Origin of the sequence: Vibrio barjaei (assembly GCF_001639065.2) — a bacterium.
Taxonomy (GTDB): domain Bacteria; phylum Pseudomonadota; class Gammaproteobacteria; order Enterobacterales; family Vibrionaceae; genus Vibrio; species Vibrio barjaei.
The window spans coordinates 1-57,671 of record NZ_LQXO02000029.1; the positions used below are offsets into that span (position 1 = coordinate 1).

The following is a 57,671-nucleotide window of genomic DNA, read 5'->3' on the forward strand; positions in this document are numbered from 1 at the left end:
GACCTCAACCTTGGCAAGGTTGCGCTCTACCAACTGAGCTAGTGTCGCATATTCTCTAAGAGAGAATGGAGGCGCCTCCCGGAGTCGAACCGAGGTCCACGGATTTGCAATCCGCTGCATAGCCACTCTGCCAAGGCGCCTTCTTGTCACTCTGAGCTCTAGCCTAAGCGATTTGCTTTAAGCAGTTCCTCTTGAGTACGGGAGGCATTTTACGCAATCAGGAAAATGAGTCAACACGTTTTTTTATATTTTGAATCGTTTGTCTAAGAAACATCCAAAAAGCGCTAATTTGCTCAATTTTCTAGCAAAAACATGCACATTTAGCACTAGAAAACTTGTTTTGCTCTGTTGTTATATTTATATCTACAAAACCTAAGAACTCTGATATCACTTACCGAAGCGCCTGTCGTCGAGTATTAAGGCATTCAATAGTGATAAAAAAGGCGAGCTCATCGCTCGCCTTCACTTATTCTTTATCACTAATCATCTGCATTCAATAAATCATCTTTAGCAGCAGCCAGATATTGGAACATTGACCAGTAGGTTAATACCGTCGCAACATAAAGAGCACCGAAGCCTAGCCATACCATCCAATCGTCATAGCGCCAGATAAGTACCCACAGTGCAAACATCTGTGTGAGGGTCTTAACTTTACCTACCCACGAAACAGCGACACTGGCGCGCTTACCGATTTCAGCCATCCACTCTCTCAGAGCAGAAATGATAATCTCACGCGCAATCATGGTAACCGCAGGGATGGTCACCCAAATGCTGTGATAGTGTTCAGTAATTAGAATCAACGCAGTAGCCACTAACACTTTGTCAGCGACGGGGTCTATGAAAGCGCCAAATCGAGAGGTTTGCCCCAACTTCCTTGCTAACATCCCATCTAACCAGTCGGTAAAACCGGCCACCCAAAACACCATTGCGGCAGCAAACGGCGCCCAGCTGTATGGGAGATAGAAAACTACAATGAACACGGGGATGAGAAATAATCTCAACAAAGACAGAATGTTAGGTATGTTTAAACGCATATTATTATCGGCTCTTTTCTACTGCGCCTTTATGTTGCGGGATTTTCTCTAGTGTTTCAATGCTTGATAGATGTTTTCTGCCAAAGATTTGCTAATTCCGGGTACTTTGGCGATTTCTTCTACACTGGCTCGCTTAAGTTCTTGCAAACCACCCATGTACTTCAGCAAGGCTTGGCGACGCTTAGGACCGATTCCTTCAATCCCTTCTAACGGGCTGGTACGTCGTGTTTTAGCACGTTTGGCTCGATGGCCTGCTATCGCATGATCATGACTCTCGTCTCGAATATGCTGAATTAGATGAAGTGCTGGAGCGTCACTTGGTAAGTTAAACTCACGTCCCTCAGGGGTAATTAAAGTTTCTAATCCCGGTTTACGAGTCACCCCTTTAGCGATACCAATTAATAATGGATGCTTAGGCCACTCTCTCCAATACTGAGAAACGATTTTAACCGCACGGTTGAGTTGACCTTTACCACCATCAATAAAAATAATATCGGGAATTTTGTCTACATCGATTTGCTTAGAGTAGCGACGTTCAAGAACCTGTCCCATGGCAGCATAATCGTCACCGCCAGTAATACCAGTAATGTTGTAGCGACGATACTCTTGCTTTAACGGCCCTTCTTGATTAAACACCACGCAAGATGCAATAGTACTTTCACCCATCGTATGACTGATATCGAAGCACTCCATGCGAGTTATGCTTTCCAATTCCAGTTCTTCTTGAAGGGCTTTGAAGCGCTGGTTGATTGTCATCTTATGATTGATTTTGGTGGTAATTGCCGTTAATGCGTTGGTGTTTGATAGTTTAAGGTAACGACCACGAGACCCCGTCGGATTAACGTGGAAAATAACTTTCCTTCCCGCAATTTCAGACAGTGCTTCACCTAACGTACTGATATCCTCTACAAGGTCATCATTAAGGATGATTCGCGTAGGGATGGTCCTAGATTCCGTCTGATTCAGATAGTATTGGCTCAAGAAACTGTAAAACACTTCTTTTCGGTCAGTGTTACTTGGGATTTTTGGGAAATGACTGCGGCTACCGAGTACTTTACCTTGGCGAATCATTAGAATATGGACACAAGCGACACCTTTCTCTTGAGCAAACCCAAGCACATCCATGTCATCATCGCTGTCTTCGGAAACGAACTGCTGCTCTTGAACCCGTCTAATAGCTTGTATCTGGTCACGATATTTAGCCGCATCTTCGAATTTCAGATTGCGGCTTGCTTCATCCATTTTCTCCACCAGCATTTGCAATACGTTACTGTCTTTTCCTTGCAAGAACAGACGTAGCAATCCAACCAGTTCTGCATATTCTTCATCGGAGATAATGCTGCTGACACACGGACCGGCACAACGGCCGATTTGGTACATTAGGCATGGACGGCTGCGGTTAGCATAGACAGAGTCTTCACACTGACGAACCGGAAAGATCTTTTGAAGAAGATGAAGAGTTTGCCTAACAGCACCAGAATCAGGGTAAGGACCGAAATACTCCCCTTTCTTACGTCGTGCTCCTCGATGCATCGAAAGCCGTGGATGTTTATGTCCCGATAAGAAAATATAGGGATAAGACTTATCGTCTCTTAGCAACACATTATATTTGGGTAAATACTGCTTAATATAATTGTGCTCAAGGATCAGTGCTTCGGTTTCTGTATGAGTAACAGTAACATCGATTTTCGCAATGTTGCTGACTAAGGCACGTGTCTTTTCGCTATCGACTCGTTTACGAAAGTAGCTAGTAAGGCGTTTTTTGAGGTCTTTGGCTTTGCCGACATAAATAACGACCGACTCGGCGTCATACATTCGGTAGACGCCGGGTTGGTTGGTTACAGTCTTTAGAAATGATGTTGAATCAAAAATGTGTTCCGACACTATAATGTCTCAGTATCTAACATTCCATGTCGAATAGCTAAATGAGTCAGTTCAACATCACCATTGATATCCAGCTTACTAAAAAGTCTGTATCGATAGCTATTAACTGTTTTCGGGCTCAAGCTCAGTTGCTCTGAAATGTCTGTTACCTTTTGCCCTTTGGTGATCATCATCATGATTTGAAGTTCACGTTCAGACAGGTCTTTAAACGGGTTCTCAGACGCTGATGAAAATTGGCTAAGTGCCATTTGCTGAGCAATTTCAGGAGAAATGTATCTCTGACCACTATTGACGAGTCGAATAGCGTTGACCATTTCATCAGGCGCTGCACCTTTGGTTAGGTATCCGGCGGCACCTGCTTGCATCACTTTTGTCGGAAACGGATTTTCCGTATGTACAGTTAACACGATGATCTTAATGTCTGGATTGTGGCGTAGAATCTTCTTTGTTGCTTCTAAACCGCCAATACCAGGCATATTCATGTCCATTAAAATGACGTCAACATGGTTGCTACGACACCATTTTACGGCTTCTTCACCACTGTCAGCTTCTCCTGCTACATTCATTCCACGGACGTCTTCGATAATACGTCGTATCCCTGTGCGAACCAGTTCGTGATCATCTACAAGGAAAACATTAATCAAACTTGTATCTCCACACTTGTCTATTGGCTCTGCGACCACTTGAGGTTAGTGGATAGCAGCATGGCTAGCTATCTTACCTCATTTGAAACTAAATTGCTCTTGTACAAATCGTGCACGAGCGCAAACTTTGGCAAACACATTACGATGAAGATGAAGCGTCGTCAATCATAAAAACTTTAAAATCATTAGGTTACAAATTAGTCACTCATCCTAGTGCTTAAACGTAACTCCTCGTTTTACTACGATTATTTCCCAATGGCCGCCTATGAAACCCAGTACACATCATATGCCAAAAGATCACAAAAACTCGATATAAATCACTATTCTAATTTATACTGTTCGTTACTAAAGTTTAGCCCATATTCATAGATTTTCGCGATTGGTAAGCCTTTGTTACACTACTTCCTCACATGTGATTATCAACCAATGATATTTAGCTTAAAATTTACGCACAGCCATTATGCCGGTAGGAAAAAACTGAGTTGGACATCCATAAAGGGTTTCTGTTAACCCGACAATCAAGAGATACGCGTCAAGGACCACAGATTGAGCTGTGGATTTCCACGGTGAATGGGCCCGTCCAAATTCTAATTGAAGGACAAGAACCAGTATTTTTTGTACCGCGTCATTTTGCGGAGATCGTTGATGAATTGGCATCTGATGCTCGACTTCCTATTGCCCTCAAACCTGTTGAACTAAAAAGCTTCGAAGGTGAAGACCTCTTCGCGGTCTACAGTCAATCAATTTCCGGCGCGCGTAAGCTTCACGAGCTTTTGTTGAATAATGACATTCTGGTTCTTGAAGCAGACATTAAGTTAGCAGACCGTTTTCTAATGGAGCGTTTTATCCAAGGTAGTTTAGCGGTCACAGGCAACTGTGAAGTAATCAATGCCAACACTTGCAACCAGTACATTCGAATCAATAATGCCAAGTGCAAAGCCTACGACTACACACCTAAATTAAACGTGGTTTCTTTGGACATAGAGTGTTCTGAGAAAGGTCAGTTGTATTCTATTGGCCTTGATAGCGCGAGAGATAGTCGCGTTATTATGGTAGGTAAAGCGGAGGAGTGCGCCACACAAGTTGAATGGGTCGACGATGAAAAAGCCCTACTTTTAGCGTTAAATGACTGGTTTAAAACGTTTGATCCCGATGTCATCGTAGGGTGGAGTGTCATTGACTTTGATTTTAAGTTACTTAATAAACGTGCAGAATTGAACCATGTGAAGCTCAGTTTGGGTCGAGGCGAGCAGAATATATACTTTCGTACTCTACCCTCTAGTCAGCAAAGCTTTATCACTATTCCGGGACGTGTGGTGTTAGACGGTATTGATACGCTAAAAACCGCCACTTACGGTTTCCGCTCTTGGTCTCTAGAATCGGTTTCTCAAGAACTGTTAGGCGAAGGGAAAGCGATTCATAACGTGCATGACCGAATGGCAGAAATTAACACCATGTTCCGCCAAGACAAGCCATCACTCGCTAAGTATAACCTGCAAGACTGTGTGTTGGTTAACCGCATCTTTGCACACACCCACTTGCTAGAATTCGCCATTGAACGTACCAAGTTGACGGGGGTTGAGCTAGACCGAGTCGGCGGCTCGGTAGCAGCCTTCACCAATCTTTATCTCCCTCGCCTACATCGCTCTCATTACGCAGCACCTAATTTGCATCCTGAAAACTGGGTGGCGAGCCCAGGTGGTTACGTCATGGACTCCATCCCAGGGTTGTATGATTCGGTACTTGTACTCGACTTCAAAAGCCTTTATCCATCCATTATTCGCTCCTTCTTGATCGATCCTATGGGACTGATTGAAGGGTTGAAATTAGAAATTGGTAAAAATGACGACCAAGCTGTAGCAGGATTTAGAGGAGGTCAATTCCACCGTACGCAGCATTTTCTTCCAAATTTAATCGAAGAATTGTGGAAAGCTCGTGATATCGCAAAAGCTAACAATGAAAAGGCATTTTCTCAAGCTATTAAGATCATCATGAACTCGTTTTATGGTGTCTTGGGCTCATCAGGTTGTCGATTTTTCGATACTCGTCTAGCCTCCTCAATTACCATGCGTGGTCATGAGATAATGAAAACATCGAAGCGCTTAATTGAAGAGAAAGGGTATCAAGTTATTTATGGTGACACCGATTCAACCTTTGTTTCATTGAATGGTAAGTTTGATGCTCAAAGCGCGGATGATATTGGTAACCAACTTATCGACTATCTGAATACGTGGTGGGCTGATCATCTCAAGAACGAGTACAACTTAACGTCCATTTTGGAATTGGAGTATGAAACCCACTATCAGAAGTTTCTGATGCCAACGATCAGAGGGTCAGAAACCGGATCTAAAAAGCGTTATGCAGGTTTAATTGGAGATGGTGACAAGGAGCGACTGATCTTCAAAGGATTGGAAAGTGCCAGAACCGACTGGACTGCACTGGCGCAACAGTTTCAGCAAAAGCTCTATATGATGGTGTTCAAAAACCAAGATCCATCTGACTATGTTCGTTCATTTGTAGAAAGCACTTCACGAGGTGAGTTTGATGATCAATTAGTTTATCAAAAGCGCCTGCGCAGAAAGCTGCACGAATATCAAAAGAATATTCCCCCTCAAGTACGTGCGGCACGTATGGCAGACGACATCAACCAGCAATTAGGACGACCATTGCAATACCAAAACAAGGGCAGAATAGAATATGTCATTACTTTGAATGGACCGGAACCCATTGAGTATCAACGTTCACCTATTGATTATCAGCACTACATTGATAAACAACTGCGACCAATTGCTGAAGCAATATTACCTTTTATTGGCCAGAGCTTTGATGATTTGAGTGCGCCTCAAATGGGGCTCTTCTAATAGTAAAGTTAGCCAATTTTGAATTCTGTTTTCTCGTACTCATTAGCAATCCATGTCCCAAACTCATCCAAGATACCCACTACTGAACGTTTAGGAATGACTCGATTCCCCAACAAGATCCCAAGACGTTCAACAGTTTGCTGGCGCTCCGGAAAATAGTTTAAGAATTGCAAACCACACTCCTTAGGTTCATCTATCCACTTCTTGTGTTTATGTAGAACAAGTCCATAAGCAGCACGTAATAACTTCTTAGCCATTTGGCGCTGCGCCATTAGCATTTGGTCTTCTGTTGTTGCTTGCGCAATTTCGCTACGCAGATTGATAGCACTCTCTGCAATATCCATATTCCACTGCTTTGAAATTTCCCAGCTAGGAATATACTCGCCAAAACACTCGGCCAAGTTTTCACCATACACATTCATACAACACTGCTTGAGTAAGAACCCCCACGTAAACAAAGCATCAAGTGATGCCACTTGCTTTACGAGCGCAGTGCGTATCGAGATACCTCGTACAAAGGGAAACTCTTTTTGAAAGCGCCAATTAATACTGTTGAAAAGGGACGTTCGACTGTCGCTGAATGATTGATGAGTAACCACAACAACATCCAGATTGGATACGTCAGGGATGGCGCGCCCCTGTGCCACTGAGCCATAAATATAGACGCTGTGGAGATTGTCTTTAAGACCAGCTTTCAAACAAGCTAATAGGTCTTGGACAACATCAGCATATTGAGGTTGAGCGATCAGTGATGAAAGTGAATTCGGAGTATGCACGATATCGATTTAGAGTACTGCGGATGGATCTATTCTACGTTTCCAAATGTCGAGATTCAATGCTCAAATGAATCGTGGCCGGCATCACATGTTTCTTGAGCAAAGCCCGACTTCGGACGTATAATTGACTGTCTAAACAAAAAACGAAGGAAATATTCCCATGCCTAAGGCAAGTGAGCTAAAAAAAGGTTTTGCGATTGAGTCAAATGGCAAAACGTTGCTAATCAAAGATATCGAAGTAACGACTCCAGGCGGTCGTGGCGGTGCAAAGATCTATAAATTGCGTTGTACTGATTTGGCAACAGGCTCAAGAGTTGATGAGCGTTTCAAGTCTGATGATACTCTAGAAACCGTTGAAATGAACAAGCGTAACGTGACGTTCTCTTACGTTGATGGTGACGAGTATATCTTTATGGATAACGAAGATTACAGCCAGTTCACGTTCAAACATAACGAAATTGAAGACGATCTACTGTTCATCAATGAAGACACTCAAGGTGTACAAGTTATTCTAGTAAACGGCAGTGCTGTGGGTCTTGAACTCCCTTCTTCTGTCGAGCTCGTTATCGAAGAGACTGATCCGTCAATCAAGGGCGCGTCAGCGTCAGCTCGTACAAAACCAGCTCGGCTGTCAACAGGTCTAACCGTACAAGTACCTGAGTACATTGCAACAGGTGACCGTGTAGTGATCAACACTGCAGAACGCAAATACATGAACAGAGCGTAAGTTATGTCAGAACTGATTTCATACGATGACGTTATCGAAGCGGCCTACGACATCTTCCTAGAGATGGCCCCTGATAATCTTGAACCTGCAGATGTCATTCTTTTTACTGCACAGTTCGACGACCGTGGCGCAGCTGAGGTTGTAGAAACAGGTTCGGATTGGGCTGAACAGGTAGGATTCGACGTTGATGAAACCTACGCAGAAGTGCGTATTGGATTAGTCAACGAAGAAGACGATGTTCTTGATGATGTGTTCGCGCGCTTATTGGTAAGCCGTGATCCAGAGAATAAGTTCTGTCATATCCTTTGGAAGCGCGATTAATCGTTGTTTTTCCATGAATTAGAAAGCTCAGCAATCGCTGAGCTTTTTATTTTGCACTAAGTAGTGGGTGTTCCGGACATAGATCGCTACCAAACATAGGTCATGGAAATACCAGCGCCCTGCGAAGAAGCCCACGGCAGCAGTTGAACATTCGGGTCCAACTTGTCGGTAAACATCCAGCCAGTAAAGATACCGATAGCCGCGCCCGCAGCAACATCGCGCCAATAATGTTTGTCCGCTTGTACACGTCCGACGCCTACTAAAGTTGCGACTCCATATGCGGGTAAACCGACCTGCCACCCATGCCTTATGTGTAGGGTAGTTGCAGAAGCAAATGCATTTGCCGTATGGTTTGATGGAAAACTCTTGTTATCACTGCCATCCGGTCTCGGTGCATCGATCGTGTGTTTTCCTACCAAACCGATAGCCGAAGCAGAACCAATACTTAAACCTGCCTGCCAAACACCTTCCCAATCTTCTTGGTAGGCTGGTAATCCCGCTGCCAAACCAACCAATCCATAGGCGCCAATATCGCTGACTAAATCCCAGTTGTCCTTGTTGGAGGCGGACGCCAGCGAGCTAATAAGTACGCCCAAGATTAATAGAAAGAAACGTTGCATGACAGAAACTTACCGTAAGAAAAACTGGCAAAGAGTCTACCTTAACTTCAGGTAAATGAATACGTCATGCAATGTCTATTTACTATTTCAATACTCACTTGCTTTCTGGATAGCTTACTTTCTGGAAAGCTTAGTCGCCTGCTTCTTTAGCTCGAAATCAAACTCATCAGGGAATAAAATAACCCCTTCTTCATTTTGATTTGGGAACACGACCACAGCCAATTCGTCATCTTCCAAACCATAGGTCCAGCGGCTATGCCATTTATTTAAAGAGATAGCTTCTGCTTTGCAGTGATCCCACTCTCCTGTAGCCCATTGCTCAGCTAGCTCTTGATGCGGCCAAACTGGAACACAATCTTCATCTTCCGTGTTTAACATGACACAGCCATGTTCATCGGTCAGAATCCATATCTGACGCTCTTGAACCATAGTCTTCACACTGTACTTCAGCCGTTTCTCTTCGTCATAGCTGGAGATTTCATCGATTTGCTGTTGCTCTAATGCCATCACTGAACACCTTTATGTAGATTCGAAAATTAAAAAACCCCAGTACCTTAGATACTAGGGCTTTTTACAAACTTAGTGAATAATTACACCAGCTCGTTCTGAAGCCAAGGCCAACCTTGCTTCTTACGACTTAGTGTATTCTCCATCATAAGCATGCCGTTTTCTTCGTGCTTAACCAACTTCTCAGCCCACTCACCTTTGTAGATTAGGCGAGTTTGTGCTGTTGTAATATCCGTTAGCATTACCGCTGCAAAAGCTAGGCCTTGTTCTTCACAACGACGAGTTAAGTCTGCTTCAAGCGCGTCAATCATGCCATCTACTTGCTCAAGTGTCGCAAGTTCAACTTGACCAACAACTACATCACGACCGTTGAATGGGTATGCTTTAAGGTCTTTTTCTACTAGCTCAGCTGCAGACAGACCTTCGATGTTTGTTTTTGCAATTAGCAGATCTTTGATGAATGCATCAAGATCTTCAACACCTGCGATCTCAGCTAGTTCCGCTACTGCATCTTTATCTTTTTGAGTACACGTTGGTGAAGCGAAACCTACAGTGTCAGACAAAATTGCAGACATCATTAGGATAGCGAGAGGGCGAGTAATCTCAGCGTTTTCCATCTTGAATAGATTGAACAAGATAGTACATGTACAACCTACAGGCCAAATCCAAGCTTCAAGAGGGTTAACGGTCATGACGTCACCTAAACGGTGGTGGTCAACAATACCTAGAATTTCAGCTTCATTGATATCATCTGGTGCTTGAGCCAGATCGGTGTAATCAACTAACCATACTTTTTCACCAGCAACACTAGTGCGAAGTTCTGGTTGATCAACACCTGCTGTTGCAAGGATATGTTGAGTTTCACGGTTAATTTCACCTTGGCGAACTGGCTGTGCTTCAAGACCACGAGCTTTTAGAAGTTCTGTTGCAACGAGTGCTCCACAAATGCTATCACTATCTGGGTTCTTATGACCGACAACTAAAATCATTTTGCTTCCTAACTAATTCTGATCATCAGGCTCATGCGCCTGCTTTACATCTCACAAAGGTCGTTACTTTACCTGAATTTCTAAATTTGTCATCGGTTGATGTCAGATTCGTTCTATTTCTTCATGTAGATAACCATATCAATGACATTGAGAATTATTCTCACGTATGTATAATGATAACAATTCTCATTTAATATCGGTAAAGTGTATGCAACAGGTAAAAAACCTCGCTATCGTGAATGGATTAACTATCGACCAGTTCACACCAAAGTATAAGCGTCTCATACTACCTATTGCTATGGCTGCCCTACTCGCGTCTAGCGTTACTAGAGAAGTCACAATGAATGCGCTTTCCGATGCTTTCTGGGCCGTCTCCTGCTATGTCGTATTTACTTTAGTCGTTTATCATCGAATATCTCAACTGGTGTCTAGTCAAAACCGACTCGTCGAGCTTTACCACCACTCACCAACACATCAAGTTGTCTTTTCTTCGTTGTTAGGGGCTCTGCCCGGCTGTGGTGGTGCCATAATTGTCACGACACAGTATGTTTCCGGTAGAGTTGGCTTCGGTTCTGTAGTTGCGGTATTAACCGCAACAATGGGTGATGCCGCATTTTTGATCTTAGCGAGTAAACCTAGCGTGGGATTAGGCCTTGTCACGATGGGGGTCGCTGTCGGGATGATCTCAGGGCTAATCGTAAACAAAATACACGCTGCCGATTTCCTGCGCCCTAAGTCCGCTAATCCCTCGGCAAAACGCGTCTCACAAGTAAATAACACAGATAATACCAATCGCACATGTAAAACCACACAGGAATCAACGGGGATTCAAAGAGCAGCGATAAATCTGCAGGGACTATTCTGGAAGTGGATTATTGTGCCCGCTCTGATCGTTGCCTTTGCCATGTCATTTCAGGTCGACATAAACCAAGTACTTGGTTTGCCAGCTAACAGTATTGAGTGGACTGGTGCGATCTTAGCCGTGGTAATGATGCTTTTGTGGGCCTTCACCAAAGAAATCAACGACTATCAAAGTACGGTCGCGGAAGACGCTAAAATCGCGTCATCACACCCAATGCAAAAAGCAGCACAAGACACTCATTTTGTAAGTGCTTGGGTCATAGTGGCGTTTTTGTTTTTTGAGCTAAGTGTCCACTTCGCACATATCGATTTAGGTTCGGCGCTATCTGGTTATGGCGTTTATATGCCTCTTGTAGGGATGCTGGTTGGTTTACTACCTGGTTGCGGACCGCAAATTTTGGTAACTAGTCTTTATATTACTGGTGCGATGCCAATGTCCGCGCAAATTTCGAATGCCATTTCTAATGATGGGGATGCTTTGTTTCCTGCTATCGCACTCGCTCCTAAAGCTGCGCTAGCGGCTACATTTTACTCGGCAATACCCGCAATCGTCGTCGGTTACGGGTATTACTGGCTGGTTGAACTATAATTCGGTCAATTAGCTAAGTGCATGACCGATACGATTGCACGACTGTCTAAACCTCGATTAACCGGAATAATCTGGATCTGAACCGGTTCTTTATTGAGTTTCTCTCCCGTCCAGTAATCGAACCAGTCACAAGGTAATTCAGCGGTCAGGGTGTACTCCGTTACATCATCGTCATAGTGGAACAAACAATGCACTCTGCGTTCCTCTGACAGCTTCAACGTTGCGTGATTCATCGACAGTGATGTAAATGTTGACGCATTGGTCGAGTGTCGCTGGCGTGACACCAGCCGTGCGAGCGTTTCCTCAGCAAATGGCGTGAGTTCTGGTAATGGATCTCCTGATAACAACAATCCGCCACTCGCCAGCAGAACATTACGATGGAATTCGTAACTGGCTCTATCAGTGCCTTGATTAGGCAGTGAAGTGAACGTGGCACAATCTGGGTCAATTAACCACAGCCTCTGATGTTGCCAACTGCGATAGAACGTCTCTTTGGCAATTTGCTCAAATCGATGTGGATCGCGTTCTACATCATCAGAAACACGCATTGCATCAACCAACCCAAGTGAAGGCCACATTGGTGCGTTGCAACCCAGAACCAAAGCGTCGCCAGCACCTTCGTTTATTGCCGCCATACCTAGACGATAAGCTTCAACCCCAGTAACACCTTTCTGGTAACGTTGACCTTTTAAGGTTCCCCAATAGTTAGCATCCAGTTTGAACAGCTCCACACCCCACTCTTCTCTCATGGTTTTAACAACACGAGTTAAGTGTTCTTGAACTTCCGGATGTGATGCATCAAGGATGTACCATGGCGTACAGCGCCAACCACCATAAGTAATATCTTCCGCCTTAAGCAGTTCACCATTGTCATGCTTTAGAAACCATTCAGGGTGATTTTTAAATACTTCCGATTCTGCTTGAGCGATAAATGGTGCCATCCATATGGCCGGTTTTTTTCCTTTTTCACGAATATTGTTGATCAGTGATTTTACGCCACCTTCAAATTTGTCCGACGGTGTTAACCAATCTCCCATAAAAGATTGGTAACCGTCATCAAGCAGCACCCACTCTAAGTCAAACATCTTATCAGCCATGATTTCGACGTTTTCCAGCACGTTTTGTTTAGTTACATCGGCATAGTATGCGTACCAAGAGCACCAACCGATAGGACTGTCTCCTGAGACACCGATTCTGGTGGGATGATGATTTGAAATGAGGTTCGCGTATTCGTTGTAGACCGACTCTAGGCTATCGCCGTGCAAGACCGTTAGCGATTCCAGTTGGTTGTTTTCCCAATGCTGCGGAGAGCTTTCTTCACCATCAATCAAAGCCACAATGTCTACGCCATGACCGGTATGTTGCAGTTCAAAATAACCTGCGAAGCGATGGCATGAGGTAAAACCATATAAGTGAAAGCCAGTAGACTGCTCAACAACCAGATAATTGTAGAAACGGCGCGGAGCATCTTCGGGATATATGCGATAGCTACTGTTGTTATCTGGGCATCGGCCTATATCAATAAAACCATCCAGTTTTCCTGCGGTTTGACACAACATTTGGAAGCCATCACCAAGAACGTACGCCCCAGATTCGATCTGATTTTCAAACTGCACTAATGCGGTACGGGACGACAAAGGAGAGAAATGAAGACTGACATTTTCAAAATGCAGCTCTTTGCCTTGTTTGGTTACCTTAATTTCAGGATTGATAGCCAATGCATCAAGCTCTTGAGATACAGGGATATATTCGGTCATTGAACCCTCGACCATAAATTAGGAAGTTACCTAATAAGTATATTGTTAGGTAAAAAAAAACCCATCCTAATGGATGGGTTTTGTGTACTAGTTAAAACTATGGGAGACCAATTGCAGTTAAGCCACTTCGATCGGTCCGCCGAACGACGTCACTGGCGGCACTTTGCCTGTGAACTTCTCGAAGTTTACAAGACAAGTATTTGCAGACGTCGCCTGTGCCAGCTCAGAAGAAGGAATATCTTGAGTTAGCGTGTTTGGATCACCATAGGTATCGATCGCACCGATTTTTTCGTTTAGAGGACCATACCAAGCACCCTCTTCAATACGAACCACACCAGGTGCATAGCTATCAGTAACCACAGCACCCGCTAGAAGCTGACCACGGTCATTGAATACGCGAACTAAATCACCGTCTTTAATGCCTTTTGCTTTTGCATCTTGAGGGTTGATGTAGATTGGTTCACGCCCCTGCACAGCATAAGTCGCGCGGAATTCTTCAGATTCACACATTTGTGAGTGAAGACGCTTGTCCGGGTGGCACGATTGTAGCCAGTACGGGTGCTTGTCAGAACCAGGACCGCCATGTGAACGCTCAGACTTTTCAAACCACATTGGGTGCTCTTGGCAATATTCGTAACCCATGTTGCCGATGGTGCGGCTAGTGATTTCGATAAAGCCTGAAGGCGTACCCAGTGCATTGATCTCTGGATCTTCACGGAAGTCAGCGTGGCGAACCCAAGGTTTACCAGTACCGAAGTCAAGGAAGCCTTTTTCCCAGAACTCTTCAAACTCCGGCAATTCAAACTTGCCTTTGTTCGCTTCTTTACAGTTGTTATAAAGCGACTTAACCCATTCCATTTCAGACATACCACGCGTGTAATCATCTGAACGACCCCAACGACGAGTAAGCTCAGTCATGATCTCGAAGTCTGTCTTAGATTGGAACAGCGGGTCAACCAGTTTATGCATCGCGATCAGACCACGGCCTGAGTATGCACCATAACCATCAATATCGTTACGTTCCCACTGAGTACAAGCAGGTAATACGATGTCAGAGAAACGACACGTTGCCGTCCAAGCAAAGTCAACAGCGACCACAGTGTGAAGGTTACGGAACGCTTTCTTCATGCGGTTGCGATCTTGGTGGTGATGCCATGGGTTGTTGCCACTAAACACCATCATCTTAAGATCTGGTAGCGTCACAACAGAACCGTTTGAATTGATCTTCTTACCCGGTTCCACAAGACTATCGACCCAACGCGCGACAGGAATAACTCGGCTGTAACCGTTAAAGTCTTGGTTGGTGTACTTAGGCTTTTGACCTTGGTCGATGTTCAACGGGAATGAACCCGGTGCTGCGAAGCCTGTTGATGGTACGCCAATACCTGAGTAGTGGTGACCATATGATACACCGCCGCCTGGCAGACCGATTTGACCAATCATTGAGGCAAGTACGGCACCCATCCAGTATGGTTGCTCACCATGTTCTTGGCGCTGTACACACCAACCGAAAAGGATTTGAGTGCGGCCTTGAACCAGCATACGTGCAAACTCACGAATCTTGTCCGCTGGAACACCACAGATGTCTGCAGCCCACTCTGGAGTCTTCTCAACCTTGTCTTTGGTCTCACCCTGAACGTACTTGATGAAGTCTTCGAAACCTAGGCAATACGTATCGATGAACTTTTTATCATACAAGTCTTCGTTATAAAGAGTGTGAGCCATACCTAGCATGAACGCCACGTCTGTTTGCGGGTTCACATATAGGTGTTCGTTTTCTAGATAGCGTTGAGTCTTGTTTTTAACTGGGTCAACAGAAATAACATTGATCTCTTTCTTCGCTACTTTTTCTTTAAGCTGTTCTAGGTAAGCAAACGACTCATGGGTTTCACAAGTCCAACCTACCTGCAGGTTTTTCACTGGATCGTTAGCCCAAAGAATAATGTTGTCACTATTCTCAAGGATCAGTTCCCAAGACGTACCCTGTGCGTAAACTTCTGTAGAGCCAAGCACGTAAGGTAGGATTGTCTGACCCGCACCAGTTGAGTAGTCGCCCACTTTCTTAACAGAATAGCCGTGTAGGCCCATGGCACGCATCATGTGGTTAGTACAGCTGTGGAACTGACCTGTTTGACGCCAACCTGTTTGACCTGTGTGCAGTGCCCATGGACCGTAATCTTTCTGAACACGCTCTAGTTCACGGTAGAACAAGTCAAGTGCCTCATCCCACGTCACACGTACAAAACGGTTGTTACCACGAGTTTCGGCAGCATATTTGTGCTTCTTCAACCAATCAAGGCGAACCATTGGGTAACGCACACGTGATGGGCTGTAAATAATACCCTTAATGCCGTTAAGCATGTCAGTTGGGTACTTATCAAGTTCTAAAGGTTTGATTTCTTGAACTTTTCCGCCCCATACACGGGCGCGAAACGCGCCCCAGTGAGAACCAGATGTCTTCCAAGTACCATCAGTTTCCGCTGCACTTGCAGACGCCGAAGCCAGCAAACTTGGTCCAATTAGTGCTGCTGCACTTGAGCCAGCTGCGCCTTTAAGGAAGCTTCTTCTTGTAATTGCCATTTTATTACTCCAATTGACGTCTATTAGTGGTGACCTTCAGAATAATCTGAAGAGTGCTTCTGTAGATACTTAAGAACAAGCGCTTCTGTATCTGTATCGAAGTTCACGAATGCGATCATACCGTCTAGCATACCTACCCAACCGTTAGCACTGAAGTGCGCAACATCCGGTTGTGTGTGACATGTAGAACAGTTAGTTTGATACGCTTCACCAGCTGCATCCCAAATTGGATTGAAGTCAGACACCATAGAACCTTGTTTCATCCAAAGATCCACGGCAACTTTCTCCCAAGGAAGACCCGTTAACTCATCTTCTTTCTTCTCGCCGACATGAACGTCACTGCTCTGAGATACTTCACGAGTTAGAATCGCGGTAGAAATGTTCTTACCAAAGTCTTCTTGAATAACGCGACCAAAGCCTTTCGCTTTACGCCAGCCATCAATTTCAACTTTAATCATGTCACCTTTCACATCCAGGATTTCAACTTTACTTGCTGGGCTTAGTAGACCCGCTTCAGTTGTGCCCGTTTCATCTGTATAAAGAGGCAAATGACGAATGGACACCACTTCACCGCCTTTAGAGTAAGACGTGCTATTTGCAACTTGCTCTAGGTCACCCACAATACCGCTTGCTTTAGCCATATCTTTAGGCAAGTTGTGCGCAATACCTTTGTGACAGTCAACGCAGCTTTGGTCACGTTCAGCCGCTGATTTCATTTGGATACGAGCCGTTGGAGACATTTGCTCAAAGTCCATTGACTCATAGTTGTGACAGTTTTTACATTCTAAAGATTTGTTGGCAGAGAAACGATCCCACTCGTGGCGAGCAAGTTCGAAACGACGCGCTTCGAATTTCTCTGGTGTATCTAGGTCGCCAAATACTTGCGCGAATACTTCTTTAGAAGCCTGCATCTTACGAGCAATTTTGTCCGTCCAGTTATGAGGAACGTGACAGTCTGGACAAGTAGCACGAACACCAGAGTGGTTTTTCCAGTGTACGGTTTCTTGTAGCTCTACGTATACGTTGTCACGCATCGTGTGACAACTGATGCAGAATTCTTCTGTGTTTGTTGCTTCTAGCGCAGTGTTAAAACCACCCCAGAAAATAACACCTGCGATAAAACCACCAGCAGTCAACACACCTAAGCTGATGTGCACTGCAGGGCGACTGATAGTACGCCAAAGTTTGATTAAAAAGGATTTCATGACTAACTCTCTTGAATATCGTAAATGAATAAAGGGCTATGGAATTAGCCGTGTACACCAGGAGGACCAAATACGAAGATTTGAAGCATCCAAACGATAAATCCGTAACCACCTACGATGGCTACACTCAAAAGAGGGAAGAAGACGGCGCAGATGAAGAAAAATGATTTCCACTCCATACCATGCTTTTCAGCACTCTCAACTTTGTTAACATCACTCATACATTTGCCTATTTTGTATCGTGTATAGTTTGCGAATTGCGCTAGTTTGCAACTCAATTATTTAATATCTCTATTGGAAAATGCTAAACCATACTAACCGTGTGGTTCAATCAATTCCGACCATTCATACCTTATTAATCAACCGTTTTTTGAGTTCATCCAGAGTTGTATTTAATTAAAAATCGATGTGTAATTTTGTTAACAGTTATGAAAAAATAATATCGTTATAAGTATGTGAAAGACATTACAACTTTGCAACTTTAACCCTTTGGAGTGAGTTCTAAAATTCGATTTTTGACGTGAGATTTTTAGATTTAGATGACGATTTTGTTAATAAAATGTATCTAGATCTCGTTTAAAAATAGGTGGTTAAGCATTCAGTTTGCGGTAGAATTTAGCTTCTCGAACACCACTAAATGGGGTCAATATGCAGCAAGTCGTCGATATTAGTTGGTGGCAAATACTCTTGTTCTCACTAACTCTGCTGATCCCTTTTGCTATCAATAGCTACTACAAAATCAACATTGGACGCGATGCTATTGTTGGTTTGGTGAGAATGACGGTACAGCTGGCATTGGTCGGCCTCTACCTTGAATACTTGTTTTATTTAAATAGCTTAGTCATCAACCTTATATGGTTAGCAGTGATGATAGTGGTAGGTTCAAACGCAATCGTTAGTAAAGCAAAGCTTCCTAAATATCCATTAATGGGCTTCGTCAGTATTGGCCTAGTAGTCGGTCTATTTCCTATTGTCGGGTTACTGTGCATTGCCATCATTCAACCAGAACCATTTTACAGTGCACAATACGTCATTCCCTTGGCGGGTATGCTGTTAGGAAACAGCCTAAGTGGCAATATCGTAGCGTTACAAAACTTCTTTGGCTCACTAGAAAGCCGATGGGGCGAGTATGAGGCCTCTGTCGCGCTAGGAGCACCGATTCGTGTAGCGACCCTGCCTTTTATTAAGGTCGCACTTCAGAAGTCCTTAGCCCCCATATTAGCCACTATGGCGACAACCGGGCTAGTTTCTCTCCCTGGCATGATGACTGGTCAAATTTTAGGCGGAGCCAGTCCACTGATAGCGATCAAATATCAGCTTGTCATTATGATTGCGATTTTTGTAATGATGACGATCTCAATAACTATCAGCCTTAACTTGGTAGTACGCCGAAGTTTCAACGAAGCTGGCAAACCGAAAATTCGATTTATTGATCCTCAATAGATCTGCAACTTTCATTGTTACTCACCAAATTTAAACTAAGTTATCCACAGCTTGTGTGGATAACCAAGCTATTGAGTTTAGTATAATTATTGGTTCTCACTACTACATATGGTGTGCTGATCATACTGGATCAGATGTCTTCATCTTATTGTCATACCTTCTGGTTATTTTGTGTTCTAAACAGTCACTCCTAAATGGAAACACACATGGGCGGTGACTTAACGCAGTTCGTATTATCGAGAGAGGAAGGAACCCATGCCGAATAACATGGAATTTGAAGACGATATAGATAACGAGGCTAAAAACTGGCTCATTCACGAACCTGAAGAGCTTAAGGACATAATGGCTGACATTCCCTTTTTTATGGAAGGCAGCAACACCAAAAGAATAGCTATATCTTAAAGCCATTTAGACCGACACAAAAAAAGCGCCAAAAGGCGCTTTTCTACAATGAGTCCGTTATTTAATCTCTTAAGTAGATCAACCAGTAAAGCATACCGACGAAAACACCACCGCCGATAATGTTGCCCAGTGTTACCGGAATCAAATTGTTGACGACAAACGTAACAACATTCAAATCTGCAAAGTCGGAAGGATTCGCGCCAATCATTTGCCAAAACTCTGGCGACGCAAAGTTCTTAATACCGATCGCCATTGGTACCTGAAATAAGTTCGCAATACAGTGTTCAAAGCCCGCAGAGACAAACATCGCCACTGGCAAAACCATCACAATAATTTTGTCAGTTAAGGTTCTGCCACTGAACGTCATCCAGACAGCTACGCATACCAGTACGTTACACATAATACCAAGTGCAACAGCTTGCCAGAAACCATGATGCAGTTTGTGCTGAGCGATATGCATGGTGTTCAATCCCACTTGCCCTGCATCAAACATATACTGTTTTGCTGTAAGCATGATTCCAACAAGAAGCAACGCCCCTAGCATATTGCCAAAATAAACAACGAACCAGTTTTTGAACAGCGAGCGCCATGTAATCTTGCCACTAGCACGAGCCACTAACGTCAGAACCGAACTGGTAAAGAGTTCTCCACCAGTGATAATTACCAGTACTAAACCTAAACTGAACGCCAGTCCACCAAGAAAGCGAGTGATACCCCAAGGAAGGTCACCAGCACCCGTTGTAATGGTTGTATAAAATATAAATGCGATACCTATGTGCAGACCTGCAGTAATCGCCAAAAGAAAAGACTTCATTGGGTCTTTTGTTGCTTTACCTACACCGGCCTCGGCCGCACGTTCTGCCATTTGTGGTGGCAATAAGGCATCAAACTGATTCATTTCCATTTTGCTCTATACATATTTGGTTACATGTCAACTGGGCGCGGATAATCGCCCCAATCAATAGATAAAGCAAGATCTATTTAGCACTTTAATTGCGTTTTTCTTGACAGGTGGAAAATGAATCCGCATTAAGGTTTATGTGACAAGGATCACTCGTCTATTTTCAAAAATAAGTGTTTATATTTCACTATTGAAAATGTTGAACTTGGATATCGGTAATGAAGATAACTGATAAAAAAACGCCGCGTAATGCGGCGTTAGTTTTAAGGGCGTGAGACTTTAAGACAAGCCGTTAAGATTTGTCCGATTTCTCTTGAAGTGCGGAAACCAATTTCTTCAAGGCTTCAATTTCTGTCTGATTCTTCTCTGCTCGATCTAGTGCTAACTGAGTATCGACCGAATCTCCTTCAGTATTTTGCTCTTGTAACAACGCTATTTGCTGCTTCAGTAGTTGATTTTCTTTCTGTAGCGCTTCAGAGCGATCCGCCTTTCGCAACTGTTCAACATCATGAGCAATACGTTCAGATTGCGCTGCAAGAGATTGATCTCGATAATCATTACCCTTTGCCACGGAGGATATCTTGTGCAAACGTGATTCAGCCTCTAGCACCATAGGCTCAAATTGAGATTTATCGACATTAATCAACTTATTTACCTCAACGACAACCGCTTCGAGACGTCGAAACTGAAAGTTGATCTGATCGACTTGATGCTCTATCTCGGTAAAACTTCGCGGTGACTTGGCAACATACTTCGCCAATTCAGCCGTCCCCTGCTCTACATAGCCAAAGCTCACCGGCGCTAGAGTATTGTATTTTAACCGACTTAGATCAGCCAATCGCTGCTCCAATGGCTTGACGTACATGGCATCAATTACGCGAACTTCAAGTGCCACGGCGTTATTAATGAATGTCTCTTGATAGCTCTCAGCGTGCTCGGTTTCAGATACGACTAAATACTCAAACAGGCGCTGATAATCGCGATTTAAGTTGTTCATCGCATGTCTGAAATACTTGCCAGCCTCTATTTTATTAAGGTAGGTCATTTGACTCATTGCTGGCGCGAGCAAGACATCCGCTTGCTTTTTGAGACCTTGAATTGCCTTATAGTTATATTCCACAGAATTAATGCGATCTCGGAAACCGACCGCATACGTCTCACTAGAAAAGACGGAATGCTTCGCATCAACTTGCGTCGGGTCCTTACGCATTTCTATGAATAGATCATGCGCACTTTTCCAAGATGACATCATATCGCGGTAGTTTTCTGGCGCGTAAATTCGAAGCGCATCCGCGCCTTCCAATTTCTTCGACCACTCGGCATAGGTGTCTGAAATCTCACTAAATACCCTACTTCTTGTTTGACGAACCTCTTCCGGCGTCAAGTTGGCATGGGATTCATTAGCCGTTGGGGTACTCGCGCACGATGCAACGCCCAAAACACACATTAATACAACAGCCAAATTGCGTGTAGACATCTACTCTCCTAATAACTTGGTTTCATCATATGGACCAAGAAAAATCGTCCTATCGAATCGACAGGCCATAACCTACGAACTATATTCAAATTACTCACTAAAATACATCACATAGAGCCCTAAGTGATTATATTTCATCCACTTAATAACAAAAATTTACCGTTTTCCTTTAGAAGGCGGCGCAAGCTAACACTTTATTAACTGCGTGATTGTCAACTCATTCAATCCCCACTATGTTGAGTGGAGAATCTCAACCAAGAGGCAAATCTATGAAATTCACTCCAGCGCATCTTTCTGAAATGAACCTGTTATTGCAATTTGACTTAAGCAGCGCAGCAACAGGCATCAAGGTCCATCAAGATGCTAGCAAAGAGATGCAAGAAGCAGTCCAACGATTATTCGATAAAGGACTCTGTACCCTACCTGACGGTGGCTACCTTACGGACGAGGGAATTGAAGTGGCGGAGCACGCAGACAAAGTTCTTCGTGTCTTAACGTCTTAGCACTAACGTGAAATGTCTCTAGCAGCGGCATATCATTGCCGCTGCAATTAACTCCTACCTCTTAGGCTAAAAAAAGACGACGATAGGGCTGCCATCTGTCATACACCCAATTAAATCCAGTCGTATAAAAGAAAAAGAACACCAGAAAACCAGCTTCAATAATCAAAGCAGTCAGCAATGAAACCTGTAAGAACCAAGCGATGGCCGGTATGGTCATCACGATCAATCCTGCTTCAAATCCTATTGCATGACCGATACGCACAAGCAAGGAACGCTTACTCCTCTCACCTGGAATATATTTATCAAACAATACATTATAGAAATAGTTCCATACCACGGTGAACAAACTCATGCCAACACCTACAATCATTAGTTGCATTGATTTACTACCTGTAGCTATAGATGCAATAGGAATTATGATAGCTAATGCTAACGCCTCAAATAGAATAGCATGAAATATTCTTTCTTTATTATTCATTAAGTTACCCTGTAAATTTGAAACATCGTTTACCAATAAAGCCATTATCCGTTATGCTTTAACAAGACGAAAACGAGATAACATCAGGAAACCTGATATGTTTAGCATCGAACAGTTAGAAGCATTTATTACCACGGTTGAAACCGGTTCTTTTTCCGCTGCAGCACGCAAGCTTGGCAAGGTTCAATCTGCTGTTAGTCAAAACATCATGAATCTCGAGATCGATTGTGGTGTTGATGTCTTTGATCGAAGTGGTCGTTATCCAATTCTTACCGAAGCTGGTAATAAACTACTTCCCTATGCTCGCGCAGCAATTACCCAACATCAGCGTCTTGCGGATTTAGTCGACACATTGGGACATGATGAGATACAACCTATCGTTTTAGCGGTAGATGAAGGTATTCCACTGGAAAGAATCACTCCAATACTCAAAACACTTTCGGAAGAGTTTCCGTCTCTGCAATTGGAATGTTTACTTGCCTCCAGTATCGATATTATCGAAATGGTTCAATCAGGTAGAGCAACTTCAGGCTTAGTCTATGGCGAACACGTTATCCCCTTCTCATTAGACTTTGAACATGTTGGGGATTTCGAGTTCGACATTTTTGTATCTTCAGAGCACCCGCTCGCTAAAACTGTTACTCCCCATCTTGAAATGTTGAGTTTGCACCGACAGCTTGTCGTCAGCTCGAGAAGTTCTCAAAAGAGTAGCTTTCATCAAGTGCTTAGCCCCGATGTTTGGTACTCCGATAGCTACGCTATGATTATCGAATGGTGTCTCGCAGGATTTGGGTGGACCTATGCCCCTTCCTATATGGCAAAAGAAGCGCTTGCTCAAGGTAAGTTAGTGCAGGTTCCGATAGAATTTGAAAAGATATCCGCAATCACCAACATTGATTTAATCCAACACTCAAGTAAGAGTAAAGATGCCGGTCATAAGCGACTGCGAGAATTACTTCGACACCGTTTCGAGGATGTATAACATGACAGAAAAGCAAATACTCGTCGTAGGAGCTGGTTGGCTTGGCCTGCCACTAGCCCATGCTCTGCAAAGCCGAGGCTACAAGGTTATAGCAACAAGAACCAGCGTTGAAGGCGTGGCTGAAATCACCCAAGCGGGTATGGATAGTCTCTGTTTGGATTTGAATGCTATCCGTTCAGAAGAAGAGGAGCTGGCACTTACAGATCAACTCATCAAGAAGCAGATAAAGGTGATTGTTGGCTGTTTTCCTCCTGGTTTTAGGCAAGGAGGCGGTGCGCTATACGCTTCTCAATGGGCCCTACTTGTTCAAGTGGCAAAACGAATAGGTGTGGAAAAGATCATCATGATTAGCTCTAGCTCTGTTTATCCAGAGCGAGCTGAGATCATGACTGAAGATATGGCTAGGCTACCGATAGCGAAAGGCAGAGAAGACTTTAGCGCTAAGTCTATTATTATGCTCACTGCAGAAGAACACGTTAGAAACTCGACCCTAGATTATGTCATCGTGCGCTGCAGTGGTTTGTTTGGTCCGAATCGTCATCCATCTCGATTTGCTTCGAAACTCAAGACTGTGAGTGATCAAGCATCCGCCAATATGCTGCACCTTGACGACGCTGTTGGTTCGATTATTTTTTGTTTAGAACATGTGGATGCGAGCGTGGTTAACGCCACCACACCAGAGACCTGCGACAAAGTGACCTTTTATCGTGCAGCCTTGCGTTCGGTAGGTTTAGATACCTCGTTGAATTTAGTGAACTCAGAGCCTGACAAAACTATCTCTAGTGAAAAACTACAAGGACTGGGTTATCACTTCAAATACCATCATACGCTTGATGCGCTATAGATTACTGGATAGCCCACTACTAAAAAAGGAAGCATTACGCTTCCTTTTTTACTTTCATGATGTGCCTTACTTACCCAGCGCTTCTTTATAATGCTGACGGCAAACTGAGACATATTTATCATTACCACCAATCGCTACTTGGTCACCTTCTGCGATAGCTTTACCGTCTTCATCGGTTCGGATTACCATATTAGCTTTACGACCACAGTGGCAAATTGTCTTTAGCTCGACCAATTTATCCGCCCACGCCAGTAGGTGTTTACTTCCTTCAAATAACTCACCCAAGAAGTCTGTTCTCAAACCGTAGCATAGGACTGGAATGTTCAGCTTATCAACCACTTCTGTCAGTTGATAAACCTGTTCCTTTGACAAGAACTGACATTCGTCAATAAGGATACAGTGTCGTTTAGTCTCGGCATTCAGCGTTGCGATTTCATCAAACAAATTGGAATCTGGCTGGAAAAGCTGAGCTTCAGACTGAAGTCCAATACGTGAGCTAACCTTACCAATGCCATAACGATCATCAAGTGCGGCAGTGAAGATAAGAGGGTTCATTCCTCGTTCTTGGTAATTGAAAGAAGACTGAAGAAGAGTTGTCGACTTACCCGCATTCATTGCTGAGTAATAGAAGTACATCTGAGCCAAAGTGTTACACCAAATTCAAAACTTAAAAAGAAGCCCTTGCATGCAAGGGCTACGAGAAATTATTTACGACGCCACGTCGTGCCTTCAGGACCATCTTCTAGAACAATGCCCATTTCCGTCAGCTTGTCGCGTGCCATATCAGCATTCGCCCAATCTTTCGATGCACGAGAGTCGTTACGTAGCTTAATCAGAGCTTCAATTTCAGCCACCTCATCGTTATCGCCTGCATCACCTTTCAAGAAAGCTTCCGGATCCTGATGAAGAATACCGATAACATCGGCCAGTTCACGCATTAGCGCACCAAGTTGGCTCGCCTGACCTAAATCCACCGTTTTCAGACGGTTGATTTCACGTGCCATGTCAAATAGCACTGAGTACGCTTCAGGTGTGTTGAAGTCATCGTTCATGGCAGCGGTAAAGCGAGTCACGTACTCTTCTCCACCCGTTGGTTCTGCATCTAAATCCAAACCACGAAGTGAAGTGTATAGACGCTCAAGTGCTGAACGTGCTTGGTTTAGATTATCTTCACTGTAGTTTAGCTGACTACGGTAGTGGCCAGACATTAAGAAATAGCGCACCGTTTCTGGATCGTAATGACCTAACACATCGCGAATTGTAAAGAAGTTCCCAAGAGATTTAGACATTTTCTCTTTATCAACCATCACCATACCGCTGTGCATCCATGTGTTCACGTATTGTGTATCGTGTGCGCAGCAAGATTGAGCAATTTCATTCTCATGGTGTGGGAATTGAAGGTCTGAGCCACCGCCATGAATGTCGAAGTGATTGCCTAGAATCGATGAGTTCATTGCTGAGCATTCAATGTGCCAACCTGGGCGACCAGGTCCCCATGGCGATTCCCAAGTAGGCTCACCTGGCTTAGACATTTTCCAAAGAACGAAATCCAATGGACTACGCTTCGCACTCTCAACATCAACGCGAGCACCTGCTTGAAGCTGGTCAAGATCTTGCTTTGAAAGCTTACCGTATTCATCGAACTTCGATACTTCAAACATAACGTCACCGTTATCGGCAACGTAGGCAAAGCCGCGTTCGATCAGTTTTTCAACTAGCTCAATGATTTCCGCAATGAATTCAGTGGCACGAGGCTCCACATCTGGACGCTTCATATTTAGCGCATCAAAGTCCGCGTGCATTTCACCGATAAGGCGTTCAGTCAACGACTCGCACGATTCACCATTTTCGTTAGCGCGCTTGATAATTTTATCATCGATATCAGTGATATTACGCACGAATTTCAAATCGTAACCAACGTAACGAAGGTAACGTGAAACCACATCGAAAGATACAAAAGTACGACCATGGCCGATATGACAGAGATCGTAAATAGTGACCCCACAGACATACATGCCGACTTTGCCTGCATGGATAGGTTTGAATTCCTCTTTTTGTCTCGTCAGTGTGTTGTATATTTTTAACATGATCTCTATCTGGATTATTACGTTTAAAAAGTAACGGCGATTATAACCATAATCCTTGTCATAATGGAGTCATTAAGCGAATAAATCTTGCATTTTGCGTGCAGAATGAGCTATCTCCAATCGAGTTAGCATAAAAACGCCCGCAATAATGTCAGATAACCGGATTTCGACGTTTGCTTGTGACAACAGTTAGGCTAGAATCGTTGTCTCTAACATAAAAACACAGAATAGGTATTCATCATGATCACCCTTCATACTAATTTCGGCGACGTTAAAATTCAGCTAAACGAAGAAAAAGCACCAGAAACGAGTGCTAACTTTGCTCAGTACTGCCGCGATGGTTTTTACGACAACACGCTCTTTCACCGTGTTATCGATGGTTTCATGATTCAAGGTGGCGGTATGACGTCTGGCCTTAAAGAGAAGGCTACTCGCGCACCAATTAAAAACGAAGCTAACAATGGTCTAAGCAACAAAGTAGGCACTTTAGCAATGGCTCGTACAATGGAACCGCATTCTGCTAGTTCTCAATTCTTCATCAATGTAAACGACAACACTTTCTTAGACTTCCGCTCAGAAAGCCTAGATGGTTGGGGTTACTGTGTATTCGGTGAAGTTGTTGAAGGCATGGACATCGTAAACAAAATCAAAGGCGTGAGCACAGGCTCTATGGGTATGCACCAAGACGTACCGCTAGAAGAAGTGATCATCACTGGTACTACGATTCACGAATAATCGTTCAAGGGAGGGCAATGCCCTCCCTAATTCAACTATGACTACACTATTTATTTCCGACCTCCATCTTTCTCCCTCTCAGCCCCAAATAACGGATTGTTTCGTTAAGTTTATGCGCGAAGAAGCGGTTCACGCAGAAGCACTCTACGTGTTGGGCGATCTGTTTGATTTCTGGATTGGTGATGATGACCCCTCTGATTTTGCGCAAGCGATCAAAGCAGAATTCAAAACTCTCACTCAATCAGGTGTCCCCTGCTATTTCATCCAAGGAAATCGTGATTTTTTACTCAACAAACGTTTTTGCAAAGAAACAGGGATAAAACTACTTGATGAACATAGTGTGATTGATCTTTATGGTCGTAAAACCGTGATCCTTCACGGCGATACGTTATGCACCGAAGATCACAAGTATCAGGCATTCAGAGCTAAGGTTCATATGCCTTGGTTACAGTGGATATTTAATCGGCTCCCATTCTTTACAAGACGTCATATTGTAAATAGAATCCAAGGCGATATTCGTGATGTGAAAGCACAAAAATCGCTCGATATCATGGATGTCACTCAATCAGAAGTGGAAACTCTGATGAAGCGATGCGGAACCGACTTGATGATTCACGGTCACACACACCGACCTAATGTTCACCAATTCGAGGTTGATAATAAGCCTTACACACGCATCGTACTTGGTGACTGGTACCAACAAGGATCTGTTTTGGTTTGTACACCAGAGTCGCAACATTTAGAAGTACGCCGTTTTGCTTAAAGCATGAGCCAAACCGCAGAAAATTCGACATATAATTAGTCAAGGACTGCAATAAAACGTTAAGATAGTCCAACGTTTTTGAGATCACGATGCAAAATTTGAAATACTCCTACATTGCTCGGCAACCTATTTTAAATAGCGAACAGAAGACCGTTGGCTATGAGTTGCTATTTAGAGACGGGCCGAACAATACCTTTCCAGATATCGATCCAGAGTTGGCGACAAACCGTCTGCTTTCTGAGCATTTCCTTGCAACTCACTACAGTACTATTGGTGATAAGCTAGGTTTTGTTAACTTTCCCTACCAGAGTTTAGTGAATTTGGTCCCGACCCTGTTCCCTAAAGATAACTTGGTGATCGAAATCTTAGAAAGTTGCGAGCCCACCGCTGAACTTCTGGCCGCGATAAAGAAGATGTCGAAAGCAGGCTATACCATTGCGCTTGATGACTTTGTGCCGCGTAAAGAATGGCTACCATTCTTGCCGTATACTTCGATTATCAAGATCGACATTCGCCAATACTCTTTGTCGAAAGCTGAGACTTTGATCGAGCGCCTCAAGGATCAAAACATCGTGTTTCTTGCAGAAAAGGTAGAAACCTATGAAGAGTTTGAGCTCGCGAAGCAAGTTGGTTTCACCCAGTTTCAAGGCTACTTTTTTAGCCGCCCTCAGCTGATAAGAAGAAAACAGATCAAACCTTCCTTCTTGACTGTAGTTCAGCTATGTAAAGAGATTTCAAACCCGAATATCAATTATGATGAGCTTGAGAGACTCATCTCTCTAGATGTAACGCTCTCATATAAGCTACTCACATTTGTCAACGCCTCTTATCTGATACGAGCAGAGATAAAATCATTCAAACAAGCTCTGGTCTATCTCGGGGAGGATCGCCTAAGAAAATTCATCTCGTTAGTCGCGATCACTTCAACACAAGACGATAAGCCTGACAGCTTATATAGCTTATCGATTCAGCGTGCCCGTTTTTGTGAATTATTGCTTAGTGATATGAACACCAACTTAGATGATGGATTGGGCTTTCTGACTGGCATGTTCTCGTTACTTGATTCGTTATTCGATCAACCTCTTGAAGAGTTGGTTCAAAAGATGCCAATCGATAACCTGGTTAAAAGTGCCCTTGTGACCAAACAAGGCACACTTGGTAACATCTTAACCTTGGTGAAGGCTTATGAAGCGGCAGATTGGACGACAGTGATTGCCTGCCGAGATAAACTGGCTCTCAATGACGAGATGTTAGCTAAATATTACGATGAAGCCATCAAATGGACCGAAGATCTATTAGCGATCGAAACGGAATACCACACCCACGCTTAATTTGGATTTTTTATGACATCATGCTACTGCGGTAACGATGCACCGTTTGAGTCGTGCTGCCTACCGATACACCAAGACGTTCGCAAAGCGAAAAAGCCTGAACAGCTTATGCGCGCTCGGTTTAGTGCTCATAAGACGAAAAATGTCGACTTTGTTGTCGCCACTTATCATCCTAGCTGCGATGCCGAAGCTGAACGCAGTTCAATCGCTGATTCAATTAATAGCAATTGGACCAAGCTCGACGTTACTGGTATAGAGAACGGAACGAATGAATATGAAGGTTTCGTGTCTTTTGAAGCTTATCTTGAAGAAGACGGCTTTGAATATTGTCTTGCTGAACGATCTCGCTTCCTTTTTGAAAACGATCAATGGTATTACATCGATGGTGAATTAGACGATTCTATTCCGCCTCGCCCACTCACCACGCAAGCGCTCAAGGTTGGCAGAAACGACCCATGCGTGTGTGGCAGCGGCAAGAAATACAAAAAGTGCTGCGGATAGAGGATCACAAGGGAGAGTGAATCGACTCACTTTCCCTTGTTTCATACATTGGATTCGCCACGACTGCCCGCTGAACTGGAGTTAGCGTTCATACGCTTTAAACTGATTGGTTAACGGATCATATTGATAACCCAGCATATCTAGTTTACCAACAACCCCTTCTACATCCATTTCGTACATGCTAACAAGCTCTTCGAACGAATCACATTCCAAACGAAGCTTTTCATTAACGATGCCCAACAAGATAATGCTATCAAAACGGCTCACGTTACTTAAATCCATAATCGTACTCCATAAAAAAAGCTAGCCTTTAAAGACTAGCTTGATTTAGTAAAATAGAAAGTGACCTAAGTGGCAGATTACGCCAGCCAATAGAGTTGTAACAACCCGACGTTAGTAACCATTAAACTAAGAAAAGCGATCGTCAATTGACCTTTGGTTGGCGTGCTATGACGAATGATGTGCCAGCTCCAAATAACTATTCCAACCACCAGCATCACCAATGAACTGACTACAGCAGACGTGTATTGAGTGACGATTTCTGGTTCCCACTGGTAAGCATTTACGACAAAGCTCACCGCAAGAAGCATTGAAAAGATCACCCCAGAGACAGGCAAAATACGATGAAACGCCTGTAAGCGCGTTCTCGCGATAGTCAAAAGCAGGTGAGCAAAAGCAGTACCTAGCAGTAGGCCAGAACAAATTAGAGAAAGAGACTGAGCTAAATTTGGCTGTTGAGCAACAATGATACCCGCAAACGCAATACTGAAACCATTGGCTAAATGCACTACCCAAAAAGGGCCTTTCTCTCGCGTTTTGCCAGTTTTAACTTGGGAATAGAAGTAAAACACCGCGAACACCACAAGAAACGCCTCAACCTTTAATGATGCGATTGCCAACCACAAAATTCCGATAGCAGGAAATAACTTGTGGATACGTCCGCGTTGACCTGGGCAGATATCGCCTTTTGCCAGTATTAAGGTCAGGATAAGCAGAGCTACCGTTAAAGCAGGCGCTAGAAGGGTTAAAACAGCGGTAATCATGGTTTGACGTTCAAAATGGTAATTGATGGCGCTGATAATATATCAGGTAACCGTCGAATGCTATTCACATTGAAAAACCACAATTTCTTTGGGCTTTGAAGTCATCAACATAGGGGTATATAATGCCCGCCTCCAAAACTAGAGGTTAAAATATGTACAACGACGTTTCCCCAATCCATGAGCATAAAAAATACTGGGCTGAATGCTTCGGTGTGGCTCGTTTTCTGCCCACTAGCAGAAAAGAAATGGATGCCCTTGGATGGGACAGCTGCGACATCATCATTGTCACTGGTGATGCCTACGTCGATCACCCTAGTTTTGGCATGGCGATCATCGGACGCTTATTGGAAGCGCAAGGCTTTCGTGTCGGCATTATTGCCCAACCAGATTGGAGCAATAAAAATGACTTCATGAAGCTTGGTCAACCAAATCTGTTTTTCGGTATTACAGCGGGTAACATGGACTCGATGATAAACCGCTATACTGCCGATCGTAAGCTACGTCACGATGACGCGTACACGCCGAATAACGAAGGTGGAAAAAGACCCGATCGTGCAACACTTGTTTATTCTCAGCGTTGTCGTGAAGCTTATAAAGAGACACCCATTGTATTGGGTGGTATCGAAGCGAGTTTGCGCCGAATTGCGCACTATGACTATTGGTCTGATAAAGTTCGCCGCTCTGTGTTATTTGATGCTAAAGCGGATATTTTGCTATTTGGTAATGCCGAGCGTGCCTTAGTTGAGGTCGCACACCGTCTTGCTGATGGAGAAACTGTTAGCAACATGACCAATATTCGGGGGACTGCTGTTAATCTTCCTGCAGAACCAGAAAACTACACGATTATTGATTCTTCTCGCATTGAAAAGCCGGGTAAAGCATTCGTGCCTCAAAACCCGTACGAAGTAGAATCAAATTGCGATACACAAAAGAAAGAGCCTGAAGCTAAGCCAATTACGATTCGCCCTTCTCGTCATGATGCAAAAACAACGGCAGTGAGACTGCCACCGTACGAGAAGCTTAACAACGACCGTATTTTGTACGCGCACGCCAGTCGTGTCATGCATCTGGAAACAAACCCTTATTCAGGTCGTGCTCTGATTCAAAAGCACGGTAATCGTGAACTATGGGTAAACCAAGCCCCAATCCCACTGTCTACCGAAGAGATGGATTACGTATTCGGTCTGCCTTATGCACGTGTGCCACATCCTATGTACGGTAAGGCAAAAATCCCTGCCTACGATATGATTAAGACTTCTGTGAACATCATGCGTGGCTGTTTTGGTGGCTGCTCATTCTGTTCGATTACTGAGCATGAAGGCCGCATTATTCAAAACCGGTCGCAGGACTCAATTCTTAACGAACTTGAAGAGATTCGCGATAAAGTTCCGGGCTTCACGGGTACCATTTCCGATCTGGGTGGCCCAACAGCTAACATGTATCGTCTTGGCTGTTCAGATCCAAAAGCAGAAGCTAACTGTCGTCGTCCTTCTTGTGTCTTCCCTGGCATCTGTAACAAGCTCAATACTGACCACAAACACACTATTGACCTTTATCGTGCAGCTCGCAAAGTCAAAGGGGTCAAGAAGGTGATGATTGCTTCGGGTGTTCGCTACGACTTGGCAATAGAGTCTCCAGAATATGTGAAAGAGCTTGTTACGCATCACGTTGGTGGCTATTTGAAGATTGCTCCTGAGCATACTGAGAAGAATCCGCTCGACCTAATGATGAAACCGGGTATGGGGACTTACGACCGCTTCAAGGAGATGTTCCAAAAGTACAGTGAAGAGGCTGGTAAAAAACAATACCTCATTCCTTACTTTATCTCTGCACACCCAGGCACCGAAGATGAAGATATGTTGAACCTCGCGTTGTGGTTGAAAAAGAACAACTACGAATGTGATCAGGTTCAGAACTTCTATCCATCGCCTATGTGTAATGCAACATCAATGTATTACTCAGAGACCAATCCACTCAAGCGTGTGAAGTACAAAAAACGTGAGGATGTGCCTGTAGCCAAAGGAGATCGTCAACGTCGACTGCATAAAGCGTTGCTACGTTATCATGACCCAGCAAACTGGCCGTTGATCCGAGAAGCATTAACGAGCATGGGTAAGCAGTACTTGATTGGTGACAAACCGGGCTGCTTAGTCCCTGCAGAAGATCTTGACGCTAAGACGCCAGCCCAACGAAGAAAGTCAGGTCGACACGGTGCAAACAGATTTGCGACCAAACATACTAAAGGTCAACCAGATATCAGAACTGACGACCGAAGGAATTCAGGTAAACGTCCGAAACCTAAGAACAAATCAGGGCAACCATCTGGCAATGGAAAACCAACCAGAAGCCCTAAACGACGACTTCGTTAAGCCTAACGTCAATATAAAAAAGCGCCTCTCAATTTGAGAAGCGCTTTTTTTTATTTTGCGATAAACCCTTAGACATGCTAATAAGCCCATGAATTATCGACATTTATAGGTTTGGCACAGTCCATGCTCTGATACTTGAAACACACTCCCCCTTGATAAGGACAGCAAGATGGAACTACTAAGAGCAGAAACCAACAACCACACTTTGAAATTAGAACTTTATGGTGATTTTGATGCTCGAGGAAGCCGTGAAGCACAGCCTCAAATCGATGACATTATCCACAACGACTGGCACCAAGAGATAGAGGTTGACCTAAGTCAAGTTCGCTTTATGGATTCTTCAGGCATCGGTGCTATTGTTTATCTATATAAGCGTCTAGTTGAACGCGAACGCAAAATGCGTTTAGAGAACGTAACGGGACAACCGCTACAAATCATACAGTTGCTTCGAATTGGCCAAGCAATTCCTGTGAACACGCATGCGAGTAACGAATACCTGTAACACATAATTATACTAATTTGTTGGCAAAATAGGTGGTAACTACATGGATGTAAAAGCGGGTGTAAAGCTATGCATTACCTGTCTCTCGGCATATCTCCTTTTAGCTTGTACAAGCTACCCCGATGAGGGAACTGGTGGTATTGCCGAGAACTATGCAGGTTCTGATTTTTCACCAGTAATGCCAGATGAACCCTTAGGACCAGAGCATGGTTTGAGATTCGACTGGAAGTTAGCCGCACTGCACCTAGATTCTTTGATTGAAGAAGGGGCACGATGGTGCTTCCCCGCAGCCGTTCTTCAGGCTCAAGAAAAACAAAATCGTATCGCAAGAGAATTAGAGGGTGGCCTGTGGATTGACGCGGCTAACGACATCGTCATACAACGTAGAAAGCTCAATGATTTGGAGCTGCGTCTTGACTACGTATTGAATGAGGCAACATGTGCGCCCCCTCTCAAGGGCAAGGACTTTGATGATTTAATGCAAGTGGTTAAGCGTGTCTATCATCTTCTAAATGTCGATAACCAGTTCGCTTATAACTCTATCGAAGTTAATCCCAAGTACATGGGCCATCTAGCGGAAGCAGCAAACATTCTAAAACAACATCCTACTATTCGTCTTTCTGTTACCGGACATGCCGACGCTACGGGTGGTACCGAATACAATGAGAAGATTGCGAAAGGGCGTGCCCAGCAAGTTAAGCGTTACCTAACTATATTTGGCTTAGCTCCCGGGCGTATCGAAACACACTCACTTGGTGAAGAACTGCCTCTCTACGAAGGTGATAGCCCAGGAGTTCGACTCACCAACCGAAGAGTCAGCATTGAAGTCATCGCGGATAAAAATAGCAATGCCACTCAAGGAGCGTTGTGATGAACCAAGCTAAAGTAATACTACTACTATGCGTAACTGTTCTCTTTGCCTTGTTTGCACCACCTTCCCTAGCTAACGAGAAACAGGTACAAGTCGGAGACCTTATTCAAGTCGATTTGCCTGGCGAATCGAGTTTAAATAGAGGATTTCAGGTTGATAAACGCGGTCGAATCACACTGCCAGAAGTTGGTCCTGTATTCGTTGCAGGCTATAACGAAGAACAGCTCACTACGGCGGTAAAAGGTGCGCTTGATAAAGTTTTTCGTGATACCTCAAACGTCCAAGTTTATGTTTCAGAACGACAAATACTGATTTCAGTGCAGGGCTATGTTGCCTCACCAGGAGAATATACGCTTCCCTACAACTCAAATGTCCAAATGGCACTGCACGCCGCTGGCGGGCTGCGCTCCGGAGCCCAGTTAAACAAAATGTTGTTAAAGCGTGGCGCAGATAGACAGGAATTCGACTATAAGCGCTTCCTTGACACCGGTGATGACAAAAACCTCCCTGCTCTGCAATCTTTGGACACCTTATTTGTACCAGCTTCCCCATTAGTTGGTAATATTGAACAAGAGTTTGACCCGGCTAAACTTGCCGATTCTGGTGATAGTGCAGACTCACGCCAAGCCATTAAAGTATTTGGCGAAGTAAATGCACCAGGCTCTTTCTCCTATAAATCGAATAGCGACCTAGTAGATGTATTGATGCGAGCCGGAGGTGTTACGCGCTATGCGAGCGTGGAACAAATTAGAGTAATCAGCAATAACACCCCTACACTATTCAACCTAAAACGCTATTTAGACAGCGGTGATGTTTCCTTGTTACCTCCTCTGCAAGCCGGAGCGACGATTTTTGTACCCAAACAAGAAGAGGAAATTAAATCTGGCTCCAATACCGTGTATGTCATGGGTGAAGTAGCCGCTCCCGGCGCTTTTGAGGGCAAAAAAGGCGCGACCTTTATGGATATCCTTGCCAATGCCGGAGGCCCAACACGATTTGCAGAGTCTAGACAGATTCGCGTAATTAAGTCCGATGGTCGAGTCGTACCTTTTGATATGACGGCGTACACTGAAGGTTTAAAAGGCAGCCAAGCACCCCAAATAGAGCCTGGCGACGCTATCTTTGTGCCAGAGAAAACCGATATCAACGAGAAATCGTGGCTTAAAGTATCCCCAGATCGTGCAGTCAACGTTATCGGGGAAGTGGTTCGTCCTGGTCGAATTGAGTGGTCAGATGAAATGGACCTGATGGACTTGCTGGCACATGTTGGAGGCCCAAGCGGCCGCGCAGATACCTCAAAAATCGAAGTTGCTAACAGCAACAAAATGGTGGTATTTGATCTTGATGCCTTCATAAAACGAGGTGCTCCTCAATCAGAGCTGCCTTACATTTCAGCTGGCGCTATTGTCCGTGTTCATGATTTACCACAAGATCCGTCGGATAACAAAGCTCAGTGGGTACGACAAAGCTCCGACGCCTCTATTTACGTTTTTGGACAAGTGAACGCGCCTGGGCGCTACAGATTTACTGATGACATGCATTTTCTCGATATCCTCTCAGCAGCTGATGGTCCTACAAGAGACGCGGATATACACAATATTCGTGTTACTCATCGCGACAAACCCTACTCCAAAGTCAGTAAGCTAAATCTATCGCTTTACTTTGAAACTGGCGATGAGTCCATTATTCCATTGGTCAAACGCGGCGATACCATCTACGTCCCTGAAAAAAACCGTAATTGGCTGGATACCCCCAAAGAGGAAACGATTCGCATTTTGGGCGCAGTTAATAACCCTGGTAGATACGTATTTAACGACAACATGACTATCCTCGATGTCTTGGCCGAAGCCGGGGGGCCGAGTGATAGGGCGTATGTGGAGAAAATCAGTGTCGTCAACATGTCCTGCTGCCAAGGCCAAGCAAGAACCTTCGATCTGGTAGAGTTCAGTAAGACTGCCGATATCAAAATGTTACCCGTGATTCGCGCAGGCGATACTATTTATATCCCAGACCGCCGTAATAGCTTTGCAGAACAAGCTAGACTGGGCTTAACCGATATCTTCAGGATCGTCTCGACGATCGCTGTAATAGGAGCGCTATAATGTCTATTCCCGCGACTCATGCTGAAATTGAAGAACTTTATCTCAATGCAGAATTGAAGCAGTGCCGTTCAATCAGTATTACGGCCTGCAACAGCCAAGAAGGTACTTCTTCAGTAGCGCAAGCTTTGACTGAGCGCTACCTTCTTGCTGGCCATAAAACACTGTTGGTGGACCTCAACCTTTACCACCCAAGTCTAATGAACATAGAACTGCCTGATGTCCCCTCTATTTCAACAGAACTAGCACCGCAGACCAGCCACTGGGTGCAAGATAAACACTCTCCAAAAGTGTTTCTTGGGGTATCCGCACCTAGCGATCCTCGAACCCGATTGTTGTATAAAGACCCAACCAACTTAAGGCAGCAAGTTGCAGAGTGGCTAACTCAATACGATCGAGTGGTCATTGATACTTCACCCATTCTAAACGTTAATCAAAACAACATTCCTGCACACTGTGTCGCTAACGCATGCGATGGTACTTATTTGGTTGTGCTAAGCGGGGTCACGCTCACCAACCAAGTCGCCGATGCAGTGCAGGCATTACAAGAAGGTACCCACACTCACTTATTGGGAACCGTGCTTAACTATCGGGATCAACCTTCACTAGCAAATGAGATTTGCCGCGAAATTGATCGTCTGGGCTGGTTACCCATCCAAATAACATCGTGGGCTAAACAAAAAGTGATCGCCAATCGATTCTTATCGTTACCTATTTAGCACTCTTTTGCGCAAATTCTTTATATTCAGCGCGTTAGGTATTCATTTACTAAAAATCGTCGTTATTTGTACTATCCTTTAATCAGCAGTGATATTAAACAAGGACAGTAGATATGACACCAAAAGTGCTCCTTATTGAAGACTCTTCTTCACTCGCAGTACTTTACAAACAGTTTTTGCAGAACGAGCCCTACGAATTATTGCACGTAGCTACCGGCGCGGAAGCAAAGCGTCTGTTAGAGCGAACCTTGCCTTCATTGATAATCCTAGATCTGCAATTACCCGATATGCAGGGGGACGAAATCCTTGAATGGATGGAAGAAAAAAACCTTCAGATTCCGGTTATTGTCGCTACCGCACATGGCAGTGTAGATACGGCCGTCAAGCTTATTCAAAAAGGCGCGAAAGACTTCCTTGAAAAGCCAATTCGAGCAGACCGCTTAAAAACGTCCGTCAACATTCATCTAAAGCAAGTTCAATTGGAAACTATGCTCGATGATATTCAACAGCAGATGGAACGCGAACGATTTCATGATTTCATTGGCGCCAGTATTCCCATGCAAGGCGTTTACAAAATTATCGATGCAGTAGCGGATACTAACGCCAGTGTGTTTATTATTGGTGAAAGTGGCACAGGTAAAGAGGTCTGTGCCAACGCCATTCACAACGAAAGCGAACGTCGAGAGCAGCCTTTTATTGCCCTAAACTGTGGTGCGATTCCTAAAGATTTAATGGAAAGCGAAGTTTTTGGACACGTCAAAGGTGCATTTACAGGGGCGACAACGGATCGTAAAGGTGCAGCGTCACTTGCTCACGGTGGTACTTTGTTCTTGGATGAATTGTGCGAAATGGACTTAGAAATGCAGAAGAAACTTCTGCGCTTTTTGCAAACTGGCACGTTTACACCACTAGGTGCGACCAAAGAGCAAAAAGTAGATGTTCGCATTATTTGCGCGACGAACCGTGACCCATTAGCTGAAGTAAAAGAAGGTCGCTTCCGTGAAGATCTTTATTATCGCGTGCATGTAGTTCCAATTCATATGCCGCCACTGCGTGAGCGAGACCGTGATATCGTCACTCTGGCAGAACACTTCTTGAAAGGCTATGCGAAGCAAGATAAGCGTCGTTTTGAATCCATTTCCAAAGAAGCACAGCGTTACCTCAGACGATATGATTGGCCAGGGAACGTTCGACAGTTGCAAAACGTTGTACGTAACATTGTGGTTCTTAACGATGACAAATCTTTGGGCGTTAATCATCTGCCCGCCGAAATGGTCCAAACAAGACCTGCAACAATTGTTCGTCCTAACGCCCAGCAAAGTCTGCTCTCAGTTGTACAACATCCAACGCCGGAAAGCACTGCTGACCACAATATGGTGGAGACGGTCCAAATGGCTACCGTACAACCTCAGCCTGACAGCGATACTGAGCCTAGAACACCTAACATTCGCCCTATGTGGCAGGTTGAGCGAGAAACCATACAGCAGGCTATCGATTTTTGTGATGGCAATGTGCTCAATGCGGCCGTGCTTCTTGAATTAAGCCCATCCACTGTCTACCGAAAAAAACAGGCTTGGGAGGCAGAAGACAGTGTCTCGTAACAAGCGGGTTTGGCTACTGTTAGACAGTAGTACTTTTGGCGGTATAGAGACGCATGTACTTGAGCTAGCAAAAGGCTTGATTGCCTTTAAGCAAAACGTAAAAGTTGTATTTTTAACGTCACATAAACCTACGCCGCCACTAATTGCGCAGCTTCAAAGCGCTAATATTGATACCACTATATTGGATGTCGACTATCCGCAACACTCTATTTGGCTGAGGCTAAACAAAGCCATTGACGAAGCGGCTTCGCAAAACCAAAAACCCACTGTTATTCATGCACATGGCTATAAAGCGAATATACTACTTCGCTTATCTCGCCTTTTCGGCGCGACATCTGCAATTAACATAGTATCGACTTTTCATGCTGGTGAAACACCTATCGGAAAAGTTCGCTGGTACGACGCTGTAGATCGCGTCAGTGCCATAGCCAGTCATAAGCGGATTTGCGTAAGTCGCGCGATCCAAGGGAAAGTCCCTTATTCTAGTGTACTGGTCAATAACTTTGTCCCACAAACTGAGTTTCTTGAATCCACAAATCAAAACGTAGCGTTCGTAGGGCGATTAAGTCCAGAAAAAGGCCCAGACACCTTTCTAGATATCGCTAATCGGTTTCCTCGCAATGCCTTCCATGTTTATGGCTCTGGTGATATGGAGCAAGAGTTAAAACAACACAATTCACCTAACGTCACTTTCCATGGCCACCAAAAAGAGATGGCGCCAGTATGGCCTGACATCGATGTATTGCTCATCACCTCGAAATATGAAGGGCTGCCCATGGCTGCGTTAGAGGCGATGTCTCGTGGTATTCCACTTATTAGCTTTAAACTGGGCGAGCTTCCTAGCATGATAGACTCGGGGATAAATGGATGGATCGTAGACAATAATCAGGAGATGTATAACGCACTAAAGCACTGGTTCTCACTCTCCCCCGCTGAAAAAGCCCAAGTAAAGCTTAATGCGCAACAGACTATAGAACAGAACTACTCCACCAAAGTCATTATTCCGCAAGTACTGTCCATTTATGGTTTTGCCGATACTGCAACTCCGTAACGCCTATCATTGGGCTGTCATTGTGATTCCTATATTGAGAATCTCGTTATCAAGTACAACCAAACCAGCATGTTTTAATCTTAAATATATGTAATATATAGAGTTAGTAACGTGGCATCTTACTTGCTCTAACCATATCTATTATGCAAATTGAAGGGTTATCTCCGTGATAGCTACTCGTCTCTATTAGGCCTTAGATATGACTAAACAATGCCAAAAACATATTGTAGTCTTCGACGCTTATTCCACGAAAAGCAGCGATACTTTAGCTTTGCACTCTTTGCTGCGTCAACTCGGGAATGAAGGTGTGCAGATAAGCGTCCTGACGGCGAAAGCCGATCATTGGACGCAACTGAAAAGCTACGAAATCCCGTTACAGATATACCCACTCCCTTTCCCTATTGACTCTAAAAAGCGGTTATCAATTACTGATTGGTTCAAAAGCCTCTGCCAGCTTTGTTACTGTCTCTACTTCTTAACAACACTCCCAAGGGTGCATATGATGCTATCGTTTTCTCAGCCTCAAATGGCCCTCCCAGTCTACTGGTTAAGAGTGTGTTTGGGCTACACGCTCGTTCACTTGGTTTATTCAAAACTTTATGACTCTGCCATAAACCAGTGGTGTTTAACAAAAGCCACAAAAGTTTTTTACCAATCTGGAACTGAAGACTTAAACAAACATCTACTACAACAACGCAACACCTTGGAAGATGGAAACTGGCAAAGCTTCCAAAGTGGTATCACTATCGCCGATTGGCCAACAGTGAGAAAATCCGCAGACTCGCGAATTTTCTGGGCGGGAGACCTTAATCAAGATCCTATCGAGCCCCTCTTAACTGCGGTAACTCAATTTCCTGGTGCTATTGATGGAGACATCTGTTACTTCTCTCAATCATTTTTGAAATCGGCTGATAAAAGTACTTCTATCCCCCGCCCAATTAAAGGACTGCATTGGTATCAGGACTACCAAAATATCGATGAAATAAGACAGAAATGCAGTATTTTTGTCTCAACTGCATCTGATGAATCAGCTAACTTATTAATTTTAGAGGCGATGGCAGCGGGCATGTGCCCTATTATTCCAAGGGATAATAGATATTGGGGGCGAGTGTTGTCAGATGGTTTAAGCTGTCTGAAGTATGATGTCAATGAACCCAGCTCTCTCGCAAAAGCTCTCCACCATTGTCACAGAGACCCCTTCTCAAGGGATGCGATTGCCATCGAAGCTATGAAGGTGGCTCAGTGTTACGATGCTGAGACGAGTTATCGCCCAATCACTACTTACGTACTCGCTACATGCAATTCCATTCTTGAATTGGAGCTGAGTCATGACTAGCTTCGATGGGTACCGTTCCAATTGGAATGGGCAAGATATCGTTATATGCAAGGTATGGCTATGAGTACCGCCAATCCTTCTTCTAAACACTCTAAACATGCACTACTGAGTGTTTCGTTGTGTGTTCTGGTAGGGCTTATTTGGGCAGTGGTACCCCACCCTATCGTGGGTATAGCTATCGGACTTATACCTATCGCTATATTGATTGTTTTGAGCCAGACCTTCTGGTTGGTAACGCTCTTTATCGTATTTTCTTTTTTCCGAATTCATGAAGTTTTTCCCGCACTCTATCCATTGAAAATCCCGTTAATGCTCTCGGCCGCCGCTCTGTCCGCGTTACTTTGGCATACCTTAATTAGTGGAAAAATACAGCTTTACTGGCATCCAGTTTACCGATGGCTGTTTATATTTTGGGGGATTGTCATTGTAGGAGTCGTGTTTGCCGCGAATAGAAGCGTTGCCATTGCGATGTTTAATGGCACTTACGTCAAAATAATGATCATGACGTTGGCCGTGTCATGGTTGATTACTTCTCCCAAAGAACTGTCACGTTTTTCATTTCTGATTGTTATCTCGGGACTTGTTGTAGGTTGTGTTGCCTTATATAACTCAGCAAATGGTATTGGTTTAGTCGAAGGCTCAAGGGTCACTATTGGTCGAAGTTTCGGCTCTATGCTTGGCGATCCAAATGATCTTGCCTTAGTGCTGCTGTTTCCCCTTGCATTCACTGTCGCCACTATGACGACGAAAGGAATCGGGTGGTCATTTCGAGCGCTATCACTTCTCACTTCTGCGGTTCTGTTTTTTGCTATTGTCGCGACCCAAAGTCGAGGTGGATTATTAGGGTCACTCGCAGTGTTTGGTTTCTACGCTTGGCGCATCATTCCATCAAAAACTCTATTTGCCTTTTTAGGTGTTATCGGTGCTCTTGCGCTCTACTCATTAGCTGGCATCTCTGGGCGAGCCTCTGGAGGAGCTGCGGAAGAAGGCATTGATGAATCTGCAATGGGCAGGATCTATGCATGGGAAGCTGCCTACAAAATGGCACTAGATAATCCAGTCTTAGGTGTTGGACTAGATAACTTTTACTACAACTATTTCTTCTACAGCCCTCATTGGGATGGATTAAACCATGCTGTTCACAGTACTTGGTTTGGTGTGTTAGCCGAGACTGGCTTTATTGGGCTTATTGTGTTCTTACTATTCATTTATCAGCTTTTGAAATGTGCTAGGCAAACACTCACTTTCATAGATGGTAGAACAGATATCCCACCTTATCTGCGTTCAATGGCGCTGGCGGTATACAGTGGTCTTATAGGTACCTTCGTATCCGGGACTTTTCTAACTCAAGGCTTCGTATGGCCGATTTATATTCTCGCAGCACTGACCATCGCAGTGTCACAAATTGCTTCGCAATTTGAGAAGCACGAAAATCTAGAATAGAAACAACCAGCAACTCCTTGATTAATATAATAATAATTATTGGCGCAATTCTTGATACTCCTTCTAGTATCCTAGTGTCCACGACTCAGACTAACGAGAAGGAATGTCAAAATGAACACTACTTCGTCATTCGATTTCAAAAATTGGCTTCGGTCTCACCCAAATCCCAAAATGAGAAACCTTTTTGTCATTTTGAAAAGAGCACGTGCGACAGGCATTCCAACGCCATCGTTCTATAATAAAGCGCTCTATGCGTTATTAACCATTTTGCGAAATGGAATCGAAACACTTTCTCGACTGTTTGTATACACGCCTGCGTTTAAAGGTCGCGTATCGAAATGTGGTCACTCACTCTATCTTTACAGCGGATTGCCACTTGTCACTGGTCCCTTGAAAATCTCTTTAGGCAATGACTGTCGAGTGTCAGGGCACACCACCTTTAGCGCTCGCACCACACCTCACTCTAACCCTGCAATACAACCCGAACTTATCGTCGGTAGCAACGTTGATATAGGCTGGCAGGTCACCATAGCCGTTGCTGAAAAAGTAGAAATTCAAGACAACGTAAGAATCGCGGGACGTTGTCAGTTATTTGGTTATTCAGGACATCCGCTCAATGCACGCCAAAGAGCAGAAGGCGCACCCGATGAAGATCATCGCATTGGAAGCATCGTCCTAGAGCAAGACGTTTGGCTAGCAACAGGAGTCACCGTGCAAACTGGGGTGACAATTGGACAGGGAACCATCGTCGCTGCAGGTAGCGTCGTGACTCACGATTTACCCGCCAACGTTATCGCTGCAGGATGTCCTGCGAAAGTTGTCAAACATATTGATCAGACGCTGTAGCGTTAAATGACCGTAACTGAATAACAGGGATTGTGTTATGAGAGATTTGATTGTATTTGGAGAAGATTATGGTGCTCTGCCTTCTAGCACTCAGCATCTCGTCAAGCGCCTTGCCAGTCAACGGAAAGTACTCTGGATAAATTCTATTGGTTTACGTCAACCCAAGTTCACTAAACACGATGCAGCACGTGCACTAAATAAGCTACTTCGACGTGATAAGTCCAAGCAGCTGAAACTCGAGTTCGAACCAGTGCCGGAGACTATCACTATTGTAAACTTGATGACGATTCCAGCGCCTCGATCAACGTGGTCTAGAAAACTGGCGGCAGCCTTGATGGAGTCACAATTGGTTCCCATTATTCAAAAACTAAAACTCAAAAATCCCATTATTTGGAGTTCATTACCCACCGCTGCTGACATCTGCCAACGTTTGGGGAATCTACCCGTAGTCTACTACTGCGGTGACGATTTTGGAGCACTCGCAGGTGTTGATCACGACACGGTATTACAGCATGAACGTCAACTGGTTCAAGAGGCAGATATGGTCATTACGGCAAGCGAAAAACTTCTGCGAAAATTCCCAGAAAGGAAAGCTCGCTTGCTCACTCATGGTGTGGATTGTCAGCGCTTCTCCCAGCCTACCAAGCGTGCCAATGACTTACCAAACAGAGGACGTCCAATTGCTGGCTTCTATGGCAGTCTTTCTAATTGGCTAGATTATGAGCTCCTTAATCAGGTGATAGGTGCAATGCCGCATTGGGATTTCGTATTCATTGGTCAACTAGAACTAGAACAGTTTCCAATTGTACAGGCCGACAACGTCTTCTATTTGGGGCCCAAACCTCATGCACAACTCGCAAGTTACAGCCAGCATTGGACCGTCAGTCTGCTGCCATTCGTCTTAAATGCACAAATTAGTGCGTGCAACCCTCTTAAGTTGAAAGAGTATTTAGCGGCAAGAAGACCGGTTATTACTACCGAATTCCCAGCACTTGAGCCTTACCGTGAGCATGTCATCGTGATTCAAAATGTTGGTGAAATGATAAAAGCGCTTGAGTCAGCGGCAAAGCAATCGACTAAGCTCCCTGCAGGCCTAGTCGATAGCGAGAGCTGGGAGCAAAGAGCTCAAGTACTAGAGCGCTATTTGGAGGCCTTATGAGTGAGCTAAAGCTGAGGCTTTTAGCTATCCTAACCGCAGCCTGGAGGCGTCGTTATGCGATAGTAATGCCAATCTTGATCATGCCTTTTATCGCTTACGCTATTGGCGTCTTGACTCCTCTGAAATATAAATCGCATACCAGTATGCTGATTCAAGAAACCGCCAAAATGAATCCGTTCCTTGAAGACATTGCAGTCTCTACCATGCTCAAAGATCGTCTGTCAGCACTCAAAACTCTCCTCAACAGCCGCCACGTGTTGCTGTCGGTTGCGAGCGACTTAAACCTAATTAATGATTCAATGACCGCATCTCAAAAAGACCAAATCATTGCTGAGCTTTCTGCCAGCCTAACCGTTAATCAATTAGGTAAAGACTTCATAAAGATTGAATATAGCTCATCCTCTCCAGAGGGCATGAAGGCGCTGCTAGAATCGGTAAGTGTACACTTTGTCGAAGAACTTTTGGCACCTGAACGCTCATCCATCAGAGATTCCAGTGAATTTTTAGCTATCCATATTAAGAAACGCAAACAAGAGCTAGAAAACGCCGAACAAGCGTTAGCCGATTACTACAACCAACACTCTTCAGCGACGCCGGAAATGCAAAATGAGAACCTAAGCCGACTCGCCTCCCTTAAACAAACTTTGGCAGAAAAACAAGCCGAGCTGTCTGGCGTAGAACAAAGCCTAGGCTCGCTTGATCAGCAACTCTCTAAAACCAACCCAATAGTCGGCAAACTGGAAGAGCAGATCATTGAAACTCGAAGCGCGTTAACCTTACTCAAAGCAAAATACACTGATACCCACAGTGCCGTGCAGGCCAAACTCAGAGAACTTAGCAGGCTAGAGAAAGAGCGCAACCAATTACTTAAGTCTGAGCAACCGGAACTCAACAGTGACCAACTGTGGGATATTGCCAGCGTGACTTCAGCGAGCGATGTAGGTGATATTCAGCCGCTTCTAATTACCCAGCTCCATAGTCTCCAGCTTGTTCGAGGTCGATACGAATCACTCAAGCAGGAAACTAATAGCCTGCAGTCTATGATCGATGAGCTCACTGTCAACGCCCAAAGTTACGGTAGTACAGCCAAGCAATTATTGAAGCTGCAACGCGATGTCAGTCTAAAAAGACAACTCTACGATGAACTAGTGGAACGTTACGAAATGGCACAATTGACCGGTTCATTAGGTGTGTTTGAGCAAAATAAACGGGTCAAAATTATCGACCTCCCTTACACGCCAAGTTCACCAACGAATTTCACGCCAACCGTATTTGCGGCTGTTGGAGTTATCGCTGGACTTGTTCTGGGCATAGGTATGGCAATTCTTCTTGAGCTATTTGACACAACTATACGCCGTAGGGAGCAACTCACTCAAATATCCGGTGTACCTTTGATTACTGCAATTCCTAAGATTGCTGCCGAATGATATTCAGAATGAATGTCATATCGGGAAAGCCATCTATTTTGAACTTAACTACATGTTTTTATTTACTTATTAATTTGGCATAACCCGTGCAATGTTAGACTAACAATGCAACGCCTATGCAAGGAGCAAATCATGGCAAGCTCACCTCTTATTCCAAAGCACAACTCTGGTACCACATACAAAGTCGTACACGTTGTTCAACACCTCGCTCCCGGAGGACTTGAAACCATGGTTCTTGAGCTGCTTAAACAAGCGAAAGACGATGAAAGAGTATTTATCATCAGTTTGGAAGGGGAACTTGAACAAGCCATCAAACACTGGCCACAACTTATCAAATATCGTTCACACCTGTTCTTTCTTGGCAAAAAGCCAGGTTCTCAAGTTACGCTGCTTCGAGTGATGTATCGACTCCTTAAGGTACTAAAGCCTCAAGTTGTCCATACTCATCATATTGGCCCTCTAATCTATGGTGGTATTGCCGCACGACTCAGTCGAGTCCCAGCACGAATCCATACCGAGCACGATATGTGGCACTTAACCGATGCAAAACGTCAAAAGGTAGAAAACCTCGCACTCAAACTCGTTAACCCAATATTAGTCGCTGATGCACAAAAAGTTCAGCAGCAGCTTTCTCAACTTTTCCCTTATACCACACCGACAGTGATTAAAAATGGAGTGGATTGTAACCGATTCGTACCTGCGAATCAGGCTGGAGCAAGGCGTATCCTTGGTTTACCGGCCAAAGTGACCCTCATTGGCACGGCTGGTCGTTTAGAACCTGTTAAAGCACAAGCGACTTTGATCAAGGCCGTTGCACGACTTTCGAACGATATCCACCTTACTATTGCAGGTATTGGTTCCCTTGAACAAGAGCTCAAAGACCTTGCCACAGCATTAAAAGTTGGAAACAGGGTCCACTTCCTGGGATTAGTAAACGATATGCCTTCATTTTACCAATCGCTTGATCTGTTCTGTCTTCCTTCAGTGTGTGAGGGATTTCCACTTTCGCCACTTGAAGCACAAGCATGCAACATTCCAGTGGTGGTTACGGATGTTGGTGCAGCAAAGGAAACTCTCTGCCCTTTATCTGGTGTTACAACGAAATCAAATCGAGTTTTTTCATTAGTCCAAGCTCTAGAGAACGCGTTGAAGACACGTCACCTATTCTGTCCACGAGACTTTGTTGTCGAGAATAATGATGTACGTTCAATGAGTGAAGCCTATCGAAGTCTAGTGTTCAAGGCTTAGCACTGGCTAGTCGAGATTAATTATAGAGAGGACATAATATGGAAGTAGTATTGATTGGAATATTCATTCTAAGCGCATCCTTCATAGTGTATCACCATGCTGGATATCCCGTGATTCTCCGTTGGTGGGCTAGCCAACACCCGATAGTCACGAGTGGCGCCATTCCAAGAGGCTATCGTAGCGCTCGCAGAGATCGTGCACTACCTACGGTTACCATTATCATTCCTGCCTATAATGAAGAGCAGTGGATAGCGGATAAAATCAGAAATTGCGCATCGTTAGACTATCCAAAAGATAAGCTAAATATCGTGATTATTGACGATGGTAGTGAGGACAATACTCTTCACATAGCTGAATCAACAATACAAGAGGCCATATGCGCGGATACCCATTTTGAAATTATCAATCAGCAAGATAATATTGGGAAAGTTGCCATCCTCAACCAGTACATTCCGAAAATCAACAGTGATATCACTTGCATTTCAGATGTTTCAGCAATTATCTCCGTAGATGCCCTTCTAATTGCCAGTGAATTTTTCAAAGACCAGAACATCGGTGTCGTAAACTCAACCTATCAGCTGCTCCATGCCAGTCAAACCGGAGAGTCAGACTACTGGCAATATCAAAACAACATCAAATATCGTGAATCCACGATGGGGTCTACTATTGGTGCACATGGGGCGCTGTATTTCATTCGAACACCGCTATTTGAATTATTACCGGGCAATACAATCAACGATGATTTCATCATTCCTATGAGGATTGTTCGCCAACACTATCAAGCGGCCTACGCACCGAATATGAATGCCATCGAGCAAGAACCTACTGAATCAGTACAAGACTTTCAACGACGATTACGAATCTCAGCTGGTAACATGCAGCAGGTCATCATGTTGTTTGATCTATTCTCACCGCAATATGGCAGCACTGCATTCACCTTTTTTTCGGGCAAAGGACTACGCCTATTTACACCATACTTAATGATTGCATGCTTGTTTTCATCACTTTGGTTGGCGCAAACAAACGCTATCTTCTTGGTACTGCTTTATTCGCAGTTGGCCGTTTACGTTATTGCCGCGATAGCAAACTACTTCCCACAACTTCAAAAGCTGCGACTCATTCGTTTAATTACATACTTAATCGTTGGTCACACCGCTAACTTGATTGGTGGGCTTCGTTACTTATTTGGATTTGAAAATGGAAAATGGCAGCGTCTCGCGCGCTAGGAGGATAATTATGACTAACTATGAGAGACGCTCAATACACTTCTCAAAACGAATTTTCGATATCGTAGGTGCTAGCGTTGGCATGATCATACTGGCAATCACTTTTGTACCTGTGGCGCTAGCGATTAAGTTTACCTCGAGAGGACCCGTATTTTATAAGCAGCTCAGAGTAGGAAAATGGACTCCTGAAAAAATGGATTTCATTCATGTACTTAAGTATCGGTCCATGTATGTGGATGCCGAATCCCACTCAGGTGCAACATGGGCGACAGAAGACGACCCGCGAATCACACCGGTAGGCCGCTTTCTTCGCAAAACTCGACTCGATGAACTCCCGCAGTTTATTAATGTACTCAAAGGAGACATGTCGCTCATAGGACCAAGACCAGAACGCCCTGACTTCTATAACAAGCTTGAGAATGACATTCCGTTCTTTGTGGAACGTACTTACGACGTACTACCCGGTATCACTGGACTAGCACAAGTTAATCAAGGTTATGATACATGCATTGAAGATGTGAGAAGTAAAGTTGGTTACGACCACAGTTACGCTTTATCACTGTCGTCATTTAAAACTTGGCTATCCACTGACATTCATATTGTCTTTAAAACTCTAAAGATCATGGTTGATGGACGTGGAAGATAAATCTGAGACACAAAGAAAAGTCCAGCCTAATGGCTGGACTTTTTCGCGGTAAAGATAAAGGTCAGCCCTAGGAGGATAAAACCGATACCAGACAACTTCACCCAACTAAATGCTTCATTGAGCCAAGGTAAAGTAACTGCTAGCAAGTAGACAATCACATAGCTCAAGCTGAGCAAAGGATATGCGACCCCTAGTGGCAAATGCTTTAAAGCCATTACCCAGCACGCCATAGACAGTGCATAGCAACCTAGGCCGATGCCAACACCCATTAAAGCTGGCCACACATGCAATAGCAGTTCGACCAGTTGAGCTTGTTCAAATAAAGCTACAATGCTGTCCCATTGCGATGCAAGTCCTCCCATTCCCCATTTCATGGAGAGCTGAGCTGTAGATATGAGCAGGACACTCACTAGTGCAATTGGCAAGCCGGCTTTAAGATCTTTCGCTACCATTAACCAGCTCCTCCAATAATGCCAACGCCAATCATTATGCACATTACACCAAGCCATTGCTTGGGCAGAATGACTTCGCCAAAGGCAAATTTAGATACCAATAACATGATAACGAAGTTAACGCTTAGTAACGGATAAGCAACTGATACATCCCACTGACTCAGTACACCCAACCAAGTTAGGGCACTGGTCCCCAAGAAGACAATTCCAAGGATCATAGGAAAGCTCAATAGCTTCCCTACTGCAGGCAGCTGTGGATTTTCTTCAAAATATATAGCGGCTCTCTTTTGCCAATATTGGCTAAGCGAGCTTGCAACAACTGAGAGTACAAACAGCAGAACTGTCATTACTGGGCATCTTTTTGATTAAAGATCAGCGCATGATAACGACCACGGTCAACGTGATCATCAGGCTTAGGAAAACCTTCTGGCAACGGTGGTAGATCTCTAAAATGCAGCAACACTGGACTCGTCAACTGTTTCTCTTTGATAAAGTCATCTAGCTGATCCCACTCAATGTAGCGATGCTTCGAGTCCTCATATTTCAGACCGTAATCCACTTCACCCATAGACTTGGTAAGATAGACATCACTGCGCTTCAAGTACCAGTTTAAAGCTGACATTGTGTCCGGATAGTCCGCAATAAGAACCATATCATCGGTAACTTTTGGTGCTAATTGCTCCATGAAACGCGCTGGCATTTTAGAGTCAATGGTCGTATTTGGAAGCACAGTGGAGAACAAAGCGAAAAGAGCCAGTGGTGATACCATATACGCGGCAAACTTGTGCTCGAACGCTTTGGCTTTAGCTGCATAGAAAGCACAGGTAGCCCAAAATCCTAGTATGAACAACGCAATCCAAGGACGATAAGATTCAGAATCATCCAAAGGTAGCTTACCCATAAAGAACATCACCATTAGTGTGATAGCGACCGTCGCAAAGAATAGGCCATTAATAATCGAACCTATTGTTAGGCCTTTCGCTTTACTGTTATAGGCTTTGATAATGCCATGGGTCAATAGAATCGCAATTGGAGCCATGCAAGGTAAGATATACGTCGCCAGTTTTCCACTTGCATAGGAGAACAGCAAAAATGGCATTACCGCCCAGAGAATCGAGTAACGAATAAGTGGCTTTGAAAACTCACCCTTTAACTGAACAAGAGCAGACGGTGCCCAAAATACCCAAGGTAAAGTGCCTAAGAATAGGAACGGCACATAATACCAAATCGGCGCAGCGTGCTGCGCATCTTCAGCAGAGAAACGATGGATATGTTCTTCCCAGAAGAAGTAATTCCAGTAATCCGGTTCAGCTGCATGTATAGCTAGAGACCATGGCAAACAAGTGATTAGCGCAACAAACATTACCCACCAGCCCCATCTTAAAATCTCTAGGAACTGCTTTTGCATGATCATGTAAGGCACTACAACGATAACTGGTAAGGCAAGTGCTAAAAAGCCTTTAGTTAATACAGCACAACCACAGAAGAACCCTGCTAAGCCATAATGTAACCATCGCTGTTTGGTAGAGGTCGCTTCCGTTGCAAAATAGAAAGCGGCATAACAAGCAGTAAGCCAGAATGCCAACATGCCATCGAGTACACTATAAGTACCGATTGCTGCCACCATAAACATGCTAAGAAACACACCTGCGGTTAGCCAACCTTGACGGCGATCTGTCATTCTGCCAACGAGAGAGACTAAAAATAGTGCAGAACCAAACATAGCGAGTGCCGACGCAATTCTCACAGCAAAATTGGTATCACCAAAAATAACTTGTGCAATGGCGTTAAACCAATAACCCATGATCGGCTTTTCGAAATAACGTAGGTCGTTAAAGGTGGGAACTATCCAGTTACCGGAAGCCACCATCTCGCGAGAGATCTCACCGTAGCGTAGCTCATCAGGTGACCACAGTGGGCGCAGATCAAGCGGTAGTATGTATAACGCAATAAAGAAAAGCGGTATCCACACCGCCCAGTTAATTCGTGATTGTTGCATTCTTCATCCAATTGAATAAAAGCCCATGACATCATGGGCTTATACTAGTTTCAAATCTACAAGGCATGGCATATAAGGCGTAAAGCAACTACAGTCCCATGCGTTTAACAAATGACGCCTGGTGTGTTAGCCACCCTTCTCGCCCTTCCATTTCGATGTTTTTTATTGCATCACTTGGAAGTGGCGATTCTGCCCCTTCAAGCAGATCTATCATGGGTACGAATTCTATATTCTGTTGCTTAGCTCTGACAATCAAATCTTCAAACATTTCGGCACAAACAATACCTTCCACTTCCGCGTGGATTGTATAAACATTCAAACCATCACGTTTAATAAGCTTAAGAATAGCATCATTGTAGTTGCTGTTGTCGACACCGTCTTGCCCTACAAGCTCGTCGTAGGTAGGTAAGGTCACTGGGATTTGGGGTGCCATTCCTTCGCCTGGAGAGAAAATAGAATCGCCGCGGCAATCACTATTGTACTTAAATGGGAAGGCATCTTTCTCAATAAGCGTTTGATCAGTACAGCGCCAGCCAGCTACCGCACTACAAGGCAGATCACTACCAGTAATATCCTTCAGCATGTTATAGCCTTTGGAAATCTCACTACGCAGCTCTTCAGGTGACATGGTATCGGTTTTCATCTGCCACTTGTGGTGATCCCAAGCATGCAAACCGATTTCATGACCAGCTTTATCAGCCGCCTCAATAATTGGACGAAGTTTTTTGCCAATCACGGGGCCTGGCCAGATAGTGCCACGAATTAAAATATCGTAACCGTACAGACTAGCAGCCTTAGAGCGAAGCATCTTCTTCAGAAATGCAGGACGCAAAAGGCGCCATATATGGCGCCCCATGTTATCAGGTCCAACAGTAAAGAAGAATGAAGCCTTCACTCCGTGCTTCTCGAAAATTTCGAGTAGCTTAGGTACACCAAGTTTGGTGCCTCTAAAAGTGTCTACATCGATACGAAGACCGACTTTAGTGACTTCATTCTGTTCCATTACTTCTCTTCTGCTACTGCACCTTTAAGGAAGAAATCTAGCGTCTCTTCGATTGTGTCGTTCATGTGAACTTTTGGTTCCCAATCAAGCAATTTCTTCGCGTTTGCGATGCTTGGTTTACGGTGCTGAACGTCTTGGTAGCCGTCACCGTAGAATGCTTTGCTTTCTACTAGGTTGTAGCCAGCAAATGGAGGGAACTGGTCACGCAGTGGGTGGTTCTCAAACTTCTCAACCAATGTCTCAGCAAGCTCTTTGATACTCGCTTCGTTTTCTGGAGCACCGATGTTGATGATTTGACCGTCACACAGACCTTCTTTGTTCTCGATGATGCGGAATAGCGCTTCAATCGCTTCAGAGATGTCAGTGAAACAACGCTTCTGCTCACCACCGTCGATAAGTTTGATCGGCGTACCTTCGACTAGGTTTAGGATAAGCTGTGTGATCGCGCGGCTAGAACCGATACGTGCAGAGTTCAAGCTATCTAGACGTGGACCCATCCAGTTAAATGGACGGAATAGTGTGAACTTAAGGCCATCTTTCTTGCCGTAAGCCCAGATAACACGGTCAAGTAGCTGTTTAGATACTGAGTAGATCCAACGCTGACGGTTGATAGGACCAACGATCAGTGGAGAAGTATCTTCGTTGAACTCAGGATCCGTCGACATACCGTACACTTCTGAAGTCGATGGGAAGATGATGCGCTTGTTGTATTTCACACACGCACGAACAATCTTCAGGTTCTCTTCGAAGTCCAATTCGAATACGCGAAGTGGGTTACGCGTGTATTCAATCGGTGTTGCAATAGCAACTAGTGGAAGAATGATGTCACACTTCTTAACGTGGTATTCGATCCACTCGTTGTGGATGGTGATATCACCTTCTACGAAGTGGAAATCAGGGTGGCTTAGGTGCTCTTCGATTTGGTTCGAGTTCATGTCCATTGCATAAACTTCGTAACCACCGTCGTCTAGAAGACGCTTAGTTAGGTGAGTACCGATGAAGCCGTTTGCACCTAGGATAAGTACTTTTTGACGCTTCTTAGCGTTAATTAGTGCACTTGCTTGTGGACCAAAACGCATACCTTCTACAAGATGAAGCTCTGCAGCTAGCTGCTCACCACCTAGATATAGGCCGTTTTCTGCTTCGCCAGATTTAACAATCAGTGAACCTTGAGCACAAGCGATCGTTAGTGGTGTAGTAGAAACGATAGTACCAGGAGTTACATCAAATGTTTTGTCGCTTGCTTCCGCGCTCCAAATAGTCAGCTTACGCTCACCAAGGAAAGTGAATGCACCTGGGAACGGTTCTGTTACCGCGCGAACTAGGTTAAATACGGTACGAGAATCGTTAGACCATTTAATCTCACCGTCAGCAGGAGTACGACGACCAAAGTAAGTCGCTTTGCTTTCGTCCTGAGCCGTTGTTTTGAATGAACCATCAACGATAGTTGGAAGCACTTTGCTCAGTAGATCGCTAGATGCGGTGTTCATACGCTTATGAAGCGTTTCTGCCGTATCAGCGTCAGTGATAGCAATTTTTTCTTGACCAACGATATCGCCAGCATCCGCTTTCTGAACCATTTGGTGCAGCGTTACACCAGTTTCAGTTTCGCCGTTGACTAATGCCCAGTTTATCGGCGCACGACCACGATATGTTGGAAGCAAAGAGCCATGTAGGTTGAAACCACCTTTAGGTGCAATATCTAGCACCTCTTGGCTGATCATATTGCGATAGTAGAAAGAGAACAGTGCATCTGGCTTCATTGCACGAATTTTCTCAACCCATAATGGGTGGTTTACGTCTTCAGGTGCGTAAACTGGAATACCGTTCTTTGCCGCAAGCTTCGCTACAGATTCAAAAAACACGTTCTCGTTGCTGTCATCAACATGAGTAAATACTGCTTCGATTTCTACACCCGCGTCTAGCAAGCTACGAATACCAGTACAACCGATATTGTGGTAGGCAAACACTACTACTTTCATGGAATATTCCTCTAAATACAAATCTTATTCTTTATTCTTTAATTCGTCGCTTTCACGTGCATTTCTAGTGGCTTCACCAACTAGAACGTCTTGCACGTAAAAACGTGGGCGCGCTCTTACATCAGAGTAAATACGACCAATGTACTCACCAAGTAAGCCTAAACCCACAAACTGTGCACCAACAAATACAAACAGGATAGCAAACAAAGTAAACAGGCCATCACCTGCCCACTCAGAACCAAACATAATACGCATCAACATAAGGATGACGCCAAACGCGATACCTGCCGCAGCGATACCACCACCTACAATGCTCAATAGGCGTAATGGCGCTGTTGTCATACTGGTAATCAAGTCAAACATTAGGCTAATAAGCTTCATAAAGCTATATTTCGACTCACCATCAGCACGCTCATCATGATGCACATCGATCTCAGTGGTGTGGCGAGAGAAGCCATTCGCTAGCACAGGAATAAACGTGCTGCGCTCGTGACACTCAAGCATTGCGTCAACAACATGTCGACGGTACGCACGAAGCATACAACCGTAATCGTTCATCTCAACGCCAGTAGAACGTTTCACTAGCTTATTGATAAGCTTCGATGGGTAACGACGAAGTGCGCTGTCTTGACGGTTCTTACGAACTGTACCCACAGAATCAAACCCTTCTTCAGCTTTCGCTACAAGGTTAGGAATTTCTTCTGGTGGATTCTGAAGGTCTGCATCAAGCGTGATGATCAAATCGCCACGTACTTGCTCAAAGCCAGCCATAATAGCGTTATGTTGGCCATAGTTACGATTCAAGATAACGCCAACAACATGGCTCCCTTCTTTCGCTGATGCTTCTTCAATGATTTCCGCGCTGCGATCACGACTTCCATCATCTACAAGAATGATTTCATAATCTTTACCAATGCTATCACTTGCTTTGGTAGTACGATCAATCAGTTCTTGCAGACAGTTTTCTTCGTTGTATACCGGAATAACGATAGAGACAAAGTTGATTGCTTGATTGTGTTTCATGGTTTACCCAATTATTTCTGAAACGGCGCTAACTACACGTTCGACATCATTCTGAGTCATATCAGGAAAGAGCGGTAGTGAGCAGATTTGATTACTGTTACGTTCTGTATTCTTTAAATCAGGGTTAATCACCCCGAACAACTCCGCGTAGTTCTCGCGGTAGTATTTTTGCGTATGGCAGGCTTTAAAGTGGATACCTGCTCCAATGCCTTTTTCTTTTAGTGCGGCGATTAGGTCGTCGCGCGTTAGGCCTGCAACCGCAGGATCCACTCTAACAATCATTAGGTGCCAACAGTGTTTGTGGTCATGAGAAGCCAAGCCTAATGGCGTAATACCTTTGATAGACGCCAACTGACTGCGATAAGAGAGCGCTAACTGCGTACGTTTTTCGGTGATTTCCGCAATTCGATCCATCTGTCCAAGCGCTAACACCGCACAGATATCTGGCATATTGTATTTAAAGCCAGGCTCCACGACTTCGGCTTGAGGCGCTCTTCCTTGAGTTTCACGATCAAAAGCATCAACTCCTAGACCGTGGAATTTTAAACGACGTACTTTGTCAGCTAATTCAGCATCATGCGTGGTTAGTACACCACCTTCTGCCGTCGTCACGTTTTTGATTGCGTGAGTAGAGAATAGACATGTACCACGATTGCCCACTGGCTTACCTTTGTACTCGGTCCCTAAAGCATGAGCCGCATCCTCAATAACAGGGATACTGTACTTCTCGCCTAACTGGTAAATAGGGTCAAGGTCAAGCGATGCCCCAGCATAATGCACCGGGATGATAAGCTTAGTCTTGTTAGTGATCAGTGGTTCAATTTTCTCAGCATCCGTCATCAAGGTATCAGCATCAACATCGACGAATACTGGTTTTGCACCAACAAGCGTAATCATATTAACGGTAGAAACCCAAGTAAGCGATGGAGTAATAACTTCATCTCCAGGACCAATGCCTAAAGCCAACAAAACTAGATGCATACCCGCAGTCGCGCTGCTAAGTGCAACGGCATGTGGAGCCCCAGTGTGTTCAGACACTTTATTCTCTAACTCTGCATTTTTAGGACCCGTGGTAATCCACCCGGAACGAAGGACATCGACCACAGCTTGGATGTCTTGCTCATCTACAGCAGGTCTACATAAAGGGAGAAAAGGCTGGCTCATTTTTTAAACTCACAGTTATATCGTGTACTCAGACACGAAGAAGGACAACAAAGTTTACTAGGGCGTTCAAAGAATTAAAAGGGTCGATACGTTTTAGTAAGGCAAAACATTGACCTTTAGAACATATTTACCGCAAATATACTTCACACCTATGTGTGTATCGGCAAATTAACAAGAATATTTACTAAAGTGCCACTTCTAGATAAATATTCTCGGCCTAGCAGTGAAAATCCTATGATTTATCTAATCAGCATAGCACTTCGGGCACTAAGTCAGTTTTGTGTAAATTTAACCGACTACTGTCCCACACTTTCTAAGCTAAGCTAAGAAAACGCGCTATTCTGCCACATTTAATAGTTCGTCAATGTAATCATTTGTATGTGCTCTGTTTGTGTCTATCATTGTGAGAAGGTAGAATCAGCGTCCACTTTTTTGAGTCAGGTATGATCGTGAACCTCAATAACAGTCCTGTGACACAACATCAGTTTCAAGGACACGATTTCCATTTGAAGCGAGACGACTTGTTACATAGTCATTTCAACGGCAACAAGGCAAGGAAATTTGCAGAGTTGCTAGAGACAGATTTGACGAACGTTACTCAACTCGTTGGTTGGGGCTCCGCCCAAGCCAATTCCTTAACCTCTTTAGCTGCGCTGGCCA

At 44.3% G+C, this 57,671-nt stretch carries 54 protein-coding genes and 1 tRNA gene (1 of these 55 running past the window's edge); 29 read left to right on the forward strand and 26 right to left on the reverse strand.

From position 1 onward, the window contains the following. Positions 1-66: 66 nt before the first annotated feature. The 4 genes from AWH66_RS13925 to uvrY form a co-directional block, all read right to left on the reverse strand. Positions 67-140 (reverse strand) — tRNA-Cys (locus tag AWH66_RS13925). A 339-nt stretch (positions 141-479) separates the two neighbouring features. After that, the gene (gene pgsA, locus AWH66_RS13930; RefSeq protein WP_038225942.1) at positions 480-1,034 is read right to left on the reverse strand and encodes a CDP-diacylglycerol--glycerol-3-phosphate 3-phosphatidyltransferase; all 555 of its coding nucleotides are present in this window, start codon (positions 1,032-1,034) and stop codon (positions 480-482) included. A gap of 48 nt (positions 1,035-1,082) precedes the next feature. Next, entirely contained in the window at positions 1,083-2,918 is a 1,836-nt protein-coding gene (uvrC, locus tag AWH66_RS13935; protein ID WP_063604458.1) for an excinuclease ABC subunit UvrC, read from the reverse strand. After that, a complete protein-coding gene (uvrY, locus tag AWH66_RS13940; protein WP_006075673.1) occupies positions 2,918-3,562 on the reverse strand; it encodes a UvrY/SirA/GacA family response regulator transcription factor in 645 nt (214 codons plus the stop codon). The genes uvrC and uvrY overlap by 1 nt, the downstream gene beginning before the upstream one ends. Before the next feature lie 482 nt (positions 3,563-4,044). On the opposite strand from uvrY, the gene AWH66_RS13945 reads away from it, so the two are divergent. Then, the gene (locus AWH66_RS13945; RefSeq protein WP_063604457.1) at positions 4,045-6,423 is read left to right on the forward strand and encodes a DNA polymerase II; all 2,379 of its coding nucleotides are present in this window, start codon (positions 4,045-4,047) and stop codon (positions 6,421-6,423) included. Between the two features lie 8 nt (positions 6,424-6,431). Here the strand turns inward: AWH66_RS13945 and AWH66_RS13950 are convergent, their stop codons facing one another. Further along, positions 6,432-7,199 carry a nucleotidyltransferase domain-containing protein gene (locus tag AWH66_RS13950; RefSeq protein WP_063604456.1) on the reverse strand — a complete coding sequence of 256 codons (768 nt, stop codon included), beginning with the start codon at positions 7,197-7,199 and terminating at the stop codon, positions 6,432-6,434. 160 nt (positions 7,200-7,359) lie between these two features. Here AWH66_RS13950 and efpL point away from each other — a divergent pair, with 160 nt between their 5' ends. Together efpL and AWH66_RS13960 are read left to right on the forward strand one after the other, a co-directional pair. Next, the gene (gene efpL, locus AWH66_RS13955; RefSeq protein WP_006075135.1) at positions 7,360-7,926 is read left to right on the forward strand and encodes an elongation factor P-like protein EfpL; all 567 of its coding nucleotides are present in this window, start codon (positions 7,360-7,362) and stop codon (positions 7,924-7,926) included. A gap of 3 nt (positions 7,927-7,929) precedes the next feature. Then, a complete protein-coding gene (locus AWH66_RS13960) occupies positions 7,930-8,247 on the forward strand; it encodes an HI1450 family dsDNA-mimic protein (protein WP_063604455.1) in 318 nt (105 codons plus the stop codon). Between the two features lie 86 nt (positions 8,248-8,333). Here the strand turns inward: AWH66_RS13960 and AWH66_RS13965 are convergent, their stop codons facing one another. The 3 genes from AWH66_RS13965 to AWH66_RS13975 form a co-directional block, all read right to left on the reverse strand. Continuing rightward, positions 8,334-8,867, reverse strand: coding sequence for a phosphatase PAP2 family protein (locus tag AWH66_RS13965; protein ID WP_063604454.1), 534 nt, complete (start codon positions 8,865-8,867; stop codon positions 8,334-8,336). Between the two features lie 114 nt (positions 8,868-8,981). After that, the gene (locus AWH66_RS13970) at positions 8,982-9,374 is read right to left on the reverse strand and encodes a DUF2750 domain-containing protein (protein WP_006075132.1); all 393 of its coding nucleotides are present in this window, start codon (positions 9,372-9,374) and stop codon (positions 8,982-8,984) included. Between the two features lie 83 nt (positions 9,375-9,457). Continuing rightward, positions 9,458-10,363 carry a manganese-dependent inorganic pyrophosphatase gene (locus AWH66_RS13975; protein WP_006075131.1) on the reverse strand — a complete coding sequence of 302 codons (906 nt, stop codon included), beginning with the start codon at positions 10,361-10,363 and terminating at the stop codon, positions 9,458-9,460. 208 nt (positions 10,364-10,571) lie between these two features. Between AWH66_RS13975 and AWH66_RS13980 the strand changes: the two genes are divergently transcribed. Beyond that, positions 10,572-11,813 (forward strand): putative manganese transporter, encoded by a 1,242-nt coding sequence (locus AWH66_RS13980; protein WP_063604453.1) that lies wholly within the window; start codon positions 10,572-10,574, stop codon positions 11,811-11,813. A gap of 5 nt (positions 11,814-11,818) precedes the next feature. Here AWH66_RS13980 and AWH66_RS13985 read toward each other — a convergent pair whose 3' ends face one another. From AWH66_RS13985 to torE, 4 genes are all read right to left on the reverse strand, one after another. Further along, positions 11,819-13,570, reverse strand: a complete 1,752-nt coding sequence (locus AWH66_RS13985; protein ID WP_063604467.1) for a glycoside hydrolase family 36 protein — start codon at positions 13,568-13,570, stop codon at positions 11,819-11,821. Positions 13,571-13,687: 117 nt separating this feature from the next. After that, entirely contained in the window at positions 13,688-16,150 is a 2,463-nt protein-coding gene (gene torA, locus AWH66_RS13990) for a trimethylamine-N-oxide reductase TorA (protein ID WP_006075128.1), read from the reverse strand. A gap of 23 nt (positions 16,151-16,173) precedes the next feature. Then, the gene (gene torC / locus AWH66_RS13995; protein WP_006075127.1) at positions 16,174-17,355 is read right to left on the reverse strand and encodes a pentaheme c-type cytochrome TorC; all 1,182 of its coding nucleotides are present in this window, start codon (positions 17,353-17,355) and stop codon (positions 16,174-16,176) included. Between the two features lie 44 nt (positions 17,356-17,399). Then, entirely contained in the window at positions 17,400-17,576 is a 177-nt protein-coding gene (torE, locus tag AWH66_RS14000; RefSeq protein ID WP_006075126.1) for a trimethylamine N-oxide reductase system protein TorE, read from the reverse strand. Positions 17,577-18,003: 427 nt separating this feature from the next. On the opposite strand from torE, the gene AWH66_RS14005 reads away from it, so the two are divergent. Both AWH66_RS14005 and AWH66_RS25950 read left to right on the forward strand, forming a co-directional pair. Further along, positions 18,004-18,798: an ABC transporter permease gene (locus tag AWH66_RS14005; RefSeq protein WP_063604452.1), complete on the forward strand. Its 795-nt coding sequence runs from the start codon at positions 18,004-18,006 to the stop codon at positions 18,796-18,798. A 255-nt stretch (positions 18,799-19,053) separates the two neighbouring features. After that, entirely contained in the window at positions 19,054-19,200 is a 147-nt protein-coding gene (locus AWH66_RS25950; RefSeq protein ID WP_167360959.1) for a hypothetical protein, read from the forward strand. Positions 19,201-19,261: 61 nt separating this feature from the next. On the opposite strand, the gene focA is transcribed toward AWH66_RS25950, so the two are convergent. Together focA and AWH66_RS14015 are read right to left on the reverse strand one after the other, a co-directional pair. Further along, positions 19,262-20,104 carry a formate transporter FocA gene (gene focA, locus AWH66_RS14010; protein ID WP_063604451.1) on the reverse strand — a complete coding sequence of 281 codons (843 nt, stop codon included), beginning with the start codon at positions 20,102-20,104 and terminating at the stop codon, positions 19,262-19,264. A gap of 289 nt (positions 20,105-20,393) precedes the next feature. Further along, positions 20,394-21,578 (reverse strand): hypothetical protein, encoded by a 1,185-nt coding sequence (locus AWH66_RS14015; protein ID WP_063604450.1) that lies wholly within the window; start codon positions 21,576-21,578, stop codon positions 20,394-20,396. Positions 21,579-21,847: 269 nt separating this feature from the next. On the opposite strand from AWH66_RS14015, the gene AWH66_RS14020 reads away from it, so the two are divergent. After that, the gene (locus AWH66_RS14020; protein WP_063604449.1) at positions 21,848-22,081 is read left to right on the forward strand and encodes a TIGR02647 family protein; all 234 of its coding nucleotides are present in this window, start codon (positions 21,848-21,850) and stop codon (positions 22,079-22,081) included. 61 nt (positions 22,082-22,142) lie between these two features. Here AWH66_RS14020 and AWH66_RS14025 read toward each other — a convergent pair whose 3' ends face one another. Further along, positions 22,143-22,559, reverse strand: coding sequence for a PACE efflux transporter (locus AWH66_RS14025; RefSeq protein WP_063604448.1), 417 nt, complete (start codon positions 22,557-22,559; stop codon positions 22,143-22,145). 97 nt (positions 22,560-22,656) lie between these two features. On the opposite strand from AWH66_RS14025, the gene AWH66_RS14030 reads away from it, so the two are divergent. After that, complete coding sequence (locus AWH66_RS14030; RefSeq protein WP_063604447.1) at positions 22,657-23,541, forward strand: LysR family transcriptional regulator; 885 nt, start codon at positions 22,657-22,659, stop codon at positions 23,539-23,541. Position 23,542: 1 nt separating this feature from the next. Continuing rightward, positions 23,543-24,385, forward strand: coding sequence for an NAD-dependent epimerase/dehydratase family protein (locus AWH66_RS14035; protein WP_063604446.1), 843 nt, complete (start codon positions 23,543-23,545; stop codon positions 24,383-24,385). Positions 24,386-24,451: 66 nt separating this feature from the next. On the opposite strand, the gene AWH66_RS14040 is transcribed toward AWH66_RS14035, so the two are convergent. Together AWH66_RS14040 and cysS are read right to left on the reverse strand one after the other, a co-directional pair. Continuing rightward, the gene (locus AWH66_RS14040; protein WP_006075116.1) at positions 24,452-25,030 is read right to left on the reverse strand and encodes a thymidine kinase; all 579 of its coding nucleotides are present in this window, start codon (positions 25,028-25,030) and stop codon (positions 24,452-24,454) included. 59 nt (positions 25,031-25,089) lie between these two features. Then, positions 25,090-26,472, reverse strand: a complete 1,383-nt coding sequence (gene cysS, locus AWH66_RS14045; RefSeq protein WP_063604445.1) for a cysteine--tRNA ligase — start codon at positions 26,470-26,472, stop codon at positions 25,090-25,092. Between the two features lie 240 nt (positions 26,473-26,712). On the opposite strand from cysS, the gene AWH66_RS14050 reads away from it, so the two are divergent. The 4 genes from AWH66_RS14050 to AWH66_RS14065 all read left to right on the forward strand — a co-directional run bounded on the left by AWH66_RS14050 (position 26,713) and on the right by AWH66_RS14065 (position 29,802). Continuing rightward, positions 26,713-27,207, forward strand: coding sequence for a peptidylprolyl isomerase (locus AWH66_RS14050; protein WP_006074416.1), 495 nt, complete (start codon positions 26,713-26,715; stop codon positions 27,205-27,207). A gap of 37 nt (positions 27,208-27,244) precedes the next feature. After that, complete coding sequence (gene lpxH, locus AWH66_RS14055; RefSeq protein ID WP_063604444.1) at positions 27,245-27,970, forward strand: UDP-2,3-diacylglucosamine diphosphatase; 726 nt, start codon at positions 27,245-27,247, stop codon at positions 27,968-27,970. A 98-nt stretch (positions 27,971-28,068) separates the two neighbouring features. Further along, on the forward strand, positions 28,069-29,301 hold the full coding sequence (locus tag AWH66_RS14060; protein WP_063604466.1) for an EAL and HDOD domain-containing protein: 1,233 nt from the start codon (positions 28,069-28,071) through the stop codon (positions 29,299-29,301). 12 nt (positions 29,302-29,313) lie between these two features. Then, positions 29,314-29,802 (forward strand): YchJ family metal-binding protein, encoded by a 489-nt coding sequence (locus tag AWH66_RS14065; protein ID WP_063604443.1) that lies wholly within the window; start codon positions 29,314-29,316, stop codon positions 29,800-29,802. Positions 29,803-29,883: 81 nt separating this feature from the next. On the opposite strand, the gene AWH66_RS14070 is transcribed toward AWH66_RS14065, so the two are convergent. Both AWH66_RS14070 and AWH66_RS14075 read right to left on the reverse strand, forming a co-directional pair. Then, a complete protein-coding gene (locus tag AWH66_RS14070) occupies positions 29,884-30,084 on the reverse strand; it encodes a DUF4250 domain-containing protein (RefSeq protein ID WP_006074412.1) in 201 nt (66 codons plus the stop codon). 77 nt (positions 30,085-30,161) lie between these two features. Beyond that, a complete protein-coding gene (locus AWH66_RS14075; protein ID WP_063604441.1) occupies positions 30,162-30,845 on the reverse strand; it encodes a hypothetical protein in 684 nt (227 codons plus the stop codon). A 152-nt stretch (positions 30,846-30,997) separates the two neighbouring features. On the opposite strand from AWH66_RS14075, the gene AWH66_RS14080 reads away from it, so the two are divergent. From AWH66_RS14080 to AWH66_RS14150, 15 genes are all read left to right on the forward strand, one after another. After that, on the forward strand, positions 30,998-33,214 hold the full coding sequence (locus AWH66_RS14080; RefSeq protein ID WP_063604439.1) for a YgiQ family radical SAM protein: 2,217 nt from the start codon (positions 30,998-31,000) through the stop codon (positions 33,212-33,214). 169 nt (positions 33,215-33,383) lie between these two features. Then, positions 33,384-33,716 carry an STAS domain-containing protein gene (locus AWH66_RS14085; RefSeq protein WP_006074409.1) on the forward strand — a complete coding sequence of 111 codons (333 nt, stop codon included), beginning with the start codon at positions 33,384-33,386 and terminating at the stop codon, positions 33,714-33,716. A 43-nt stretch (positions 33,717-33,759) separates the two neighbouring features. Further along, positions 33,760-34,587 (forward strand): OmpA family protein, encoded by an 828-nt coding sequence (locus AWH66_RS14090; RefSeq protein WP_063604437.1) that lies wholly within the window; start codon positions 33,760-33,762, stop codon positions 34,585-34,587. Next, on the forward strand, positions 34,587-36,689 hold the full coding sequence (locus tag AWH66_RS14095) for an SLBB domain-containing protein (RefSeq protein WP_063604435.1): 2,103 nt from the start codon (positions 34,587-34,589) through the stop codon (positions 36,687-36,689). The genes AWH66_RS14090 and AWH66_RS14095 overlap by 1 nt, the downstream gene beginning before the upstream one ends. Then, entirely contained in the window at positions 36,689-37,405 is a 717-nt protein-coding gene (locus AWH66_RS14100; protein ID WP_063604433.1) for a CpsD/CapB family tyrosine-protein kinase, read from the forward strand. Before AWH66_RS14095 ends, AWH66_RS14100 begins: the two co-directional genes overlap by 1 nt. Positions 37,406-37,518: 113 nt before the next feature. Then, complete coding sequence (locus AWH66_RS14105) at positions 37,519-39,006, forward strand: sigma-54-dependent transcriptional regulator (protein WP_063604431.1); 1,488 nt, start codon at positions 37,519-37,521, stop codon at positions 39,004-39,006. Further along, positions 38,996-40,057 (forward strand): glycosyltransferase family 4 protein, encoded by a 1,062-nt coding sequence (locus AWH66_RS14110; RefSeq protein WP_063604429.1) that lies wholly within the window; start codon positions 38,996-38,998, stop codon positions 40,055-40,057. Before AWH66_RS14105 ends, AWH66_RS14110 begins: the two co-directional genes overlap by 11 nt. A gap of 199 nt (positions 40,058-40,256) precedes the next feature. Continuing rightward, complete coding sequence (locus AWH66_RS14115) at positions 40,257-41,393, forward strand: glycosyltransferase (protein ID WP_063604427.1); 1,137 nt, start codon at positions 40,257-40,259, stop codon at positions 41,391-41,393. A 60-nt stretch (positions 41,394-41,453) separates the two neighbouring features. After that, complete coding sequence (locus AWH66_RS14120; protein WP_063604465.1) at positions 41,454-42,836, forward strand: O-antigen ligase family protein; 1,383 nt, start codon at positions 41,454-41,456, stop codon at positions 42,834-42,836. Positions 42,837-42,947: 111 nt separating this feature from the next. Next, positions 42,948-43,682 (forward strand): acyltransferase, encoded by a 735-nt coding sequence (locus AWH66_RS14125; protein WP_063604425.1) that lies wholly within the window; start codon positions 42,948-42,950, stop codon positions 43,680-43,682. 37 nt (positions 43,683-43,719) lie between these two features. Then, positions 43,720-44,841, forward strand: a complete 1,122-nt coding sequence (locus AWH66_RS14130; RefSeq protein WP_063604423.1) for a glycosyltransferase family protein — start codon at positions 43,720-43,722, stop codon at positions 44,839-44,841. Further along, positions 44,838-46,268: a GumC family protein gene (locus AWH66_RS14135; protein ID WP_063604421.1), complete on the forward strand. Its 1,431-nt coding sequence runs from the start codon at positions 44,838-44,840 to the stop codon at positions 46,266-46,268. The genes AWH66_RS14130 and AWH66_RS14135 overlap by 4 nt, the downstream gene beginning before the upstream one ends. A gap of 132 nt (positions 46,269-46,400) precedes the next feature. Beyond that, a complete protein-coding gene (locus AWH66_RS14140) occupies positions 46,401-47,516 on the forward strand; it encodes a glycosyltransferase (protein WP_063604420.1) in 1,116 nt (371 codons plus the stop codon). Positions 47,517-47,554: 38 nt separating this feature from the next. Next, on the forward strand, positions 47,555-48,742 hold the full coding sequence (locus tag AWH66_RS14145) for a glycosyltransferase family 2 protein (RefSeq protein ID WP_063604418.1): 1,188 nt from the start codon (positions 47,555-47,557) through the stop codon (positions 48,740-48,742). A gap of 10 nt (positions 48,743-48,752) precedes the next feature. Next, positions 48,753-49,388 carry a sugar transferase gene (locus AWH66_RS14150; protein WP_063604416.1) on the forward strand — a complete coding sequence of 212 codons (636 nt, stop codon included), beginning with the start codon at positions 48,753-48,755 and terminating at the stop codon, positions 49,386-49,388. A 26-nt stretch (positions 49,389-49,414) separates the two neighbouring features. Here AWH66_RS14150 and arnF read toward each other — a convergent pair whose 3' ends face one another. The 7 genes from arnF to arnB form a co-directional block, all read right to left on the reverse strand. Beyond that, on the reverse strand, positions 49,415-49,840 hold the full coding sequence (arnF, locus tag AWH66_RS14155; protein WP_063604414.1) for a 4-amino-4-deoxy-L-arabinose-phosphoundecaprenol flippase subunit ArnF: 426 nt from the start codon (positions 49,838-49,840) through the stop codon (positions 49,415-49,417). Further along, positions 49,840-50,187: a DMT family transporter gene (locus AWH66_RS14160; protein ID WP_063604412.1), complete on the reverse strand. Its 348-nt coding sequence runs from the start codon at positions 50,185-50,187 to the stop codon at positions 49,840-49,842. Before AWH66_RS14160 ends, arnF begins: the two co-directional genes overlap by 1 nt. Continuing rightward, a complete protein-coding gene (gene arnT / locus AWH66_RS14165) occupies positions 50,187-51,839 on the reverse strand; it encodes a lipid IV(A) 4-amino-4-deoxy-L-arabinosyltransferase (protein WP_063604410.1) in 1,653 nt (550 codons plus the stop codon). Before arnT ends, AWH66_RS14160 begins: the two co-directional genes overlap by 1 nt. Positions 51,840-51,927: 88 nt before the next feature. Next, entirely contained in the window at positions 51,928-52,842 is a 915-nt protein-coding gene (gene arnD, locus AWH66_RS14170) for a 4-deoxy-4-formamido-L-arabinose-phosphoundecaprenol deformylase (protein WP_063604408.1), read from the reverse strand. Next, positions 52,842-54,824, reverse strand: coding sequence for a bifunctional UDP-4-amino-4-deoxy-L-arabinose formyltransferase/UDP-glucuronic acid oxidase ArnA (gene arnA, locus AWH66_RS14175; protein WP_063604406.1), 1,983 nt, complete (start codon positions 54,822-54,824; stop codon positions 52,842-52,844). Before arnA ends, arnD begins: the two co-directional genes overlap by 1 nt. Positions 54,825-54,848: 24 nt before the next feature. Further along, a complete protein-coding gene (gene arnC / locus AWH66_RS14180; RefSeq protein ID WP_063604405.1) occupies positions 54,849-55,847 on the reverse strand; it encodes an undecaprenyl-phosphate 4-deoxy-4-formamido-L-arabinose transferase in 999 nt (332 codons plus the stop codon). Positions 55,848-55,850: 3 nt separating this feature from the next. Continuing rightward, entirely contained in the window at positions 55,851-57,011 is a 1,161-nt protein-coding gene (gene arnB, locus AWH66_RS14185; protein ID WP_063604403.1) for a UDP-4-amino-4-deoxy-L-arabinose aminotransferase, read from the reverse strand. Positions 57,012-57,460: 449 nt separating this feature from the next. Between arnB and AWH66_RS14190 the strand changes: the two genes are divergently transcribed. Then, a protein-coding gene (locus tag AWH66_RS14190) for a pyridoxal-phosphate dependent enzyme (protein ID WP_063604464.1) crosses the window boundary here: on the forward strand, positions 57,461-57,671 show its start. Its footprint extends 713 nt past the window's final position; only the first 211 of its 924 coding nucleotides appear in the window; its start codon is at positions 57,461-57,463; the stop codon falls past the right edge of the window.

What these genes read in the sequence shown, in the direction of transcription:
- torC (WP_006075127.1), bottom strand. Translation starts at nt 17,355, where the DNA reads ATGAAATCCTTTTTAATCAAACTTTGGCGTACTATCAGTCGCCCTGCA.
- AWH66_RS14160 (WP_063604412.1), bottom strand. Translation starts at nt 50,187, where the DNA reads ATGACAGTTCTGCTGTTTGTACTCTCAGTTGTTGCAAGCTCGCTTAGC.
- lpxH (WP_063604444.1), top strand. Translation starts at nt 27,245, where the DNA reads ATGACTACACTATTTATTTCCGACCTCCATCTTTCTCCCTCTCAGCCC.
- AWH66_RS14140 (WP_063604420.1), top strand. Translation starts at nt 46,401, where the DNA reads ATGGCAAGCTCACCTCTTATTCCAAAGCACAACTCTGGTACCACATAC.
- AWH66_RS14065 (WP_063604443.1), top strand. Translation starts at nt 29,314, where the DNA reads ATGACATCATGCTACTGCGGTAACGATGCACCGTTTGAGTCGTGCTGC.
- AWH66_RS14080 (WP_063604439.1), top strand. Translation starts at nt 30,998, where the DNA reads ATGTACAACGACGTTTCCCCAATCCATGAGCATAAAAAATACTGGGCT.
- AWH66_RS14005 (WP_063604452.1), top strand. Translation starts at nt 18,004, where the DNA reads ATGCAGCAAGTCGTCGATATTAGTTGGTGGCAAATACTCTTGTTCTCA.
- arnF (WP_063604414.1), bottom strand. Translation starts at nt 49,840, where the DNA reads ATGGTAGCGAAAGATCTTAAAGCCGGCTTGCCAATTGCACTAGTGAGT.
- AWH66_RS14050 (WP_006074416.1), top strand. Translation starts at nt 26,713, where the DNA reads ATGATCACCCTTCATACTAATTTCGGCGACGTTAAAATTCAGCTAAAC.
- AWH66_RS14145 (WP_063604418.1), top strand. Translation starts at nt 47,555, where the DNA reads ATGGAAGTAGTATTGATTGGAATATTCATTCTAAGCGCATCCTTCATA.
- AWH66_RS14115 (WP_063604427.1), top strand. Translation starts at nt 40,257, where the DNA reads ATGACTAAACAATGCCAAAAACATATTGTAGTCTTCGACGCTTATTCC.
- torA (WP_006075128.1), bottom strand. Translation starts at nt 16,150, where the DNA reads ATGGCAATTACAAGAAGAAGCTTCCTTAAAGGCGCAGCTGGCTCAAGT.
- AWH66_RS14085 (WP_006074409.1), top strand. Translation starts at nt 33,384, where the DNA reads ATGGAACTACTAAGAGCAGAAACCAACAACCACACTTTGAAATTAGAA.
- cysS (WP_063604445.1), bottom strand. Translation starts at nt 26,472, where the DNA reads ATGTTAAAAATATACAACACACTGACGAGACAAAAAGAGGAATTCAAA.
- AWH66_RS14125 (WP_063604425.1), top strand. Translation starts at nt 42,948, where the DNA reads ATGAACACTACTTCGTCATTCGATTTCAAAAATTGGCTTCGGTCTCAC.
- AWH66_RS25950 (WP_167360959.1), top strand. Translation starts at nt 19,054, where the DNA reads ATGCCGAATAACATGGAATTTGAAGACGATATAGATAACGAGGCTAAA.
- AWH66_RS13975 (WP_006075131.1), bottom strand. Translation starts at nt 10,363, where the DNA reads ATGATTTTAGTTGTCGGTCATAAGAACCCAGATAGTGATAGCATTTGT.
- AWH66_RS14015 (WP_063604450.1), bottom strand. Translation starts at nt 21,578, where the DNA reads ATGTCTACACGCAATTTGGCTGTTGTATTAATGTGTGTTTTGGGCGTT.
- AWH66_RS14030 (WP_063604447.1), top strand. Translation starts at nt 22,657, where the DNA reads ATGTTTAGCATCGAACAGTTAGAAGCATTTATTACCACGGTTGAAACC.
- AWH66_RS14025 (WP_063604448.1), bottom strand. Translation starts at nt 22,559, where the DNA reads ATGAATAATAAAGAAAGAATATTTCATGCTATTCTATTTGAGGCGTTA.
- AWH66_RS14150 (WP_063604416.1), top strand. Translation starts at nt 48,753, where the DNA reads ATGACTAACTATGAGAGACGCTCAATACACTTCTCAAAACGAATTTTC.
- AWH66_RS14070 (WP_006074412.1), bottom strand. Translation starts at nt 30,084, where the DNA reads ATGGATTTAAGTAACGTGAGCCGTTTTGATAGCATTATCTTGTTGGGC.
- arnA (WP_063604406.1), bottom strand. Translation starts at nt 54,824, where the DNA reads ATGAAAGTAGTAGTGTTTGCCTACCACAATATCGGTTGTACTGGTATT.
- AWH66_RS14100 (WP_063604433.1), top strand. Translation starts at nt 36,689, where the DNA reads ATGTCTATTCCCGCGACTCATGCTGAAATTGAAGAACTTTATCTCAAT.
- arnT (WP_063604410.1), bottom strand. Translation starts at nt 51,839, where the DNA reads ATGCAACAATCACGAATTAACTGGGCGGTGTGGATACCGCTTTTCTTT.
- AWH66_RS14095 (WP_063604435.1), top strand. Translation starts at nt 34,587, where the DNA reads ATGAACCAAGCTAAAGTAATACTACTACTATGCGTAACTGTTCTCTTT.
- AWH66_RS13980 (WP_063604453.1), top strand. Translation starts at nt 10,572, where the DNA reads ATGCAACAGGTAAAAAACCTCGCTATCGTGAATGGATTAACTATCGAC.
- AWH66_RS14020 (WP_063604449.1), top strand. Translation starts at nt 21,848, where the DNA reads ATGAAATTCACTCCAGCGCATCTTTCTGAAATGAACCTGTTATTGCAA.
- AWH66_RS13960 (WP_063604455.1), top strand. Translation starts at nt 7,930, where the DNA reads ATGTCAGAACTGATTTCATACGATGACGTTATCGAAGCGGCCTACGAC.
- AWH66_RS13970 (WP_006075132.1), bottom strand. Translation starts at nt 9,374, where the DNA reads ATGGCATTAGAGCAACAGCAAATCGATGAAATCTCCAGCTATGACGAA.
- AWH66_RS14130 (WP_063604423.1), top strand. Translation starts at nt 43,720, where the DNA reads ATGAGAGATTTGATTGTATTTGGAGAAGATTATGGTGCTCTGCCTTCT.
- focA (WP_063604451.1), bottom strand. Translation starts at nt 20,104, where the DNA reads ATGGAAATGAATCAGTTTGATGCCTTATTGCCACCACAAATGGCAGAA.
- arnD (WP_063604408.1), bottom strand. Translation starts at nt 52,842, where the DNA reads ATGGAACAGAATGAAGTCACTAAAGTCGGTCTTCGTATCGATGTAGAC.
- torE (WP_006075126.1), bottom strand. Translation starts at nt 17,576, where the DNA reads ATGAGTGATGTTAACAAAGTTGAGAGTGCTGAAAAGCATGGTATGGAG.
- pgsA (WP_038225942.1), bottom strand. Translation starts at nt 1,034, where the DNA reads ATGCGTTTAAACATACCTAACATTCTGTCTTTGTTGAGATTATTTCTC.
- efpL (WP_006075135.1), top strand. Translation starts at nt 7,360, where the DNA reads ATGCCTAAGGCAAGTGAGCTAAAAAAAGGTTTTGCGATTGAGTCAAAT.
- arnC (WP_063604405.1), bottom strand. Translation starts at nt 55,847, where the DNA reads ATGAAACACAATCAAGCAATCAACTTTGTCTCTATCGTTATTCCGGTA.
- AWH66_RS14090 (WP_063604437.1), top strand. Translation starts at nt 33,760, where the DNA reads ATGGATGTAAAAGCGGGTGTAAAGCTATGCATTACCTGTCTCTCGGCA.
- AWH66_RS14105 (WP_063604431.1), top strand. Translation starts at nt 37,519, where the DNA reads ATGACACCAAAAGTGCTCCTTATTGAAGACTCTTCTTCACTCGCAGTA.
- AWH66_RS14035 (WP_063604446.1), top strand. Translation starts at nt 23,543, where the DNA reads ATGACAGAAAAGCAAATACTCGTCGTAGGAGCTGGTTGGCTTGGCCTG.
- arnB (WP_063604403.1), bottom strand. Translation starts at nt 57,011, where the DNA reads ATGAGCCAGCCTTTTCTCCCTTTATGTAGACCTGCTGTAGATGAGCAA.
- AWH66_RS13965 (WP_063604454.1), bottom strand. Translation starts at nt 8,867, where the DNA reads ATGCAACGTTTCTTTCTATTAATCTTGGGCGTACTTATTAGCTCGCTG.
- AWH66_RS13985 (WP_063604467.1), bottom strand. Translation starts at nt 13,570, where the DNA reads ATGACCGAATATATCCCTGTATCTCAAGAGCTTGATGCATTGGCTATC.
- AWH66_RS14075 (WP_063604441.1), bottom strand. Translation starts at nt 30,845, where the DNA reads ATGATTACCGCTGTTTTAACCCTTCTAGCGCCTGCTTTAACGGTAGCT.
- AWH66_RS14135 (WP_063604421.1), top strand. Translation starts at nt 44,838, where the DNA reads ATGAGTGAGCTAAAGCTGAGGCTTTTAGCTATCCTAACCGCAGCCTGG.
- AWH66_RS14120 (WP_063604465.1), top strand. Translation starts at nt 41,454, where the DNA reads ATGAGTACCGCCAATCCTTCTTCTAAACACTCTAAACATGCACTACTG.